Source organism: Halorussus salinisoli, from assembly GCA_005239435.1.
GTDB lineage: Archaea > Halobacteriota > Halobacteria > Halobacteriales > Haladaptataceae > Halorussus > Halorussus salinisoli.
Window position 1 is genome coordinate 110,428 of the sequence record ML241305.1, and the last position, 55,284, is coordinate 165,711.

The 55,284-nt window shown below is 65.2% G+C and carries 55 protein-coding genes and 2 tRNA genes (2 of these 57 cut by a window edge); 22 read left to right on the top strand and 35 right to left on the bottom strand.

The features are described from left to right. The 3 genes from E2484_RS00610 to E2484_RS00620 form a co-directional block, all read left to right on the top strand. On the top strand, nt 1-779 hold the 3' portion of the coding sequence (locus E2484_RS00610) for an OFA family MFS transporter (protein ID WP_137283294.1). It extends 538 nt beyond the left edge of the window; the window shows 779 of its 1,317 coding nt (coding positions 539-1,317); its start codon lies beyond the left edge, outside the window; it ends in the stop codon at nt 777-779. Nucleotides 780-1,116: 337 nt separating this feature from the next. Then, nucleotides 1,117-1,353: a hypothetical protein gene (locus tag E2484_RS00615; protein ID WP_137283295.1), complete on the top strand. Its 237-nt coding sequence runs from the start codon at nt 1,117-1,119 to the stop codon at nt 1,351-1,353. Nucleotides 1,354-1,997: 644 nt separating this feature from the next. Beyond that, nucleotides 1,998-2,996, top strand: coding sequence for an ornithine cyclodeaminase family protein (locus tag E2484_RS00620; protein WP_137283296.1), 999 nt, complete (start codon nt 1,998-2,000; stop codon nt 2,994-2,996). 410 nt (nt 2,997-3,406) lie between these two features. Here the strand turns inward: E2484_RS00620 and E2484_RS00625 are convergent, their stop codons facing one another. Beyond that, on the bottom strand, nt 3,407-4,435 hold the full coding sequence (locus tag E2484_RS00625) for a presenilin family intramembrane aspartyl protease PSH (protein WP_137283297.1): 1,029 nt from the start codon (nt 4,433-4,435) through the stop codon (nt 3,407-3,409). A gap of 172 nt (nt 4,436-4,607) precedes the next feature. Here E2484_RS00625 and E2484_RS00630 point away from each other — a divergent pair, with 172 nt between their 5' ends. Continuing rightward, on the top strand, nt 4,608-4,925 hold the full coding sequence (locus E2484_RS00630) for a hypothetical protein (RefSeq protein ID WP_137283298.1): 318 nt from the start codon (nt 4,608-4,610) through the stop codon (nt 4,923-4,925). Between the two features lie 29 nt (nt 4,926-4,954). Here E2484_RS00630 and E2484_RS00635 read toward each other — a convergent pair whose 3' ends face one another. From E2484_RS00635 to E2484_RS00645, 3 genes are read right to left on the bottom strand one after another with little or no spacing between them, the layout of a single operon-like run. Beyond that, the gene (locus E2484_RS00635; RefSeq protein ID WP_137283299.1) at nt 4,955-5,182 is read right to left on the bottom strand and encodes an H/ACA ribonucleoprotein complex subunit GAR1; all 228 of its coding nucleotides are present in this window, start codon (nt 5,180-5,182) and stop codon (nt 4,955-4,957) included. A 5-nt stretch (nt 5,183-5,187) separates the two neighbouring features. Next, nucleotides 5,188-5,469: a signal recognition particle subunit SRP19 gene (gene srp19 / locus E2484_RS00640; protein WP_137283300.1), complete on the bottom strand. Its 282-nt coding sequence runs from the start codon at nt 5,467-5,469 to the stop codon at nt 5,188-5,190. Between the two features lie 58 nt (nt 5,470-5,527). Next, a complete protein-coding gene (locus E2484_RS00645; RefSeq protein WP_137283301.1) occupies nt 5,528-6,688 on the bottom strand; it encodes a PGF-CTERM-anchored ABC transporter substrate-binding protein in 1,161 nt (386 codons plus the stop codon). Nucleotides 6,689-6,749: 61 nt separating this feature from the next. On the opposite strand from E2484_RS00645, the gene btuC reads away from it, so the two are divergent. Both btuC and E2484_RS00655 read left to right on the top strand, forming a co-directional pair. Further along, a complete protein-coding gene (btuC, locus tag E2484_RS00650; RefSeq protein WP_137283302.1) occupies nt 6,750-7,850 on the top strand; it encodes a vitamin B12 ABC transporter permease BtuC in 1,101 nt (366 codons plus the stop codon). Between the two features lie 355 nt (nt 7,851-8,205). Further along, the gene (locus E2484_RS00655) at nt 8,206-9,492 is read left to right on the top strand and encodes a heme ABC transporter ATP-binding protein (protein ID WP_137283303.1); all 1,287 of its coding nucleotides are present in this window, start codon (nt 8,206-8,208) and stop codon (nt 9,490-9,492) included. Nucleotides 9,493-9,501: 9 nt separating this feature from the next. Here E2484_RS00655 and E2484_RS00660 read toward each other — a convergent pair whose 3' ends face one another. Together E2484_RS00660 and E2484_RS00665 are read right to left on the bottom strand one after the other, a co-directional pair. After that, nucleotides 9,502-11,433 carry a S9 family peptidase gene (locus E2484_RS00660; RefSeq protein WP_137283304.1) on the bottom strand — a complete coding sequence of 644 codons (1,932 nt, stop codon included), beginning with the start codon at nt 11,431-11,433 and terminating at the stop codon, nt 9,502-9,504. Between the two features lie 251 nt (nt 11,434-11,684). Next, nucleotides 11,685-11,993, bottom strand: a complete 309-nt coding sequence (locus E2484_RS00665; RefSeq protein ID WP_137283305.1) for a hypothetical protein — start codon at nt 11,991-11,993, stop codon at nt 11,685-11,687. Between the two features lie 144 nt (nt 11,994-12,137). Between E2484_RS00665 and E2484_RS00670 the strand changes: the two genes are divergently transcribed. Genes E2484_RS00670 through cruF form a run of 3 tightly spaced genes read left to right on the top strand, consistent with a single transcriptional unit; the run spans nt 12,138 to nt 15,345 of the window. Further along, on the top strand, nt 12,138-13,634 hold the full coding sequence (locus E2484_RS00670; protein WP_137283306.1) for a phytoene desaturase family protein: 1,497 nt from the start codon (nt 12,138-12,140) through the stop codon (nt 13,632-13,634). 6 nt (nt 13,635-13,640) lie between these two features. Then, a complete protein-coding gene (locus tag E2484_RS00675) occupies nt 13,641-14,519 on the top strand; it encodes a prenyltransferase (RefSeq protein WP_137283307.1) in 879 nt (292 codons plus the stop codon). Next, nucleotides 14,512-15,345, top strand: a complete 834-nt coding sequence (cruF, locus tag E2484_RS00680) for a bisanhydrobacterioruberin hydratase (RefSeq protein ID WP_137283308.1) — start codon at nt 14,512-14,514, stop codon at nt 15,343-15,345. Before E2484_RS00675 ends, cruF begins: the two co-directional genes overlap by 8 nt. Nucleotides 15,346-15,367: 22 nt before the next feature. On the opposite strand, the gene E2484_RS00685 is transcribed toward cruF, so the two are convergent. Beyond that, complete coding sequence (locus E2484_RS00685) at nt 15,368-16,324, bottom strand: phytoene/squalene synthase family protein (RefSeq protein ID WP_137283309.1); 957 nt, start codon at nt 16,322-16,324, stop codon at nt 15,368-15,370. A gap of 185 nt (nt 16,325-16,509) precedes the next feature. Between E2484_RS00685 and E2484_RS00690 the strand changes: the two genes are divergently transcribed. Beyond that, a complete protein-coding gene (locus E2484_RS00690) occupies nt 16,510-16,845 on the top strand; it encodes a hypothetical protein (RefSeq protein WP_137283310.1) in 336 nt (111 codons plus the stop codon). On the opposite strand, the gene E2484_RS00695 is transcribed toward E2484_RS00690, so the two are convergent. Beyond that, nucleotides 16,838-17,986, bottom strand: a complete 1,149-nt coding sequence (locus E2484_RS00695; RefSeq protein WP_137283311.1) for an outer membrane protein assembly factor BamB family protein — start codon at nt 17,984-17,986, stop codon at nt 16,838-16,840. The two genes, E2484_RS00690 and E2484_RS00695, sit on opposite strands and share 8 nt — an antisense overlap. Nucleotides 17,987-18,110: 124 nt before the next feature. Between E2484_RS00695 and E2484_RS00700 the strand changes: the two genes are divergently transcribed. The 5 genes from E2484_RS00700 to E2484_RS00720 all read left to right on the top strand — a co-directional run bounded on the left by E2484_RS00700 (nt 18,111) and on the right by E2484_RS00720 (nt 22,127). Further along, entirely contained in the window at nt 18,111-18,902 is a 792-nt protein-coding gene (locus E2484_RS00700; protein ID WP_137283312.1) for a sugar phosphate isomerase/epimerase family protein, read from the top strand. 51 nt (nt 18,903-18,953) lie between these two features. Next, complete coding sequence (locus tag E2484_RS00705) at nt 18,954-19,556, top strand: hypothetical protein (protein ID WP_137283313.1); 603 nt, start codon at nt 18,954-18,956, stop codon at nt 19,554-19,556. 169 nt (nt 19,557-19,725) lie between these two features. Next, entirely contained in the window at nt 19,726-20,814 is a 1,089-nt protein-coding gene (locus E2484_RS00710) for a saccharopine dehydrogenase family protein (RefSeq protein ID WP_137283314.1), read from the top strand. 300 nt (nt 20,815-21,114) lie between these two features. Continuing rightward, nucleotides 21,115-21,660, top strand: coding sequence for a hypothetical protein (locus E2484_RS00715; RefSeq protein ID WP_137283315.1), 546 nt, complete (start codon nt 21,115-21,117; stop codon nt 21,658-21,660). A gap of 242 nt (nt 21,661-21,902) precedes the next feature. After that, nucleotides 21,903-22,127: a hypothetical protein gene (locus tag E2484_RS00720; protein ID WP_137283316.1), complete on the top strand. Its 225-nt coding sequence runs from the start codon at nt 21,903-21,905 to the stop codon at nt 22,125-22,127. A 294-nt stretch (nt 22,128-22,421) separates the two neighbouring features. Here E2484_RS00720 and E2484_RS00725 read toward each other — a convergent pair. From E2484_RS00725 to E2484_RS00735, 3 genes are all read right to left on the bottom strand, one after another. Next, nucleotides 22,422-22,496 (bottom strand) — tRNA-Thr (locus E2484_RS00725). A 68-nt stretch (nt 22,497-22,564) separates the two neighbouring features. Further along, nucleotides 22,565-23,545, bottom strand: coding sequence for a class I SAM-dependent methyltransferase (locus tag E2484_RS00730; protein WP_137283317.1), 981 nt, complete (start codon nt 23,543-23,545; stop codon nt 22,565-22,567). 98 nt (nt 23,546-23,643) lie between these two features. Continuing rightward, the gene (locus tag E2484_RS00735; protein WP_137283318.1) at nt 23,644-24,960 is read right to left on the bottom strand and encodes a cation:proton antiporter; all 1,317 of its coding nucleotides are present in this window, start codon (nt 24,958-24,960) and stop codon (nt 23,644-23,646) included. Between the two features lie 139 nt (nt 24,961-25,099). Here E2484_RS00735 and dph5 point away from each other — a divergent pair, with 139 nt between their 5' ends. Continuing rightward, the gene (dph5, locus tag E2484_RS00740; protein WP_137283319.1) at nt 25,100-25,873 is read left to right on the top strand and encodes a diphthine synthase; all 774 of its coding nucleotides are present in this window, start codon (nt 25,100-25,102) and stop codon (nt 25,871-25,873) included. Between the two features lie 454 nt (nt 25,874-26,327). On the opposite strand, the gene artA is transcribed toward dph5, so the two are convergent. The 6 genes from artA to E2484_RS00770 all read right to left on the bottom strand — a co-directional run bounded on the left by artA (nt 26,328) and on the right by E2484_RS00770 (nt 35,051). Next, entirely contained in the window at nt 26,328-27,254 is a 927-nt protein-coding gene (gene artA / locus E2484_RS00745) for an archaeosortase A (RefSeq protein ID WP_137283320.1), read from the bottom strand. A gap of 184 nt (nt 27,255-27,438) precedes the next feature. Beyond that, on the bottom strand, nt 27,439-29,535 hold the full coding sequence (locus E2484_RS00750) for a DUF7827 domain-containing protein (RefSeq protein ID WP_137283321.1): 2,097 nt from the start codon (nt 29,533-29,535) through the stop codon (nt 27,439-27,441). 468 nt (nt 29,536-30,003) lie between these two features. Beyond that, complete coding sequence (locus tag E2484_RS00755; RefSeq protein WP_137284026.1) at nt 30,004-32,073, bottom strand: DUF7827 domain-containing protein; 2,070 nt, start codon at nt 32,071-32,073, stop codon at nt 30,004-30,006. Nucleotides 32,074-32,585: 512 nt separating this feature from the next. Further along, nucleotides 32,586-33,347, bottom strand: a complete 762-nt coding sequence (locus tag E2484_RS00760) for a VOC family protein (RefSeq protein ID WP_137283322.1) — start codon at nt 33,345-33,347, stop codon at nt 32,586-32,588. 166 nt (nt 33,348-33,513) lie between these two features. Then, nucleotides 33,514-33,942 carry a TIGR04206 family protein gene (locus E2484_RS00765; RefSeq protein ID WP_137283323.1) on the bottom strand — a complete coding sequence of 143 codons (429 nt, stop codon included), beginning with the start codon at nt 33,940-33,942 and terminating at the stop codon, nt 33,514-33,516. After that, nucleotides 33,942-35,051 (bottom strand): OBG GTPase family GTP-binding protein, encoded by a 1,110-nt coding sequence (locus E2484_RS00770; protein WP_137283324.1) that lies wholly within the window; start codon nt 35,049-35,051, stop codon nt 33,942-33,944. The genes E2484_RS00765 and E2484_RS00770 overlap by 1 nt, the downstream gene beginning before the upstream one ends. 99 nt (nt 35,052-35,150) lie before the next feature. Between E2484_RS00770 and E2484_RS00775 the strand changes: the two genes are divergently transcribed. After that, nucleotides 35,151-35,450: a VNG_1110C family protein gene (locus E2484_RS00775; protein WP_394347894.1), complete on the top strand. Its 300-nt coding sequence runs from the start codon at nt 35,151-35,153 to the stop codon at nt 35,448-35,450. Between the two features lie 55 nt (nt 35,451-35,505). After that, nucleotides 35,506-35,994 carry a 50S ribosomal protein L11 gene (locus E2484_RS00780; RefSeq protein WP_137283325.1) on the top strand — a complete coding sequence of 163 codons (489 nt, stop codon included), beginning with the start codon at nt 35,506-35,508 and terminating at the stop codon, nt 35,992-35,994. A gap of 153 nt (nt 35,995-36,147) precedes the next feature. Here the strand turns inward: E2484_RS00780 and E2484_RS00785 are convergent, their stop codons facing one another. Then, the gene (locus tag E2484_RS00785) at nt 36,148-36,537 is read right to left on the bottom strand and encodes a DUF7344 domain-containing protein (RefSeq protein ID WP_137283326.1); all 390 of its coding nucleotides are present in this window, start codon (nt 36,535-36,537) and stop codon (nt 36,148-36,150) included. A gap of 203 nt (nt 36,538-36,740) precedes the next feature. Here E2484_RS00785 and coaBC point away from each other — a divergent pair, with 203 nt between their 5' ends. Then, nucleotides 36,741-37,895 carry a bifunctional phosphopantothenoylcysteine decarboxylase/phosphopantothenate--cysteine ligase CoaBC gene (coaBC, locus tag E2484_RS00790; RefSeq protein ID WP_137283327.1) on the top strand — a complete coding sequence of 385 codons (1,155 nt, stop codon included), beginning with the start codon at nt 36,741-36,743 and terminating at the stop codon, nt 37,893-37,895. 47 nt (nt 37,896-37,942) lie between these two features. Here coaBC and mnhG read toward each other — a convergent pair whose 3' ends face one another. Genes mnhG through mbhE form a run of 7 tightly spaced genes read right to left on the bottom strand, consistent with a single transcriptional unit; the run spans nt 37,943 to nt 44,043 of the window. Continuing rightward, a complete protein-coding gene (gene mnhG, locus E2484_RS00795; RefSeq protein WP_137283328.1) occupies nt 37,943-38,290 on the bottom strand; it encodes a monovalent cation/H(+) antiporter subunit G in 348 nt (115 codons plus the stop codon). Further along, nucleotides 38,287-38,574 carry a monovalent cation/H+ antiporter complex subunit F gene (locus E2484_RS00800; protein ID WP_137283329.1) on the bottom strand — a complete coding sequence of 96 codons (288 nt, stop codon included), beginning with the start codon at nt 38,572-38,574 and terminating at the stop codon, nt 38,287-38,289. Before E2484_RS00800 ends, mnhG begins: the two co-directional genes overlap by 4 nt. Further along, nucleotides 38,564-39,256 (bottom strand): Na+/H+ antiporter subunit E, encoded by a 693-nt coding sequence (locus E2484_RS00805; RefSeq protein ID WP_137283330.1) that lies wholly within the window; start codon nt 39,254-39,256, stop codon nt 38,564-38,566. Before E2484_RS00805 ends, E2484_RS00800 begins: the two co-directional genes overlap by 11 nt. Next, on the bottom strand, nt 39,253-40,869 hold the full coding sequence (locus tag E2484_RS00810; RefSeq protein WP_137283331.1) for a complex I subunit 5 family protein: 1,617 nt from the start codon (nt 40,867-40,869) through the stop codon (nt 39,253-39,255). The genes E2484_RS00805 and E2484_RS00810 overlap by 4 nt, the downstream gene beginning before the upstream one ends. Beyond that, the gene (locus E2484_RS00815) at nt 40,866-41,213 is read right to left on the bottom strand and encodes a sodium:proton antiporter (RefSeq protein ID WP_137283332.1); all 348 of its coding nucleotides are present in this window, start codon (nt 41,211-41,213) and stop codon (nt 40,866-40,868) included. The genes E2484_RS00810 and E2484_RS00815 overlap by 4 nt, the downstream gene beginning before the upstream one ends. Continuing rightward, the gene (locus E2484_RS00820) at nt 41,210-41,674 is read right to left on the bottom strand and encodes an MnhB domain-containing protein (RefSeq protein ID WP_137283333.1); all 465 of its coding nucleotides are present in this window, start codon (nt 41,672-41,674) and stop codon (nt 41,210-41,212) included. The genes E2484_RS00815 and E2484_RS00820 overlap by 4 nt, the downstream gene beginning before the upstream one ends. Further along, on the bottom strand, nt 41,671-44,043 hold the full coding sequence (gene mbhE / locus E2484_RS00825; protein ID WP_170977193.1) for a hydrogen gas-evolving membrane-bound hydrogenase subunit E: 2,373 nt from the start codon (nt 44,041-44,043) through the stop codon (nt 41,671-41,673). The genes E2484_RS00820 and mbhE overlap by 4 nt, the downstream gene beginning before the upstream one ends. A 226-nt stretch (nt 44,044-44,269) precedes the next feature. On the opposite strand from mbhE, the gene hpt reads away from it, so the two are divergent. Then, entirely contained in the window at nt 44,270-44,836 is a 567-nt protein-coding gene (gene hpt, locus E2484_RS00830) for a hypoxanthine/guanine phosphoribosyltransferase (RefSeq protein ID WP_137283335.1), read from the top strand. Between the two features lie 349 nt (nt 44,837-45,185). Here hpt and E2484_RS00835 read toward each other — a convergent pair whose 3' ends face one another. The 3 genes from E2484_RS00835 to E2484_RS00845 all read right to left on the bottom strand — a co-directional run bounded on the left by E2484_RS00835 (nt 45,186) and on the right by E2484_RS00845 (nt 46,331). After that, nucleotides 45,186-45,476 (bottom strand): hypothetical protein, encoded by a 291-nt coding sequence (locus E2484_RS00835; protein ID WP_137283336.1) that lies wholly within the window; start codon nt 45,474-45,476, stop codon nt 45,186-45,188. 477 nt (nt 45,477-45,953) lie between these two features. Next, nucleotides 45,954-46,026, bottom strand: a tRNA-Arg gene (locus E2484_RS00840). A 17-nt stretch (nt 46,027-46,043) separates the two neighbouring features. After that, nucleotides 46,044-46,331, bottom strand: coding sequence for a Sec-independent protein translocase subunit TatA/TatB (locus tag E2484_RS00845; RefSeq protein ID WP_170977194.1), 288 nt, complete (start codon nt 46,329-46,331; stop codon nt 46,044-46,046). Nucleotides 46,332-46,559: 228 nt separating this feature from the next. Here E2484_RS00845 and E2484_RS00850 point away from each other — a divergent pair, with 228 nt between their 5' ends. Beyond that, nucleotides 46,560-47,036, top strand: coding sequence for a redoxin domain-containing protein (locus tag E2484_RS00850; protein ID WP_137283337.1), 477 nt, complete (start codon nt 46,560-46,562; stop codon nt 47,034-47,036). 408 nt (nt 47,037-47,444) lie between these two features. Here the strand turns inward: E2484_RS00850 and E2484_RS00855 are convergent, their stop codons facing one another. Together E2484_RS00855 and E2484_RS00860 are read right to left on the bottom strand one after the other, a co-directional pair. Then, a complete protein-coding gene (locus E2484_RS00855) occupies nt 47,445-48,563 on the bottom strand; it encodes a glycosyltransferase family protein (protein WP_137283338.1) in 1,119 nt (372 codons plus the stop codon). Nucleotides 48,564-48,627: 64 nt separating this feature from the next. Next, complete coding sequence (locus E2484_RS00860) at nt 48,628-49,797, bottom strand: MFS transporter (RefSeq protein ID WP_137283339.1); 1,170 nt, start codon at nt 49,795-49,797, stop codon at nt 48,628-48,630. A 119-nt stretch (nt 49,798-49,916) separates the two neighbouring features. Here E2484_RS00860 and E2484_RS00865 point away from each other — a divergent pair, with 119 nt between their 5' ends. After that, entirely contained in the window at nt 49,917-50,108 is a 192-nt protein-coding gene (locus tag E2484_RS00865; RefSeq protein ID WP_137283340.1) for a hypothetical protein, read from the top strand. Nucleotides 50,109-50,211: 103 nt separating this feature from the next. On the opposite strand, the gene E2484_RS00870 is transcribed toward E2484_RS00865, so the two are convergent. The 5 genes from E2484_RS00870 to E2484_RS00890 form a co-directional block, all read right to left on the bottom strand. Continuing rightward, complete coding sequence (locus tag E2484_RS00870) at nt 50,212-51,300, bottom strand: aldo/keto reductase (protein WP_137283341.1); 1,089 nt, start codon at nt 51,298-51,300, stop codon at nt 50,212-50,214. A gap of 70 nt (nt 51,301-51,370) precedes the next feature. After that, entirely contained in the window at nt 51,371-52,558 is a 1,188-nt protein-coding gene (locus E2484_RS00875) for a DHH family phosphoesterase (protein WP_394347895.1), read from the bottom strand. A gap of 60 nt (nt 52,559-52,618) precedes the next feature. Then, complete coding sequence (locus E2484_RS00880) at nt 52,619-53,515, bottom strand: SDR family oxidoreductase (protein WP_137283342.1); 897 nt, start codon at nt 53,513-53,515, stop codon at nt 52,619-52,621. A 459-nt stretch (nt 53,516-53,974) separates the two neighbouring features. Next, entirely contained in the window at nt 53,975-54,412 is a 438-nt protein-coding gene (locus E2484_RS00885; RefSeq protein ID WP_137283343.1) for a DUF5791 family protein, read from the bottom strand. Between the two features lie 471 nt (nt 54,413-54,883). Then, nucleotides 54,884-55,284: the end of a DUF7286 family protein gene (locus E2484_RS00890; RefSeq protein WP_137283344.1), read on the bottom strand. 2,725 nt of this gene lie beyond the right edge of the window; the window shows 401 of its 3,126 coding nt (coding positions 2,726-3,126); the start codon falls outside the window, past its right edge — the gene reads right to left on this strand; its stop codon occupies nt 54,884-54,886.

The window sequence follows — 55,284 nt, forward strand, 5'->3', positions numbered from 1 at the left end:
TGCTGCGGAACATGGGCCTGCTCATCGGCGTCGGCATCCTCGTCGGCGCGCTGGTCCTTCGGGACCCGCCGACCAGTTGGGTCGGCGCGACCGACGGCGGAGAGAGCGACGGTAGGACCGAAGGGGAGAGCGACAGTGGGGCGGAGACCGAGGGCGACCCTGACACGGAAATCCACCCGACTCACGCCTCCAGCAAGCAGTACACCTCCCGCGAGATGCTCCGAACGTGGCAGTTCTGGACGATGTACGTCATGTTCGTCTTCGTCAGCGGTGCCGGACTGATGCTGACCGCGAAGGTGGTATCGTTCGCCCAGAACGTCGGCCTGACCGCCGTGACGGCGACCGCCGGGGCGACGGTCCTCCCCATCGCTGGCGGGGTCGGCCGCCTCGTCGTCGGCGACCTCTCGGACCGAGTGGACCGCGAGCGAGCGATGGCCGTCTCCTTCACCCTCTGCGGTCTCGGCCTGTTCGCTGTCGTCTGGTTCGGCGTGACCAACACCTCGCTCGGGTTCCTCGCTGCGGTGGTTCTCGCCACGTTCTTCTGGAGTCCCCAGTACACCCTCTTCCCGAGCGTGGTCGGCGACTACTACGGCCAGAAGCACTCCTCGGCCAACTACGCGCTCCTCTACTCCGGCAAGATGTGGGGCGGCATCTTCGGCGGCGGAGTCGCCGGTTGGCTCGTGACCCAGACCAGTTGGCCCACCGCGTTCGCCGTCGGTGGTGCGCTCGCAGTACTGGCGGGTCTCGCCGCGCTGTTGCTCCGGGAACCGACCGCGTAACGACCCCACTCCGACGCGAGCGACCGCGACCGAGCGGAGACTTTCTAACCGTTCACGTCTTCGGAAAGCCTCTGGTTCGTAGCGACTGGACGGGGGTTTCTAACCGTTCGCCTCTCGTCGCCGATTCCGCCTCGACCGAATTACTGGTGGGAATTTTCGACCGACTCTGAGAACCGTCGAGAAGCCACTTTCGGAGTTTCTATCGTTGGAAATAGACCAGTATTATAGCTATAAGTTATGGGAATCTCATGGAGTGCATAAGATTCGCCTATCAGAAACTCCTCGCTCAACTACGGGAAAGAGTTATATACCCATACCGCATATTTTGTAATAGATTATGACTGGGTATTACGACTTCATCCTCGGACTGATTCCACTTTCGTTGATCGGTGTAACCGCCGTGCTGAGCGTCGTCGGTTTCTCGATAACGTCTGCCGTGCCGCTCGCAGCCGCCATCCCCGTTGGACTCATCGGCCACGCCCTCTTCGTCAACAGTCCCGTCGACGACACCCAGTCCCCGACGGAGACTGTCGACTCGACTTCGTCTTCGGCTTCCTTCGACCCGGCCGACTGAACGCTGCTCTCTCTGATTCTTCTCGCTCGATTTTGCGTTGGGTTTCTGTTCGTTCGTTTCGTGGTTCTAGATAGTAGCTCTGGAGGTGTTTCTGTATGTGGCTGGAGAACGTTTTCGTTTCTTTAGGAATCGTATCGTTGTCTTTCACTATCGAGAAACGTTTCGTACCGTATGCCGAGATAGGTCGACTCGGTGCCGACCCTGGAGACGTTCGACGTACTGCCTGCTCCGTGAGTCGACGATACCGGCTCTGGGCCGCAACGCGGAGGAGAGCGTCGGGAGGTAGCTACTCCGTGAGCCGATCGTGACCGCAACGCGACAGCCTCGAACCTCCCCACCCGCCTGCGTTGCTCGGTCGTCGCTCCCTTCGGTCGCTTCTCCCTGCGCTACTCGTCCCTCGCGCGACGAAGGCGCGGCGCACGAGTGCGCCGTGCCAGCACGCGCCGGGGTGGAACAGTCACGGTCGGCGCATTAGGATGAGTCACGGTCGGCGCGTTAGAATGAGCGACGAGCGGACGGCCGGGCGCACAGTCGGTCTCTCGGTCGTCACCTACGGCGGTCCTCCCCGATAGCGTCCCCGAATTTCCACCGCGCGTCGCGGCAATGCCTCAACGGTTTTGAGGCTGGACTGTGTTGTCACGGCCATGACCGACGCGATGTTTCTGACGAGCGACGACGTCGCCGGACTCGCTTCGCCCGCCGAATACGTCGACGCGGTCCGCGAGGGCTACCGTCAGCGCGGCGAGGGCGCGCCCGCACGACCTCGGGCCAAACTCACCAACGAGGAACCACCCGGAATGCTGACCGACTACTCGGCCGTCCTGCCCGAGACCGGCGCGATGGGCGGCTACATGTACGCCGCCGGGTTCGGCGCGGAGGACGCGTGGTTCGTGGCACCCCTCTTCGACGCCGAGTCCGGCGAACCGCTCGCGCTCCTCGACGGCGCGAGCATGAACCCGTTCAAGACCGGCGCGGCGGGCGCGGTCGGCGTCGACGCGTTGGCCCGCGAGGACGCCCAGACCCTCGCGCTCATCGGGACCGGATCCCAGGCCCGCGGTCAACTCCGAGCGACCGCGACCGTCCGCGACCTGGAGAGCGTCTGGGTCTACTCGCCGACCAAGGAGTCCCGCGAGGCGTTCGCGGCCGAGATGAACGAGCAGTTGGACCCCTCGGTCGCCGCAGTCGCCTCCAGCGCCGCCGCGGTCGAGGAGGCCGACGTCGTGATTACGGCGACCACTGCGAGCGAACCCGTCTTCGACGGTGACCTGCTCGCCGACGGTACCCACGTCACTGCGATGGGGCAGTACCACCCCAACAAGCGCGAACTCGACACCACGACCGTCGAGCGCGCCAAGTACGTCCCCGACCTCCGCGAGCGCGTCACGCAGGACGCCGGGTCGTTCATCGCGGCGCTCGACGAGGGCGCGATTTCCGAGGGCCACGTCCACGCCGAACTCGGCGAGGTCGTCGCGGGGAACGCGCCGGGCCGCGAGTCCGACGACGAAATCACGGTCTTCGACAGCGGCGGCACCGGCATCGAGACGGTGGCCGCGGCCCACATGCTATACGAGAAAGCGAAAGCGGAGGGACTCGGGTCGGACATCTCGCTCGCGCCAGCGAGCGAGGCGCTCACCGGGAAGTAGGTCGGAGACGAGAGTGAAGGTAGTAGGTCGGAGAAGGGGAGAAGGGGAGAAGGAGAGTTAGAGAAGAAAACGGAGGGAAAGTGGGTGAAGAACGTAGGAGGGGAAAGCGTGTGACTCAGGCCGCGAGCATCATCGCCGCGACGAACCACGAGTCAGTACCGGCTTTGGTTTCGTTCTTCTTGCGCTCTACGTCGGTCAGGTTTCGGGGATGTTGCCATCGCATAGCCGTACAAAATATTTACTCATACTTGAGTATGTTGTTCTGGTAACGTCTCTGTCAGCGGCTCACAAATCACTTGTGATGGCATGTCACGACTCGCAGCGAGCGAAAATCCGGGTCGAACCTGAAGCGTTCGAGTGTCGTCGGTTACGAGTTTCGGAGTATACCGATTTTGGGTAGAATCGCGTCGTCACAACCCGAGCGCCTGCATCAGCGTCATCCCACTCGCAAGCGCACCGACCAGATAGCCGCCGATAGCGCCGCCGTTCAGAAGCGGAAGTCCCGCGTGCGCTCGGCCCTTCATCACCATCCAGAGCAGGACCAGCAGGCCTGCGATGGTGCCTATCATCGAGGTCAGCGCGGGCAGGTTCAGCGCGATGCCCGAGACGAGGGGTTCCGGCGGCGCGAAGAAGGCCGCGCTGGCGACCATCACGGTCGGCATCACGGCGTCGCCCAGACCGATGAAGAAGACGTCGCGGTCGGATATCTCCGGGCGCTCGGCCTCGGCGTGCGTCTCGTCGGCGTCCGCCTCCGGGGTCTTCCCGCCGTCCGCCGCGCTGGCGTCCGGTTCGCCGCCGTCCGCGTCGCCCGCCATCCCCTCGTCGTCCAAGAACGAGTACGAGAGGGTCATCGGAATCACGAGGATGACCGGAATCTTGAGGTCCATCACGCCAGAGGCCAGCGTCAGCATGTGTTCGGTGCCGTAGACGCTGATGGCGTCGTAGACGGCCAGCACCGCGAGCAGGAGAATGGCCGGGAACAGGCCGAAACTGATACCGAAGAGTCCGGCCGCGCCAGCGCCCATCAGGACGCCCGCGGCGTCGATGACGTACCACTCGGGGTAGACCGCGAGCGCCAACGCGACGACGCCCGCAGCGGCCAGTGCGACCACGTTGACCGGCGCACCGCCCGCCTGCACGACGACCCACGCCGGAACGACGACCGAGAAGACGTACCACGAGAGCAGGCCGCTTGTGAAGATGAGGGCACCGCGGAGCAACCACTCCACGTCGAGTTTGATGACGGCGAGCATCACCGCGGTCAGGACCAGTATCGCCCCGACGTAGACAAGACTGTTCGTCGGGTCGGAGGGGTTCTCTACCTGCTGGTAGCCCGCCTGCTGAAACGGTTCGACCAGCGCCAACGCGCCGAGTTGGACCAGTAGAAACATCCCGACGGTCAACCCGGTGGCCGCGAACACGCGCGTTCGATTCTCCATGTCGGAGGGGTGGCCCGCCTCCGCCTTTGGGGTTGTGGTCTCCCCTCGCTCCGCGGCCGACCCGGCGTCGGGCGTCTCACCGCCCGAATTCGGCTAAATTGCCGCTCCGTCGTCCGTTTTAATTCCGGGATTAACCGATACGTTTTTGCTACTGGCCCACCCGTGAGATGGTATGTCAAGTCACGGGACGCGAGGGCAATCGCCGCAGTCTACCCGGCTTCCCGGTGCTGTTCCGTTCACCGTGTCCGCACTGAACCGACTCAGTTGGGAACTCGGGTCGCAGGTCGTCTCGGACGCGACGCTACTGGCCGAGTGGGAACACGTCACCTCGGGACGGACGCTCGCAGTCTACGACGTGACCGACCACACGGTCGTCCTCGGCGTCCGGACGCCGGTCGGGCGCGAACGCTTCTTCGGTGCGGCAAAAGACGACGTCGACGCGAAGCGCTCGCGTCTCGCCGACGCCGACGACTGGCGTCGGTGCGAGTAGCGCCCGACCTCATCCGGGTCGAAGCCGACCTATCGCGCGTAGAGTTTCGCTCCGAGTAGCGGTGCGAGTGCGACCCCCTCGTCGGGCGAGACGGCGACGTAGGGCCGGGAGACCGGGCCGAACACGTCCACGACGCGGCCGACGCTGTTCAACTGCTCGTCCACCGCCTCGGTGCCCACATCTGGAGGTTCGTCGTCGGGGCACCTGACGACGGCGAGACCCTGCGCGGTCCGGACGACGTCGCCGAGTTTCTGCATCGCCATCAGTCGCGGAGTGCCGCGACGTACGCCGCGACCGCCTGAATCAAGTCGTTCTTCGAGGAGTCGTCGGCATTCTGGACCAGCACGCGACCGCGCTCGTTCCAGTTCTCGCGGGAGTACGCCTTGTCGCGCTCGATTATCGCGTCGTAGCCCACCTGTTGGACCGCTTGAGCTATCTCGTCCACCGTCGGCTCCTCGACGGCCATCTCGGCGGCAACCCGGCGTCCCTCGTTGCGGGACTTCTCCGCGTCGAAGTAGGCGGGCCACAGCACTTTCTCGACCATACGTCAACGTCTTGCCCCGGCCATTAAACACCTTAGGAAAAGGGACGCTCGAAGTGGTTCAGCGACGGCGCGCGAGCAGGACTGCGCCCGCGAGCGCCGCGACTGCGGCGGGGACGCCGAATCCGGGGATGGCTCCGGAGGAGTCGTCCTCCGTCGCCGTAGTCGTTCCTTCCTGCTCCTGCATCGCGTCCTCGGTCGGCGTCTCGGTCGCGTCAGTCGTGGTCGTCCGCTGGTCCTCCTCGGTCGTCATCGTCGTCTCGGTCGTCGTCGCGTTCGCCTCGGCGTAGGCGTCCGGGTGGAACGCTTGGGCCATCTGCACGATGGCGTAAACGACTCGCGGCGCGGGTTGGCTGATGTTCTGGTCGCTGACCGTGATGACCTGGTCGTTCTTCACCGCGTCAGTCCCGTTGTAGGCGTCGGTCTTCGGGTACGCGCCGAACGCGCCGAGTTGGACGATCCACTCGGGGTTCTGCTCAACGATGACCTCCTCGCTGATCTGGCCGTAGCCCGAGACGTTGGCCTCCGCGGCGATGTTGTTGCCGCCAGCGAGTTCCACCATGTTGCTGACGAAGGTACCCTGTCCGGCGGTCCAACCGCCGCCGACAGAGACGAACACGCGCGGAGAGTCGGAGTTCTCGACCGCTTCGCGGACCGTGCCGATTCGGTCCTCCATCCACGAGACCGTCTCGGCCGCGCCCTCGCAGTTACCCGTGAGTTCACCCGTCAGCGTCGTCTTCGCGTAGATGTCGTCGACGGAGGTGGCGAACTCGAACTTGTAGACGGTCAGTCCGGAATCGCGGAGCTGCTGGACCGTCTCGTTCGGAATGACGTTGGGGGCGAGCACGAGGTCCGGCTCGGTCGAGACGATTTTCTCGACGTTGACGTACTGCTGGCCCGCGCCCGAGACGTTGGTTCGGGAGTCAGCGCCGTCGAGGTACGTCGCGTACTGGGAGACGCCGACGACCTGCGACTCGCCGCCGATTTCCCACATGGTCTGGGCCGCGCTCGGCGAGAGCGTGGTGACCCGCTCTGGCTTCTGCTCGACGGTTACCTCTGTTCCCGTCGCGTCCGTGCTCGTGACGGGGAACGAACAGTCCGTCTGCATCGCTTCGGTCGCGTTCGCGTCGCTCTGCGCGACTCCGAAAGCGGCCCCGACCGGCGCGACGCCGGCCGTTAGCAACAGCAGTACTGCGAATACGCTCGCAATCTTCTTACTCATACGTCCTCAATTCCAAGCGTTTGCAATAAGTACTTACCTAAAGCAACCTGGCTTTCACACGATGGCTGACTCCGCCCGGGTCGTCGGCTGGTCGGTCGGACTACTCGCCGCGCTGGCGGTCGTGGTGGTCGCCAGCGCCGCGACCGGTCCGGTACCGCTCGATTACCTCGTGGTCGGGAAGGCGCTGCTGAACGCGCTCGCGGTCCCTGTGGGCCTCGGAGTCGCCGACCGGACGCTCCGAATCGCGGGGCTGGCGGTGACGGTACCCGGACCGACCGTGGAGTTCGCGCCGGTATTCGACTTCGCGGTTCCGGACACGGCCCGTACCATCGTCGTGACGCTCCGCTTGCCCCGCATCGCGCTCGGGGCGGTCGTGGGGTTCTCGCTCTCGACTGCCGGCGTCGTGATGCAGGGGTTCTTCCGGAATCCGATGGCCGACCCCTCCATCATCGGGGTCTCGTCGGGCGCGGCGGTCGGCGCGGTGGCGACCATCGCGATTCCCTTCGCGGTGCCCTTCGCGCTCCCGACTGCGGCCTTCGTCGGCGCTGTTTTGGCCGCCTTCGGCGTCTACCTGCTCGCCACCGAGGACGGCCGGACCCCGGTCGCCACGCTCCTGCTCGCGGGCGTGGCGGTCCAGACGTTCCTCGGCGCGGTGGTCTCGTTCCTGCTCCTCCAGACCGGCGAGAGCCTGCGTCGGGCGGTCTACTGGCTGATGGGCCACCTCCACCTCGCGTCGTGGGAGGACGTGACGATGGTCCTCCCGGTCGCGGTCGTCGGTTTCGTGGTTCTGCTCTCGTACGCGCGGGACCTGAACGTCCTCCTGCTCGGCGAGGAGGACGCCCACGCGCTCGGCGTGGAGGTGGAGCGAACCAAGCGCCTCCTGCTCGCGGTCGCCAGCGTGATGACCGGCGCGGCGGTCGCGGTCTCGGGGGTCATCGGCTTCGTCGGACTGGTCGTCCCGCACGTCATGCGACTGCTGGTCGGCCCGGACCACCGAATCCTCCTGCCGACCTCGGCGCTCGCCGGTGCGACCTTCCTCGTCGCTACCGACACGGTGGCGCGTTCGGGCACGGCGGAACTCCCCGTAGGCATCGTGACCGCCTTCCTCGGCGCGCCCTTCTTCCTCTACTTGCTCCGCACGCGGGAGGTACACGCGCTATGAACTGGATTTGGAATCGCCGCGCCCGGCGACACTTGCCACGCGGTCGCGCTCGGTCCGTCAACCGATACGACTGCACCCGACTAATCAACCGCCATGGGTGCGCTCGGCCGACCAACCGCTTCGAATGCGCCCGGCACGACAAATCACAGTTCGGGAGGACTGAAAGGGGCCGGTCGCTCGCGGGCCGCAGGCCCGTGGTCGCCTCAGCGACCTCTATCGCGGGCCGGGCGTTGCGGAGAGGCCCGCGGTACGTCGCTGAGCGACCGCGAGCGGGCGGGGGCTTTCGAAACCGATTCACCACCAGTTCTGACTCCGACTCCAACAAGAACAGAACCAACCGGGAGGACCGATACCGATGATAGAGATAGACGACGTTTCCGTCACGCTCGGCGAAACCGAAATTCTCGACGGCGTAACCACCACCATCGAGGACGGCCAGTTCGTCGGACTCGTCGGACCCAACGGCGCGGGCAAGACGACGTTGCTTAGAGCAATCCACGGCGTTCTCAAACCTAACTCTGGAAGTGTCGAAGTGGACGGCGACGCCGTGGCCGACCTCTCCTCGAAGGAGACCAGTCGCCGGGTCGCGGTCGTTCCCCAAGACACGACGCTCTCGTTCGACTTCCCGGTCGAAGAGGTGGTGGCGATGGGTCGCCACCCGTATCGGTCGCGGTTCGGTGGCGTGGGGGTCGCCGGTTCCGACTCCCCGTCCGCGGGCGAGTCCGACCGCGAACGCGTGGCGGCCGCGATGGAGCGCACCGAGGTCGAACACCTCGCCGACCGCTCGATTACGGCGGTCTCGGGCGGCGAGCGCCAGCGCGTCCTGCTGGCGCGCGCACTGGCCCAGGACGCGCCCGCACTCTTGCTGGACGAACCCACCGCCAGCCTCGACATCAACCACCAAGTTCGGACGCTCGAACTCGTCCGCGAACTGGCCGACGAGGACGGAAAGACAGTCGTGGCGGCCATCCACGACCTCAACCTCGCGGCCCACTACTGCGACGAACTCCGTCTGCTCGCCGGTGGCGGGATTCGGGCCAGCGGCGACCCCGAGGCGGTCCTCCGAGAGGACCACCTCGAAGCCGCCTTCGACACGCGGGCCGTGGTGTCCAGCCACCCCGTAACTGGCTCGACGTACGTCACCGCTCTGCCCGAGCGCCCCGCCGAGAGCGAGGGCCGGGTCCACGTTGTCGGCGGCGGCGGGACGGTATCTCGGTTGCTCTACCTGCTCTCGGCCGCGGGCTACGAGGTGTCGGTCGGCGTCCTCAACGAGGGCGACTCCGACCTCGATACCGCCCGGTCGCTCGGACTCGACGCCGTGACCGAGGAACCGTTCGCGCCTGTCGGCGACGACGCCCGCCGCGAGGTCGAGTCCCGAATCCGGGACGCCGACGTGACGGTGCTGGCGGACGTCGAGGTCGGCGCGGGCAACCTCGCCAACCTCCGGGCGGCCCGCGAGGCGGATTCGGTGGTCGTGGTCGAGGAGCGACCCTTCGAGGAACGCAACTACGCCGGGAGCGAGGCCGCCGCGCTCTACCGTGACCTCTGCGAGCGCGGGCGGGTCGTCGGCCCGGACGACCTCCTCTCGGCCGTCGGCGACGCGGTGGCGGCCGACGAACCGACGACCGCGGAAGCCGAGTGAGGTGTCGCCTCAGTCGCTCTCGCCGTCTCCCGTAGCGGTCCCGAGTCGGCGTTCGAGGAACTCGTCGAGCAGTCCGAGCGACCGGACCTTCTGGTCGACGTCCGACGAACTGTGGCCCTCGTCGCCGAGTTCGTGGTACTCGAAGCGCCCGCGCTCTCCCTCCTCGAACCCCGCGTCGAGCAAGGCGTCGCGGAGGACGCGGGCCTGCGAGACGGGGACCCGCCGGTCGTTGACGCCGTGAACCGCTAGCAGCGGTGCCGAGAGGTTCTCGACGTGCTCGACCGGGCTTCGCTCCCGATAGAGGTCGGGGTTTTCCGCGGGCGTCCCGAGGTTCTTCTCCAGGAGTTCGGTCCTGAAGTGGGGCATCGTGTTCTCGTACATGTCCCCGAGGTCGGTAATGCCGACGGAGGCGGCCCCGGCGTCGTAGAGGTCGGGGTACTGAACCAACTGCCAGTAGGCCGAGTAGCCGCCGTAGGAACCGCCGAAGACGACCACGCGGTCCTCGTCGAGCCAATCGCGGGTTTCGAGGACGTGTTCGACCGCGGTGGCGACGTCGCCCTGCTCGGCACCGCCCCAGTCGCCGTAGAGCGCCTCCGCGAACGTCCGACCCCGCCCGGCCGAGCCTCGATAGTTGACCTGCAGGACCGAGAATCCCCGCTGGACGAGGAACTGCGTCCGGTAGTGAAACGCCTTCCAATCGGCCGCCCGCGGACCGCCGTGGGGGTTGACCGCGAGTGGCGAGGGTCGCCGGCCCGAGTCGTACAGGAGCGCGCCGATTTCGAGCGTCTCGTAGGAGTCGTGTTCGACGGCCCGAGCGGGGGTCTCGGGGACGCCGTCGGAGTCGACTGTGAAGTACTCGGCGTCGGCGAAGTCGCCGGGAGCGAACGGACCGTACTCGCGCTCAAAGAGCGTCTCGTACTCGTCTGTTTCGAGGTCGTAGGCCAGCGGTTCGGTCCGACGGGTCGGCGTCGCGTGGGTCACGAGCACCCGGTCGTCGCCGAGGACGCGCTCGGCGTTCCAGCCGAACTCGGCGAACCCCTCGGGGAGGTCGAGTTCTCGGCTCTCGCCGGTGGTAACGTCGTAGACGACCGGCATGGTGGTAGCGTCGCGGACGCGCGTCGCCAAGAACCGGTCGCCGTCCGGGAGGAAGAGGGCGGGCGACTCCTCGCGTTCGAGGTCACCGTACCACGTTACGTCGTCGGTTTCGAGGTCGTAGACGCCGCATCGAGACCGGTCCTCGCTGTTGTCTAACACGAGCAGACGGTCGCCGTCCGGACCCCAGTCGACGGGCATCGCTTCCGCGCCGGTGGCACTCACGTCGAGGGTCCGAGCGCCCGACCCGTCTCCGGTCCCCGACCGGCCGTCGGGACCACGCTCCGCCAGGTCCGCGACGTACACGTCCCTGTTGCTCGGGTGGTCGGTCTCGTTCGTGGCGTAGGCGATGCGGTCGCACTCGGGCGAGAGGAACGCTCCCCAGACCGCCCGGTCGTAGTCGGTCAGTCGCGTGGTCTCGCCGGTCGGGAGGTCGTGGCGGTAGAGGTTCATCTGGCCGTCACGGTTCGAAGCGAGTAGCAGGGTCTCACCGTCGGTACCCACGTCGCAGAGCCTGATCTGTCCGCCGTCCGCGACCACCCGTTCCGTGGTCCCGTCACGGGCGATGGCGTGGACGTCGTTCTGCTCGTCGCCGTTCTCGTCGAGGTGGAAGAAGACTCGGCCGCCGTCCGCCGCCCACGCTATCGGCCACCGGTTGTTCCGGGGTACCTCGCCGTCGCTCCACCGTTCGCACTCGCCGGTCGCCACGTCGAGGACGTAGAGTTCGTTGCGGCCGGTGTCGTCGTGGTAGAACGCGACTTCGCCGCCGTCCGGGGATGCGGTCGGATGGGCCATCTCCGGCAGACCCGCCAACTCTTCGAGAACGTCGACGTCGCTGTCACCTGTCATAGAACGAACAGAGGTACACGGTCGACAAAACGTTTCCTTTACGAGAGATTCTCGACGGAAGGACGGGCCACTTTCGACGGCGCAGTTGGGGTTGGCGGGGGATGGACGGTCTCCGTCGGTTCCTCGGCGACCTCGAGCCCGTCACGACGCCCGACGCGATTGCGGTATCCGACTCGATCGCGGTATCCGACGCGACCGCAGGACGTGTCCGACGAGGGCGCGCCGAACTACCGGGTCACGCTAAAGAAACGCTAAGCCACCGCGTAATCGCGCTGTTGGGCCAACTCGAACAGCATCAACGCCGCGAAGGTGCTGGCCGCGAGCAGGACCATCCCGGCGATACCCACCTCGACGCTGGGCGCGGCCAGACTCGCGGTGCCGAGGACGACGCCGGAGACCAGCGCGATGACCATCCGGGCGGGCCGAGAGAGGTCCGCACACCGCTGGGCGAGCGTCGGGTCGAGACCCACGATGCGAGTCCAGACTACGTAGAGAGATACCACGAACAGAAACGCGAGCAAGCCGACGCCCAGAAGGAGGGCGAACTTCGCAGGGTTCATCTCCTATTTGCAATAGGATAACGGTTTAGATATAAGTGTACCGATGATACGTTTCCAAATGTACACGACCGTGGACCGACAGAAACCGTCCGCGAGAGGCCGACCGGCCGTCGATTTATGTGACTCGCGCCCTCAGACCCCGACATGAAACTCGCCGACCGGTCCGCCGTGGTCGTCGGGAGTGGCTTCGGCGGTCTCTCGACCGCCTGCTATCTCGCCGACGCCGGCGCTGACGTGACTGTCGTGGAGAAGAACGAACAGTTGGGTGGCCGGGCGAGCGTGCTCGAACGCGACGGTTTCAGATTCGACATGGGACCGTCGTGGTATCTGATGCCCGACGTGTTCGAGCGCTTCTTCGGCCACTTCGGCCGGAGTCCGGACGAGTACTACGAATTGGAGCGGTTAGACCCCCACTACAAGATCTTCTTCAAGGACGGGGACAGCGTCACGGTCACGGCCGACCGCGAGGCGACCAAGGCCGCCTTCGAGGAGTACGAAGCGGGCGCGGGCGACGCCCTCGACGCCTACCTCGAAGAGGCCGAGGAGACCTACGAAATCGGGATGGAACACTTCGTCTACACCGACCGGCCCCGACTCCGGAATTACGTGGACTGGGACGTGTTCAAGCACGCCCGCGGCCTGACGTTCCTCGGGTCGATGCAGGGCCACGTCGAGGAGTACTTCGACCACCCCAAACTCCAGCAGATAATGCAGTACACCCTCGTCTTCCTCGGCGGTTCTCCTAAGAACACGCCCGCGCTCTACAACCTGATGAGCCACGTGGACTTCAACCTCGGCGTCCACTACCCGGAGGGCGGGATGGGCGGCGTGGTGGACGGCATCGCGGAGCTGGGCGCGGAGATGGGCGTCGAGTACCTGACCGACGGCGAAGTCGAGGCCATCCGGGGGTCGGCGGGCGACTTCCGCGTCGAGGTGGACGCCGAAGACGGCGAGGGCGAGTATCTGCGAAGCGACTTCGTGGTCAGCGACGCCGACTACGCCCACACCGAACAGGAACTCCTTCCGCCGCAGAGTCGCCAGTACGACGCCGACTACTGGGACTCCCGTACCTACGCGCCCTCGGCGTTTCTGCTCTATCTCGGCGTCGAGGGCGACGTGGACCCCCTCGAACACCACACCCTCGTCCTCCCGACAGAGTGGAACGACCACTTCGATACCATCTTCGAGGACTCCGCGTGGCCCGACGACCCGGCCTACTACCTTTGCGTGCCCAGCGAGACGGACGAGACGGTCGCTCCCGAGGGTCACAGCAACCTGTTCGCGCTGGTCCCCATCGCGCCCGGACTCGACGACGACCCCGAGACCCGCGAGCGATACCGCGAGTTCGTACTGGACGACATCGCCGAGAACACGGGCGTAGACCTCCGAGACCGCATCGTCGTGGAGGAGACCTTCTGCGTCTCGGACTTCACCGACCGGTACAACTCCAGCGAGGGTACCGCGCTCGGACTCGCCCACACCCTCCGCCAGACCGGCCCGCTCCGGCCCGGCCACCGCTCCTCCGAGGTTCCGGGCCTCTACTTCACGGGGTCGTTCACCACGCCCGGCATCGGCGTCCCGATGTGTCTCATCAGCGGCCAGCACACCGCGAACGCCGTGCTGGAAGATTACGGCGAGTAGCGTCCTATGCTGAAGTACCTCCTGAAACTCTCTCGCCCTCGATTCTGGTTCTACGTCGCGGGGCCGGTCCTCGTCGGGGTCGCCTACGGCGCGTCCACCGTCTCCGAGTTGTTCGCCCCGGCCGGGGTCGCGCTGTTCGCGTACTTCCTCGTGCCCGCGAACGTCTACCTCTACGGCGTCAACGACGTGTTCGACGCCGACGTAGACGCGGAGAACCCGAAGAAGACGAGCCGAGAGGCCCCCGAAGTCCGGTTCCGAGGCGGCGCGGCAGTCGCAGCAATCGTCGCGGTCTGCGGTCTCGCGGGCGTCGCGCTCGCAGTCGCGCTCGCCACGGGTGCGCTCGCAGGCGCAGACGTACCTACAAGCGCCAGCACGGGCGCGGCCCTCTGGGTCGTCGCCTTCCTCGTCCTCGGTTACGCCTACAGCGCGCCGCCGTTCCGACTCAAGACCGTGCCGCCGCTCGATTCGGTCTCGAACGGTCTCTACGTCCTGCCGGGCGCGGCCGCTTACGTCGCGCTGGCGGGCCGCCAACCTCCGGCACTCGCGCTGGCGGGCGGGTGGCTCTGGGCGATGGCGATGCACACCTTCTCGGCGGTGCCCGACATCGAACCCGACCGCCGGGCCGGGATTCGGACCACCGCGACGGTCCTCGGGGAGCGCGCGACCCTGGCGTACTGTGCGGTCTGCTGGCTCGCCGCCGCCGGGGCATTCGGCCTTCTCGACGCCCGTGCGGGGGCGCTCCTCTTGCTCTACCCTCTCCTCGCCGCGGGAGTCGCCGAGACCGACGTGGACCCGGCGCGGGCCTACTGGTGGTTCCCGGCTATCAACACGCTGGTCGGGATGGTGCTGACGCTCGGCGGTCTCTGGGGGGTCGTGCGTGGATAGCTCGAACAGAGAGCGAGTCGAGGCGGCCCTCGCTGCGCTGGTCCGCGAGAACCGGTTCACCATCGCTGTGGTCTTTCCGCTCGTGGGGGCCGCGCTGTTCGTGTCGAGCCACGAGGGGTGGCTTCCGGGATGGCTGGCGATGAACCCCGCGCTCGTCCTCTTCGGGACGCTCGTGATGCGCCTGCCACTGGTGGTTGGTCTCGCACCGCTGGTGGACCGGCGGGTCGGACTCGGCCTCCTGGCCGTCACGGCCTACAGCTACGCCATCGAGTACGTCGGGATTCACTACGGCGTCCCCTACGGCGAGTTCAGCTACCAACTGGAGTTGGGGCCGATGGTCGGCGGCGTTCCCGTCGGCCTGCCGGTGTTCTTCCTTCCGCTGGTGGTCAACAGCTACCTGCTCGTCTCGCTCCTCCTGCCGCGCGCCGGTCGGATTCGGCGGACGCTCGCGGCGCTGGCAGTCGTGCTGGCCGTGGATCTGGTGTTGGACCCCGCGGCGGTCGGTCTCGGCTTCTGGGCCTACGTCGGCGGCGGGTTCTACTACGGGGTTCCCCTCTCGAACTTCGCGGGGTGGGTGCTGAGCGGCCTGATAGCGGTGTCGTTGGTCGAGTGGGGGTTCGACCGCGAGGCGCTTTCGGCGCGGCTGCGGGAGTGCGAGTTCGCCCTCGACGACTTCGTGAGCTTCGTCGTCCTCTGGGGTGCGATGAACGTCTACTTCGGTAACTGGGTCGCAGTGGCGCTGGCCGTCGGCCTGACGGCGGGACTGGTCCGGACCGACCGCTTCGACTTCGTGGGAGTCGGTCGGGAGCCCGCCGAGCAGAGTTGACCGGGCGACGGTCGGAAGGGAGTCAGTCGGCCTGCGGCGTCCCCTCCGCGTGGTAGGGACTCGAGTAAACTCCTTCCTCGTCGGGGATGGCGCTCACCGCCCGGAACACCGTCACCGGGTCTCGTGACTTCTGCCAGTGCCACCGCGACTTCGCCCAGAGCCACGCCGCACGGACCGGACCCACCTCGGGCGGCGACGAGAACACGTCGTAGTCGAGCGCCCGGATGAGTCGGTGGTGTTCGGCGTAGAGTACGGCGGCGTACAACACCGCGAACTGGCAGTCGTCGGGCAGATACTCGATGCCCGCGACTCCCTCGCGGTACTTTCGCTCGGCCCGGCGGAGTTCGTCGGCCATCGCGGCCCGGAAGCCGTCGGTCGGGTTGCAACGCCGAACGTCGGCTTCCGTGACGCCGTGGCGGTCGCGGGTGTCGCCGGGGAGGTAGATGCGGTCGTGGTCTACGATGTCCTCGCGGACGTCGCGCAGGAAGTTCGTCAACTGGAACGCTTCGCCGAGCGCGACGGCGTGCGGTTTCGCGCGTTCGGGGTCCTCGACGCCCATCACCGACTGCATCATCACGCCGACCGCGGCGGCCGACCCGCGCATGTAGTCGGCCAACTCGTCGTAGGATTCCCACCGACTCTTCTCGACGTCGGACAGCATCGCGTCGATGAAAATCTCGATCTCCTCGTCGGGAATCCCGCGTTCCTCGCTCACCTCCCGAAAGGCCGCGAGAATTTCGTCGTCGGTCTCTTCCCGGCCCAGCGCTTCCGCCCGGAGCTGTTCGAGTCGCTCGCGTTGCTCCTCGGGCGGGAGGTCGGTCTCGCCGTCCACCACCTCGTCGGCGACGCGAAAGAACGCGTAGAGGACGTAAGTCGGGTGGCGAATCCGCCGTGGGAGCAACCGCGTAGCGAAATGAAAGGTTCTGCCGGTTCGCTGCTGAATCGTCTTGCTTCGTTGGAGTTGTCGGTCGGTGACCATGCTATCTCCCGTGTTTGTGCAGAGTCCGGCCGAACAGCAGCGCCTCGCAGCACTCCGAATAGGGGTTCCTCCGGGTTAATTGTTGGCGTCGATGAAGTCCCTGTGAGCGGACAGTCTCCGGACGTACCTTTTTCCCGCTGGACAGTGACGGATGTCAACGAGACTCGTAGCCGATTCCCCCAACCATGACGAACTCCGACTCTCCCTCGACCGACGACAGCTCGAACCTCGACGATTCACCGCCTGCTCGGAAGACTCCATCCGACGAGACCGCCCGACTCGACGACGCCGGGGCGACCGGCGACGACGGACTCGAGCCGTCCGAAGAGTCCGTCGAAGCACTGGCCGAGCGCGTCGAGCGATTGGAGTATCTCGTCGCGTGGATGGCCCGCCAGCAGGCCGCCGAGACGGGCAAAAGCGTCTGTCCGGAGTGCGACACCGGCGGGGCACTAACCGTCTCGCGGACGCCGACCGGCAAGAAGCAGGTCGAGTGTACCAACTGCGGCGGGACGCTCAACTGAAGGCGTACACCTTCTGGTCGCTTCCCCCGACGTAGACCGCGTCCGGGACGACGGCAGGTGCCGAGAAGACGACGCCCTGCGTTCGGACCCGCCACGCCTCGGCCCCGTCCGCTCGGTCGAGCGCCTGCACGGTCCCGAGCAGGCCCGCGAGGTAGACTCGGTCGGTCGTGACCGCCGGAGAGGCCAACACGTAGCGGTTCGAATCGAATCGCCAGCGCTCGGTGCCGTCGTCCGCCGAGAGGGCGTACACTGCGTCGCTGGCGACGTACACCTCACCGTCGGCCACCGCGAGCGACTCGGCGCTCCTGCCGGTGTCGAATCGCCAGCGCTCGGTGCCGTCGTCCGCATCGAAACGGAAGACTGCGCCGCGATTTCCCGCTTGCCGGGACCCGACGTAGACGTCCCCGTCGGCGACCGCGGGCGTTCCGAAGCTACCGCCGGGGTCGGCGGTCCACCGTTCGGTGCCGTCGGTCGCGTCCAGCGCGTACAGTTTCTCCTTGCCGAGGTAGACGGTACCGTCGCCGACCGTCGGAACGAACGGCGGCAGGTTCATCTCGCCGACCGGCGCGCGCCAGCGCTCGGTGCCGTCGTCCGCCGAGAGCGCGTGAACCGTCGCGTCGACCGGCAGACGCGTCGACGTGCTGACGACGTAAACCGTCCCGTCGGCGACCGTCGGGGCGTCGAGCGAGCGCTCGCCGAAGGTGACCGACCAGCGCTCGGTGCCGTCCGCGGCGTCGAGCGCCCAGAGCGCGAACCTGCTCGCGGCGAAGACGGTTCCGTCGGCGACTGCGGGGGCGGAACCGCTCCGGTAGAAGACGCTCTTGGTCCACTTGCTCGCGCCCTCGCGAGCGTCCAGTGCGGCGAACGAGTCCGAGTTGACGAAGACGCTGTCCTCCGCGACCGTCGGCGGAGAGACCAGTCGGTCGGCGGTCGGGAACGTCCACTGCTCGTCCACGTCGCCCGCCGGTCCCGCGGTGTCGGAGTTGTAACCCGTGTGCCCGGCGTCGAATCGGTACTGTGGCCAGTCGTCTCCCGGCGGTTCGGACGCGGTCGGGGCCGCACATCCCGCGAGCGCGGTGGCGCTGGCGGTGGTCCCCGCGAGTCCCGCTCGGAGGAACGACCGGCGCGTGAGCGACGCCATACGTGGTCGGTCGTCGTCGGGAGGCTAAAGTCCGTCAGGGGTGTGCGTCTGGACTGCACGACCGAGGTCGGAAACCGTTCGTCGGACGGACAGTTTGATACGGCAGTCTCCTGAACGCCAGACCATGACGATTCGACAGGGGTTCCTCGTCGAGTGGCCCGCAGACCTCGAAACGGCCCTCGGCGTGGCGGTCGAACACGGCTTCGACTACGTGGAACTCAACATGGACTACGCTTTCGAGCGTGAGCGCGTGAATCCCGAGTCGGTCCGACGGGCCGCCCAAGAGCGCACCGTCGACCTGCTCGTTCACCTGCCGTACCGACTCGCCTCAGCGTCGCCGCACGCGCACGTTCGGGAAGGTGCCAACCGGGAACTGGAGGTGGCAATCGACGCCGCGGTCGAGATGGGTGCGCGGAAGGGCGTCTTCCACGCCGTCTCGCTCGCACATCCCGAGAAGTGGGACGCCCGAGAGATGCGCGAGCGAATCTGCGAGTCGGTCCGGCGGGTAGACGACTACGCCAACGACCGGGGGTTCACCGCGTGCGTCGAGAACCTCAAGACGCCGTTTTTCGACGCGGGCGACTTCCCGGATCTGTTCGAGCGAACCGACGCAGTCGGCTGTCTGGACACCGGCCATGCGCACGTGACCGGACAGACGATGGACGAGCAGGCGGACCTGCTCCGCGATTGGGGCGACCGAATCTCACATATCCACGTCAACGACACCCGCAGGGACGACGAGGACGAACACCTCCCGGTCGGTCTCGGCAAGCTCGACTTCGGAGTGCTCGCCGACGCCATCCGCGAAACCGACTGGACCGGAACCTGTACCCACGAGGTAGAGACGTTCGACTACGAGTACGCGGCGTACGGACGGGACCGCTTCGACCGCCTGCTCGGTGCGAGCGAACGCTGATGGCGCACCTGCCACCACGCCTTTTTGCGTCGCTACCCTCGGTTCGTACGCATGAGTTCTTCCGACGCCATTACCGAGACGCTAGCCGAGGGTGGTAACGGATTCGCGGACCGGGTCGGGTCGCTGGAGACGGTCGGGGCGAAACTGGCGCGCCATGCCGGTTCCGGCAACCTCGCGGCCGTGTCGGGCGTGGTCTCGCTGGTCCGCGCCGGGCGAACCTTCCTGAAGGGGAACCGAAAGCGCGGGGTCTTGCAGGCGCTCGGCGGTCTGTTCTGGATCGGAGTCGCGGTCGCCCAGCGACGGTCCGGCGAGTCCGGCGGGTCGAGCGAGCGCCGTTCGAACTCCGACCTCTCGGAAGTCGCCGACACCTCGCCGGACGTGGAGGAGGCCGTCGAACCCGGCGGCCGCGAGTCCGACCACGCAACGGGCGAGGAAGTCGTAGACACCACCGACGCCGACGTCGAGGAGTCCGACACCGCGCCGGAGGTCGGGACGTCCGCAGACCTCGACACTGACCCGGACGACGGGGACGTGGACCAGCGCGACGTGACGGGTTCGACCGACGTCGGAGACGACGCCGAGACCGACGGGCGAACGGCGGACGACGAACCGACAGAGACCGACGGACCGACAGCGACCGAATCCGCGGAGTGACCGGCGTCGGCCACCGAGCGCAACCGAACCCGTCGGGGACCGATCACCGACTCGGAAACCAAAAACGTTTCTGAAGAACACATTTTTATTCCTATAGGATACCGAAAAGTTGCTTCGCGTTCGGACGTCGGCCCCGCGAGTTTTACGCTTCACTGCCCAATTCGGAATCATGACCGACGAACTGCTCGTCTACGGCTCGTACGGGTACACGGGTGCGCTTGTCGCCCAGACCGCGGTGGACGAGGGCCTCTCGCCCGTTCTGGCCGGGCGCACCGCCGAGAAGGTCGAGCGACAGGCGACCGACCTCGGACTCGACCACCGAGTGTTCAGCCTCCAGCATCCCGAAGTCGTCGAGCGACAGGTCGGGGAGTTCTCGGCGGTGTTGAACTGCGCCGGCCCGTTCTCGAAGACAGCGAGACCGCTCTACTCGGCGTGTCTGAACGCCGGGACCGACTACCTCGACATCACGGGCGAGATCGACGTGCTGGAGGCCATCGCCGGGCGGGACCGGGAGGCCGAGGCGTCCGACGTGACCCTGCTCCCGGCGGTGGGCTTCGACGTGGTGCCGACCGACTGTCTGGCCGCGTACCTCCACACCGAACTGGAGTCGGCGACCCACCTCGCGCTGGCTATCGACGGTCTCGGTACCTTCTCGCCCGGCACGGCCAAGTCCATCGTGGAAGGCCTCTCGACTCCCGGCGCGGTCCGACAGGACGGCCAGATTCGGTCGGTCCCGGCGGCGTGGAAGACCCGCCGCCTCGACTTCGGGCAGGGTCCCAAGCCCGCGGTGACGATTCCGTGGGGCGACGTGTCGTCGGCCTTCTACACGACCGGGATTCCCGACATCGAGACCTACGCCACGGTCCCGGAGTACGCCGCGACGGTGATGCGCAAGACCCGCCCGATTGCACCCCTCGTCGGTTCGACGCCGGTCCAGAGCGCGCTGAAGGCCGCCATCGACGCCCTCGTCTCGGGACCCACCGCCGAGGAGCGCGCCCAGAGCGTGAGTCGCGTCTGGGGAGAGGTCGAGGACGACGAGGGCAATCGGTTCGCCGCCCGTCTCCGGACGCCCGACACCTACGACCTGACGGCCCAGACCGCGGTGGAGTCAGCCCGGCGCGTCGTCGCGGGCGAGGTCGGTTCTGGGTTCCAGACTCCGGCCTCGGCGTTCGGGCCGGACTACGTGCTGGAGTTCGACGGGGTGGAACGTGAGGACGCGAGCGAGTTCTCGGAGGTCGGGATGAGCGTGGAGGAGTGACCGGTTACGGCTGACGGGATTCGTGGAAAAGGAAGCCGGTGGAGAAATTCCTGCCGTTTCTGTTTCTTATACAGTAACGTCCTGTTATCGAATTCCCCAGATTCATGAAGTAGTGGATGACTACCTGAGAAGTAACGGTGTTAGTGATAGCACCGACTTTACTGCAGATGAGCATTCCTTGGCTTTAATTTACGAACAACTATATGTTTCATCGATGAACGTTAGAACGACGATAGGACCAATTTTCTTTTGGGTCGTTCGTCGAAAAAGAGGAAAATAGAAATGACTGGGGAAGCACAGATGCCAGAAAACCAGCAGAACAGACGCTCGGATGATAGGACAACCGATACAGGACACACCCGACGAACAATACTGAAAAACGCCGCGTTGGGAGCGGCCGTGTTCGGACTTGGACTACCCGCGATGACGGCCGGTGTTACTGCCAAGAACGGAGTCCAGCGGTTCAGTTTTGACCTGACGGGATTCCAACTATTCGTTCCCTGCGTCGGCGAGACGCTGGAAGCGACACAGGGGACGCTCGAAGTCCAGGTCCATCAACAGACGGACGCAGCCGGTGGGATACACTTCGTCCTCCGGCAGAAGATTCGTGACGCGGAACTCGTCGGCCTCGACAGCGGTACGACCTACCGGGCTGTCGGTGGAGCGACACAAAGTACCCAGGCTCGGCCGCCATACCCGCAGGTCTTGACGAGCAATGTGCGCGAGCGGTGGGTGTCCCCAGGACCAGCACCCAACATCGCGTTCGATACCACCTTCAAGCTCCGCGTGAACGCGAACGGTGAAGTAGTCCTGCTCAGCGTTGAGGACACGACCGAGTGCCGGTAGCACTCGGGGCTATTCATCAATAGCGGCGGTTGCTGGAGGAATGCCCCTGCGGGATTGCCCCGTCCGAGTAACGCCCGCTGCTCAATTCGCACCACAAATTACTCACGCCACCTACTGTCAGAGCTGAAGGGTTTCCACAGAGCCGGATTTTCAGAGAGGCCAGCTCGTTCCCGCTGGATAGGGGCAACCCGAAGAAACCCTCAGGCTAATCCCCGGCAAAGGAAAGGTAGACGGGTTGGGTAATGTGGCTGTATGACGACGCTGGTACCGAGTTAGGTAAAGTTGAGGTAGAACCCTTCGACTTCGATATAGCCGAATCAGCAAGAAACCCGGCGGAGTTAGACCGAGTTATCCGCCAACACGACGTGACGACAGAACGAACTGGCGGCTACAAGGAATACACCGACCCTGATACCGGCGAGACCGTCATCGAACATTGGGACGGAGAGAGACCGATTACCGACTAGCAAGTCCACTTGGATGGCCTAGGAAGGACCGTCGTTTCGGAATTCAGCGTTGCCTCGTACTCCGTTGAGAAACATGAAAGATAGCCACCTTCCCGCTGTGAAAGGCGCGGGCCGCAAACGACAGCAGAACGACCCTTTTCTGAAACAGCCAGATGCGGAAGTCCCGTGTCGGTCACGGAATCAAATGTTACGGTAAAACCGACGGGGAAACCTAATCAAATGTTAGGTCATCTCGGAGAGAAGTTTATAGAGACACCACCCCGTAGGTGCATTTACGACGTTTCGCCTTGCGAAAGCCGGTGGAGGGATTTGAACCCTCGGCCTATTCCTTACGAAGGAATCGCTCTAGCCAGTCTGAGCTACACCGGCACTGTGTGGCTCTTCGCATCCAAACATAGACGTCAGAATCGGCTTAAGCGTTCCGAAATCGCCCGCCGTTAGCGAGACAGTCGCACGTCGAGACAGACGTTCAACTCGTGAGGCGCGTACGACCGGACGACGTGGCGGGTCTCGACTTCGACCTCGTACTCCAGCTCTGCCGCCGCCCGAATCGCGGCCTCGCCCGGCCCGAAGGGGTCGTCCTCGTGCTGGATGTCGTAGTAGTGGACGACGCACTGGTCGCCCGCGAGCGTCACGGCCGAGTCGAGGAACTCGTCGGCGCTGTGGGGCAGGTTCATGACCACGCGGTCGGCCCAGTCGGCGTAGTCGGGCGCAACCTCGCGCACGTCCCCCCGAATCGCCGTCACCCGATCTTCTACGTCGTTCCGACGAGCGTTCTCCCGGAGATACTCGACCGCGCGCTCGTTCAGGTCCACGCCGACGACCTCGGCACCGCGCTTGGCGAAGGGGATGGCGAAGGGACCGACTCCGGCGAACATGTCGAAGGCGCGCTCGCCAGCCTCGACCTGTTCGGCGACCCGGTGGCGCTCGGTGGCGAGGCGCGGCGAGAAGTACACCTCGGCCACGTCGAGCAGGAACTCACTGCCGTACTCCCGGTGGACCGTCTCGGTACTCTCCCCGACCAGCACCTCCCAGTCGCGGACCCGGAGTTCGCCTTTGACCTTCGAGGCGCGATTGACCACCGTCTCCGCGGGGATGTCGGAGGCCGTCACGGCGTCGGCGATTTCGCGTGCGCGCTCGGGGTCGTCCTCGTCCAAAATCACGATGTCACCGAGTCGCTCGTAGGAGGGTTCGAAACCCAGCAGGTCCGTAGGTGTGTCCGGCGTGTCGCGTTCACCGACCGACCGGGAGACCACTTGCAGGTCCGCCGGGACCGCTTCGGGGTCGGTCACCGGGAGGTAGAGGTAGCCCTCCGCGACCTCGATTTTCCATTCGTCCGCGAGGAGGCCCGCCTCGGCCAACCGCTTGCGGGTCTCCTCGCCCTGCTCGCGCTCGACGCGCACGCACGGCGCTTCCATACCCTCGCTTTTCGGGGTAGGTCGGTAAGCGTGACGCTTCCGGTTCGTCACGAGCGGGAGGTCGCGGCCATCGAAATCGCCACGAGGTCGGGGACCGACTACGAAGCTTCGGCATCAGTCGCCTCGCTGGCGGTGCGTTCGTCGTCGCGTGCCCGGTCGAGCGCACCCATCACCCAGTTGGCCGAGACACCGTGGATGACGATGGACGCGAGCGCGACGAACCCGACTAACGCCCAGAGCTTGTCGGCGGCGACGAGTAGCTCTACCTCGCCGAACGACGCCTCGTTGAGCGCGAACGCCAGATAGTAGAACGAACCGATGCCCCGGATACCGAACGACGAGACGACGAGCCGCTCGCTCCACGGCATCGACGTGCCCAACAGTCCGAGTACCCCGGCGACCGGACGAACCACGAAGATGAGCGCAAGACCGACCGCGGCATCGAGCAGCGTTAGCGGGGCCAGCAAGCCACCCGCGATGGCTCCGCCGAACAGTACGAGTACCGTCGCCATCACGATTCGCTCGATCATCACGGCGTAGTCGTGGAGAGCGGTGTAATACTCGTGTTCCCACTCGTAGTGGCGGAGTTCGACCGCGGCGACGAACACCGCGATGAAGCCGTAGCCGTGGACGAGTTCGGTCGCACCGTACGTGATGAGCGTAACTGCCAGTGCCTCCGCGCCTTCCATGACCTTGCCCAACTGGGTCGTGACGCCCTCGCTGAAGATGACGCGCGCGAGCACCTGTCCGGCGAGGTACCCCATCACGACGCCGACCAGGATTTCGTAGAGGAAGTGGACGAGGAACCAATCGCCGACCCATCCCAACGACGAGGCGCCGGTGGCCGCCGCCATGGCGATGGCGAAGTGGGTGAACGGGAACGCCAGTCCGTCGTTGAGGCCTGCCTCAGAAGTGAGCGCGAACCTGACTTCGCCTTCCTGTTGCTCGGGGTCTACCTCCTCGTCCACCTCCTCGGTCGGAGGCGTCGCCTGCACGTCTGAGGCCAACACCGGGTCGGTGGGCGCGACGACGGCCCCGAGGAGGACGGCGGTCGGCAAGAGCGTCCCCAGCACGCCCCACCCGAGGAGCGCGGTGGCGACGATGGTCAGGGGCATCGTGATACCGAGTAGACGCCACGTACTCGACCACAGGTCGAAGTCGAACGGGCGGTCGAGCTTCAGCCCCGCGCCCGTCAGCGCGATTATGACGACGAACTCGGTGAGTCGCTCGGCGAGTTCGCCGTGTTCGACCGGGTCGGGTATCTCGACTCCCAGCGGGAGCGAAAACAGGACTATCCCGGCACCGACGTACAACATGGGGAACGACATCGGCTTGTCCGAGAGGACGCGTGGCAAGACGACGGCCCCGAATATTGCAATACCGATGAGTAGCAGTGCAGCTTCGTAAGCAGCCATTCGTCACGATATACAGGATTTTTACGTAAATGTCCGTGGGCCGAGTGGCAGATCGACGGGACGTTTCGGCCTGCGCGCCCGACCCGAAACGCGCCCCCGACTCGAAAGGCTATAGCACCCCTCGACTCCTACCACGGGTATGCTCACTTTCGTCGGTCTCGGTCTCTACGACGAGCGCTCGATAACCGTCGAGGGCCGGGACGCACTCCGAGACGCCGACAGCGTCTTCGCCGAGTTCTACACCAGCAAACTCCTCGGCGCGACCGTCTCGGACTTGGAAGCGTACCACGACACCGACATCGAGGTCCGGGACCGCGCGGGCGTCGAGCAGGACCCCGAGGCTATCCTCCGCGCTGGCGAGGACGGCGACGCCGTCTTCCTCACCGCGGGGGACACGATGATTTCGACTACGCACGTAGACCTCCGCCTCCGAGCGGAGGAGCGCGGCGTCGACACCCGCGTCGTCCACGCGCCGACCGCCGAATCCGCGGCCAGCGGTCTCACCGGACTTCAGAACTATCGGTTCGGCAAGGCGACCACGCTCCCCTTCGAGTACGCTCACGGTGCCGACGGCGTCCCCGCCAGCGTCACCGACGCCATCGACCAGAACCGCGAGCGCGGTCTCCACACCCTCGTCTACCTCGACATCAAGGTCAGAAACGACGAGTACATGACCGCCGACCACGCCGCCGACCTCCTCGCCGACGAGTACGGCGACGTGCTGGCGGTCGTCGTCGCGCGCGCCGGAAGTCCCGACCCGCTCGTGGCCGCAGACCGCATCTCGGCGCTCGCCGACCGTGACTTCGGCGACCCGCTCCACCTGCTGGTAGTGCCGGGGGACCTGCATCACATCGAGGCCGACGCGCTCGCCGAACTCGCTGGCGCCCCCGGCGAACTGCTCGAAGTGGAGTAACCCCGGAGGCGGCGCTTATTCGTTCCATCATCTCAGCGCGCGCTGGCGCGCCCTTTCGAGGGCCCATGCGCGAGGTCTGCGCGAGCGAAGCGAGTGCAGGCTCGTCGGAGCGTGCCTCCGACGGTGGACGGCGGCCGCATCCGCGGCCGCCGAGGTTGGGGGTGTGAGGTCCGAGGTTGGCGGTGTGGAGTGGTGCTGTGCGGTTGCGGTCCTCCTTCGCGTCGGCAATAGCGGGCTTCCCCTCGATTTTCCCCGTTCTCTTTCCCCTCGACTTTCCATCGTTCGGCGAAATGACGCGAGTCGTTAGTTCGAGCGGTGACTATTTATCCCTAAGAACAACATTTTCATTCATTTAGGAAACAAATACGATTCCGAAAGTCAGCGATACTCTCGACGCGTACTCGCCCGATTCCCCTCCAAGAACCCGAGAGAGCCCCGACCGACTATCGTCGAGTCACTCGCCTTTGCCGTCCGCGGCGACCGGCCGCTCGGTCCCGACCGCGTCGTGGAGGTCGTATTCGTCGCCGGTCACGATGTAGAGCACGTCCTCGCCGACGGTCAGCAGTTCGGGCACCTCGCGGGCGACCGCCCACGCGATACCCACCAGCGCGACGACCGAGAGGCTCTGAGCCAGCACCCGGTCGGAGATGAAGTACGACACCATGTTCGGATTCTCGTAGCCGACGAGCGCCATCGTCGGGTCCACGAACACCTGCAACCACTGCTGGCTGAACGCGAGCGTGATGAACACGACCCGGACGAGGTTGAGGAACCAGATGACCGGGATGGCGATCGCGAGGGCCCGAAGCTTTCGGCGAATCGGCGCGCGAACTGCGGCGACGAGGCCGCCGAAGATCGCCATGCTCCCGAGACCGGTGCAGGCGAGCAGGACGTTGATCGTGAACTCGCCGTGGTTCTCGGTGGCGAAGAAGTACGCGCCACGGATGGTCTCCTCGCGCTGGATGACCTGAAACTCGTAGCCAAGCGTCCGCATGACGAACTCGCCCTGCCACGTGACGGTCTCGATGAGCCACTCCTTCGCGGGCGGAATCATGGTGAACGGCATGTAGATGAGTCCCATGAACGCGACGGCCCGCGAGAGCAGGAAGAGGGTTTCACGGCCCTGCAGGAGCAGGTAGCCGACGTACAGGCAGGCCGGGAGCGCGGCGAGGCTCAGCGCACCCTCGATGAAACTCTTCTGCTCGAAGGCGAAGTGGGGGAACAGCGCGAGCCAGAAGACGCCGAAGACGACCCACGCACCGGCCGCGAGGTAGCGCGCCCGTCCGCGTCCGTGGTCGCCGTCGTACCAGTCGAGTGCGGTGGCGGCGGCGAACAGTCCGACCGCGAGCCACGCCAGTCCATCTGTCAACGCCGTAGTCACTGTTAGGAGAGTGAAAGCGCCCCCGGGATAAAGAGTTGACGGCTCCGGTGGGATACGGGTAACGTCGGCTTAGCGGTACGGAAACGTCTGGTTTCTCCCGCGCGGTAGCAGTCGCTACGCGGTCGAGTGCACGAAAAATGGGAACTGCGAAAGACCGGAACGTCCGGTGATTAGTTAGCTATGCTCAGTTGCTGCGGCGGAGAGCCAGCAGCGCGGCAGCGACGAACGCGACGAGTGCGACACCGATGCCGAAGCCGGGGATGCCACCGTCACTTTCGGTCGTGGTGGTTTCCTCGGTCGTGGTCTCCTCGGTGGTTTCCTCGGTCGTCGTCTCTTCGGTCGTCGTCTCTTCGGTCGTCGTCGTCTCGTCCGTGGTCGTCGTCTCGTCCGTAGTCGTCGTCTCGTTGTCCTCGCCGTCGTCGGCGGATTCAACGATCACGCCGCTGACCTCGTCGCTAGCGTCGCCGGACGAGGCAGAGACAGTGAGTTCCGTACCTGTGTCAACGTCGCTGAAGTCGAACGGAGCGACGAAGGTACCGTCGTCCTGGACGGTCGCCGTCGCGGTCCGGACGAAGGAGTCGGACTTCACCTGCACGGTGAACTCGGAGCCAGCAGCGATGCTGGTGTCACCGGTGATGTTACCGTCGACGGGGAGCACGTCGCTCTCGTTCACGCCAGTGAATTCGAGGGTGCGCTCCTCGACGGAGAACGTGGTGTTAGTCGACTGCGCCTCGTCCACGAGCGCACTGTTAGCGTGCTGGGTGAAGGTCGCGCGGTACTCGTCGCCAACTTCGATGCCGTTGTCACCGCTGGTGTCGACGACGGCGTAGAACGTGTTGTTCTCCGCGTCGAAGTACGTCTGGGTCACGTCAGCACCGTGGAAATCGTTGGTCTGAGCGTTCGCACCGGGGTTCGTCTGCGTGAAGTTCAGCGAGTAGGAGTCGTCTTCTGCAACCGAACTGTCGAGTTTGCTCTGGTCAGCATCGAGGCTACCGTAGATGCCGGATGCGCTGACCTGCACGACCGCGAGGTCCTGCATGGCCGTCGAGTCGTCCTCGGTGACGCCCTCGAGCACGGTGCTCAGTTCTTCAGGCGCGTCGGCGTCGGGATGCGTCCAGACCTGCGCACTGTCGACCGAGCCCTCGTTGAGGATGAGTTGGGTGACGTCCTGCTCGTTGCCGTCAACGCCAACGGTCATCTCGTACTGACCCGCAGCGATGGGGTTATCGAGGGAAGCGTCGTCCTCACTCGGCTGGTTGTCCCAGTTGGTGTGGACGCCCTGTCGCGAATCTTCGCTCTCGTCAACCGAGAAGGAGTCGCCGTCGCTGACACTGATGAAGCCACCGTTGTCGGCGTCGACGTTACCCACGTTGGTGTTGAAGGTGTTGAACTGGACGGTAACCTCGCCGTCGTCGTCGTCGTCGCTGACGGTGAAGTTAGCCTTCCAGTTGACGTCCTCGCTACCGATGGAGACTTCGGACGTCTTGGAGTTCGAGAGGTCGACGGTGAACTCGGCGGTGTCACCGCGCTCTTCGGAGACGACGCTGTCAGAGGCGAAGGAGGCAGACGCGTCGCCACCCTCGGTCACGTTGATGTCCGCGTCGGCGGTCGCACCGGTGTCGACCACTTCTACGGTGAACGTGTAGTTACCAGCGTCGACGTCACTGAAGTCAGTGCCCAGCGTATCCGACTGGATTTCCGTGACTTCGACACCGTTGTCGGTCACGTCGTTCTCACTCGCGTCGTCGAGAATCGACGCCACTTGGTCGTCGCTGAGACTGTCAGCGGTGATGTAAGCGTCGTAGCCCGCGCGAGCGGAGTCAAGTGTGAGGTCCGACGTCGTGTCGAACTCGTTGTCGACATCTGCCGGGTCGAACGACGCAGTCAGATCCTGCGACGCGACCTCGAAGTTGTTGATCTCGTGATTGGACGAAGCAATCTGGAGGCGGTAGTCGCCGTCCAGGTTGCTCGTACCGAACTGGACGTCACCAGTCTCGTTGGTGAAGACCTCTTTCACGAGGTCGCCGTCATCGCTATCGTCACTGTCGATGACGATTTCGAGCTTCGTATTGTCGGCACGGTCACCATTTGCGTCCTGAACGTTGTTCACGAACAGGGTCTGTCCCTGCCAGTATCGATCGCCGTTTGCGACTTCGGTGCCCTGAGCATCTCCGTAGTTCGCGACGGCCGTGCCAGCGAAGGCAGCGGTACCGGCGAATACGGACATGACGAGCATCGCAGTCAGCAAAACACTGCGGAGTTTGTTATTTGTCGTTGTCATGGTTTGGATTGGTTATTCAGTCGGCGACAGCACCTTTCCTGTGCCCGTCGGGGGAACCCGAAACCGCATCGGGTATGGGCCGCGGTACTCGCTACTGCCACCATGGGTAGGGGTACGGATGAAAGGTTAAGCCGTGGTTATAAGTGCTTTGTGGTCTGAGACGTGGGTCGTTACTCCATACCACGCGAATTTATCGACGCGTTGAACGGGGTCTCTGGCGGTCGAAACCGCCGATACGTGCCAATGACTCCCAACACGCCGTACGATAGAAGAAGAACGCCGTTCTCGAAGTTCTATGGGCCGATACCAGCGGATAACGGGGTATTTCGCCCGTCCGTCGGGGTGATTTTCGGGAGTAGTCGGACACCGCGACGCGCTTATAAAAGAATCGAGACATCCGGCCGTGTCTATCTACAGCGAGTCGTCCGAACGATGGGAAAAGAACACCGAGCAGGAGACCGCTGTTCGTCAGCGACTCCGACGAATTAGCAACAGCGCGGCCGCCACCAGGGCGACGAGCGCGACGCCGATGCCGAAGCCGGGGATGCCACCGTCGCCACCATCGCCGGGGGTGGTCGTGGTGGTCTCCGTAGTGGTCGTCGTTTCGGTCGTCGTCGTTTCAGTCGTCGTCGTTTCGGTCGTGGTGGTCGTCGTGGTCGTGGTCGTCGTTTCAGTCGTCGTGGTCGTCGTCGGCTCTGCAGCACCGGCCTCAGCGATTACACCGCCGACCTCGTCGGATGCGCCGTTGGCCGAAGCCGAGACAGTGACGTCAGTTCCGGGTTCCACGTCACTGAAGTCGAACGGAGCCACGAAGGTACCGTCGTCTTGGACGGTCGCCGTCGCGGTCCGGACGAACTGGTCCGACTGGACCTGAACGTTGAACGTGGTGCCGGCGGTGATGCTGGTCTCGCCCGAGATGTTCGTCTCGCTGGACGGGAGCGTGAGCCGGTCGCTCTCGTTCAGTCCCGTGAACTCGAGGGAACGCTCCTCGACGCTGAAGCTCGTGCTGGCAGTCTGGGTCTCGTCAAAGAGCGGACTGCTCTCGTGAATCTTGAACTCCACGTCGTAGACGTCACCGGCCTCGATGTCGTTGGCCTGAGTGTCGACGACGGCGAAGAACGTGTTGTTCTCCTCGTCGAAGTACACTCGCTCGGCGGACGAGCCGTCGAACGTGTTGCCGTCGGCGTTCGCGCCGGGGTTCGTCTGCGTGAAGTTCAACGCGTAGTTGTCGTCGGTACTGTTGTCGAGTTGGGCCCGGCTGGTGAAGTTGCCGTAGAGGCCCGACGCGCGGACCTGCACGACCGCGAGGTCCTGCACGGCGACGGAGTCATCGTCGGCGACGTTCTCGAGGAGACCGCTGACCTCGTCGGGGAGGTTGCCGGTCCCCGTTCGCGGGTGTGCCCAGACCTTCGCACCGTCGACGGAGCCCTGCTCAAGCACGAGTTGGGTGACGTCCTGGACCGAGTCACCGACGCCGACGGTCATCTCGTAGGTACCCGACGCGATGGGGTCCCGAACAGGTTGGCCCTGCGTCATGTCTCTGCCCGAGTAGACGCCTTGGTTGCCGTGCACCCGTACGGCGTCTTCGCCCGCGGCGTCGACGAACTCGGTCGGGTCGGCACTGCCAGCGGTCGCGTAGGTGTTGAAGTCGAGAGCGACCTCTCCGTCACTGTTGTTGTCGTAGACGGTGAAGTTAGCCATCCAGTTGACCGCGTCGCCACCGATTGTGACGGTAGTGCTCGGGGTGTTCGAGAGGTCGACGGTAAACGTGGCGTTGTCACCGCGTTGCTCCGAGACGATACCGTCACCAGTGAAAGACGACGTCGCATCGCCGCCCTCGGTGACGTTGATGCTGGCGTCGGCCGTCGCGCCAGTGTCGTTCACCTCGACGGTGAACGTGTAGTTGTCGGCGTCGATACCGCTGAAGTTCGCCTCGAGGGTGTCCGTCCGGATGTTCTCGATGGCGACTGCGCTATCCGTCGGAACTGGAGACTGATCTCCCTCGTCCAGAATATTCTGTAACTGGCCTCGCGTCAGTCCTTCGGCGGAGACGGTCGCGTTGTATCCGGCGCGCCTGGATTCGAGGGTAAGCGTTGTCGAAGTGTCGAACCTATTGTCGACGGAATCGTCCTCGAAGGACGCGTTCAGGTCCTGAGACGCGACGGAGAAGTTCGCGATCGGCTGGTCGGTCTGAGCAATCTGGAGTCGGTAGTCACCCTCCAGGTCGCTCGTATCGAACCTGACGTCGCCCGTCTCGTTGGTGAAAATCTCCTTGGCGAGGTCACCGTCGTTGTCGCCCCCAGCGACGACGATCTCCAACTTCGTATCGTCGGCGCGTTCGTCCGTTTCGCTCTGTACGTTGTTATAGTACAGCCTCTGTCCTTGCCAGTACCGCTCGCCTTCCTGCAACTCTTCGCCATCGTCGGGGCCGTAGTTCGCGGCGGTCGTACCGGCGAAGACAGCGGTTCCCGCGAACACGGACGCGACGAGCATCGCTGTCAGGAAGACGCTCCGGAGTTTGCCAGTTGTCGTTGTCATGGTTAGTTTAGTACTCATCGGCGTCAGCACCTTTCCCGTGCCCGTTGGGAAACCCGGAACCGCACTGGGCGGAGAACACCTGTACTCGCTGCTGTCGCCATGGGTAGGGGTTGCAGTTCAAGAGTTAAGCGCAATTTATAAGTGCCTTGTGGCGACGTTGGCCGGGAATCATCCGTTAGAACGCCAGTAACCGCTGATTACCGGGTTTCGATGGTACCGGTTTCCACACTACCCGTGACGACACGACGGAAAACTGTAGCGCTCCTCCGATGTTCACGCAGAACGACTGTTCGGTAGCGCGCCGCAGCGAGAACCTCGAAGCAGAGGAGCACCGGCGACGGACGAATCCGGTTCGAGACTCGGACTGCAAGAGGTAAGCCAGCAGGTGAGGAACTCGTCGAGAACGTCCGTCTGTTCGTCGCGCTCGATAACCTCGATTTCGTGCAACCTTTTACTGCGCTCGCTCCCTCCGGTCGCTCGCTTGCAAAACGTCGATGAAAAATACAGCCGTCCTACTCGTCGCGCTCGATAACCTCGATTTCGTGACTGTCCACGTCCTTGGTGAAGGCGTAGCGGTTGTCGCAGGACTCGGGGTCGCGGTAGTCTTCGGCGTCCCGTTCCATCAGCGTCGCCCAGTCGTCCTGGAGGTCGTCGGCGCGGACGGCGAGGTGACCCCACGCGTCGCCCAACTCGTACGTGCGCCCGTCGTAGTTGTACGTGAGTTCGACCGCCATCGCCTCGTCGGCCGCCCCTTCGGGTTTCACGAAGTAGTTGGCGAAGGTGTCGGACTCCCAGCGGCCGGTGTGTTCGTACTCCAGTTTTCGGGTGTACCACCCGAGCGCGGCGTCGGCGTCTTCGACGCGAATCATGGTGTGGTCAAGGCTCCAGCGCGCGCCGTAATCGCGCTCGACTATCTCGACCTCGTGGCCGTCCGGGTCCGTGACGAAGGCGTAGGAACCGCCGCAGGAGTCGGGGTCGCGGTAGTCCTCGACGCCCTCGTCCATCAGTTGCTCGTAGGCGTCGTACACGTCGTCGACGCGCACGGCGATGTGACCCCAGCCGTCGCCCATCTCGTAGGACCGGCCGTCGTGGTTGTAGGTGATTTCGAGGACCGCGCCCTCGTCGTGAACGTCCTCGGGACCGAGGTAGACGTTCGTGAACGTGTCGGCCTCCCAGCGACCCTTCTCTTCGTAGTCGAGGTGATCCTGATACCAGTCGAGGGTCTCGTCCAGGTCCTCTACGCGCATCATCACGTGGTCGAGCGTGGCGTTCATGACGCTTCGAAGTAGATGGTTCCGAAGCGAAAAGGATACCGTTCGCGGAAACGCGGCGTCCCTAACCAGTTCAGTACGCGGAGACGTGGTCACGGGGGTACGTGGGGACGTAGGAACGCGGACACGCACGTCGGAACGTGGGCACGTGACCGCGCGGGCGACTCTGTTACAGTATGGACCGGACGTCCGGCCAGTGGAACCACCACGCTGCAGTCCAGAGCAGGACCGTCCCGACTGGAATCACCGGAGAGTCCGGCCGGAACAGGCCGACCGAGAACCAGAGGTCGCTCAGACCCGCGAGGACGAGGAGGCCGCCGGTCACTCGCCGGTCCTCCCGGTCCGGCGCGATCCACCCGACGAAAGCGTTGGCGACCGCGAGCGAGTACAGAAACGTTGCGACGGGCCACGCCAGCAGTCGCCGGGGAAGCCCCGCGGTGTGGACCAGCAGGTAGTCCGTCAGCGTCGTGACGTGGACCGGTGTCGTAGTCATCAGTCCCCACGCGAACACGAGGTCGCCCGAGGCGAGGACCGACCACGGAACGACAGCGATGGCGAGAAGCGCGAGCAGTCGCCGAGGGTCGGTCCGGTCGGCCATCACTTCCGGACGACGAGTCGGAGTACGTCCTCGTCGGCGAGTTCGTGGTCCTTGCCGACCTGTTGCTCGTCGTGCTTGGCGCTCGGCCCGCTCACGCGCGCGAACCGGAACCGGTCTTCGAGTTCGCCGCCGAGTCGTCGGGCCGCGTCGCCGACCGTCGAACCCTTCGGGAGGACCAGCGGTTCCTCGCGGTCGACCCCGCGACCGGGCTTGTCCATGTAGATGCGCATCAGGCCCAGTTCCTTCCAGATGGTCTCTTTGAGCGAGTCGAGACCCTTCTCCTCCTCGGCGGAGATGAAAATGGCTTCCTCCGGGTCGATGTCGTGTTCGCGGAGGTCCTCCTTGACGGTCTCCACGTAGTCCGGTTCGATGAGGTCCACTTTGTTGACCGAGACGATGGAGGGGATGTACTCGCGGTTGTCCATCACGCCGTCCACGAGTCGGTCGATGTCGACCTGCTCGCGGATGGTCACGTCTGCGTTGACGTAGCCGTGTTCCCGGAGTACCTCCTTGATTACGTCCTTCGGGAGGTCGAGGTCCACGCTGGCGGTCACGCGAATACCGCCCTTGCCCTTCTTCGAGATTTTGACGCTCGGCGGTTCCTGGTCGAGTCGAATCTTGTTCGCGTAGAGTTCCTTCTTGAGTCGCTCGTACTGGTCGATTTCGAACACCGAGAGGACGAACACCACGAGGTCCGCGGCGCGGACGACAGACAGGACCTCCTGGCCGCCACCGCGGCCCTGGGCCGCGCCTTCGATGAGGCCCGGCACGTCGAGCAGTTGGATGTTCGCACCGTTGTACTGGAGCATCCCGGGGTTGACGTTGAGCGTCGTGAACTCGTAATCCCCGACTTCGCTCTCGGCAGCGGTCAGCGAGTTCAGCAGCGTGGACTTCCCGACGCTCGGGAAGCCGACGAACGCGACGGTGGCGTCGCCGTGTTTCTCGACGTGGTAGCCTTCGCCTCCGCCAGCGGAGGACTGGTTTTCGAGTTTCTCCTTCTTTTCCGCGAGCTTGGCCTTCAGCCGTCCGATGTGCGCCTCCGTGGATTTGTTGTACGGAGTCTCGGCTATCTCCTCGCGGAGGTCCTCGATTTCTTCCTCCAGTCCCATTACCAGTGAGTCGGCCGTGCGGGCCGAAAAAGCCTTTCTTTCTGTGGGGCGTCGCGCCAACGCCGTACTCTTCCGTGACTTCGACACGTTAATACGGTGGTGGCGAACATCTCGCAGACGACGATGCCGGACCCCTCGACGCTTCGGGACAGCACGCAAATCGTTCTAGCAGCCGACGTGTTGGACGGGTTCCGGGAGGACCTCGACGAGCAGTTCACGCTGACGTTCTTCGAGATGGACGTCGGTGGCGGCGGAGAGCCCGAAACGGGGGGTGCCGACGAGAACGGTGGGGCCGACGAAAACGGCGAAACCGGCGGCTACGTCCGCCTCATCGGGAGCCCGGTCGAAATCAAAGCTGCCAGTGAGTTTCTGAGTCGGCAGGGCGTGAGTATCCGGTGAGTTCGCCGGCGACCGAAAGATAAGCCTTAAAACTGCTCCGGGGGTTCGTTTAGGTATGGCTGAGACGATAGAAGTACTCGTCCCCGGTGGGCAGGCGGACCCCGGTCCGCCGCTCGGTCCGGAACTCGGACCCACCCCGGTTAACGTACAGGAGGTCGTCAACCAGATTAACGACCAGACCGAAGCTTTCGACGGTACCGAGGTCCCCGTGACCATCACTGTCGAAGACGACGGTAGCTTCGAGATCGAAGTGGGCGTCCCGCCGACGGCGGCGCTCATCAAGGACGAGGCCGGTTTCGACACCGGAAGCGGCGAACCCCAGAAGGACTTCGTCGCGGACCTCTCCATCGACCAAGTGAAGAAGATCGCCGAGCAGAAACACCCCGACCTGCTCGCGTACGACACGAAGAACGCCGCGAAGGAGATCGTCGGCACCTGCGCCTCGCTCGGCGTCACCATCGAGGGCGACGACGCCCGCGAATTCAAGGAGAAGGTGGACGCCGGCGAGTACGACGACGTCCTTCTCGCAGAAGCGGAAGCATAGATAGCGACTCTCTCGTTCCTGCTTTCACTTCGCTCGGTAGTCGAGAGTATCGCTCTCGGCGGACGAGTCGACACGACCGCAGTCGCTGGCGAGATAGCGAGCGAAGAAGACGAATTCTACGGCACTCGCCACGACGATTCCGGACCGAGTGACTTACTGGCTGACGCCGAGCGTGCGAAAGTTCGAGGTTCGAGCGGTGTGGGACGGGCCGGGTTCGCGCTCGCGGGTACACCGGAGGAGCGGGCCGAGTTCGGCCCCTCGGTCCGCGAGCTCCACTGTGCCGTCCTCTCGGTCGTACTCGACTGCGTCGGCCGCGGCGAGTTTCGGCAGGTGGGAGTGAATCAGCGAGATTTCGACCGACTGGGAGTCGGTCTCGTCGCGGTCGTCCGACTGCCACGCGGCGATGCGGCGAGCGAGTTCCTCGACGGAGGTTCGGCCGTTGCGCTCGAGCGCGTAGAGGACGCCGCGACGTCGGGCGTCTCGGAGGAGGTCGAAAGCCGCACTTACGTCGTCGATGGTCTCGTTTCGGGGTTGGTCCGACATACGATAATTTCGTGGGGTGCAGGGTACATTAACCGGGCCGTCGCTCCCGTCGATTGCAACGAATTCGTTTCGACCGTTGCAACTGTTTCAATGTCGTATTAATATTTTTTAAACCCTGTTAGAGACCATCGTCGTCGGCGTTCTCGAAGATGGACGACCGCAACCCGTACCTCTTTAACCTATCAGGAACCGAAGAGAGAGTAATGCTCGCGGGAGTCAACGTCGCGCTCGGGGTCACAGGTAGCATCGCGGCGGTGAAGGTGGTCGAGTTGGCTCACGAACTCCGCCGCCGCGGCGCGTCGGTCCGCGCGGTCACGACCAGTAGCTCTCGAAGTATCGTTCACCCGTGGGCGGTCGAGTTCGCCACCGAAAACCCGGTCGTCACGGAGATTACCGGACAGGTCGAACACGTCGAGTTGTGCGGCCGGGACGGGTGGGCCGACGTGTTCCTCGTCGCGCCCGCCACCGCGAACACGGTCGGCAAGATAGCGGCGGCCATCGACGACACGCCGGTCACGACGTGCGCGACGACCGCACTCGGTGCGGGCGTACCGGTCGTAATCGCGCCCGCCATGCACGAACCCATGTACGACCACCCCGGCGTCCTCGACGCCATCGACAGGGTGGAGTCGTGGGGCGTCGAGTTCGTGGATCCCCGGGTCGAGGAGGGGAAGGCCAAAATCGCCACCGAGGACGCCATCGCGCTGGACGTCGCGCGCGCCGCCTCGCCCGACCTGTTCGAGGGCGCGAACGTCGTCGTGACTAGCGGCGCGACTAGCGAACCCATCGACCCGGTGCGCGTGTTGACCAACCGAGCCTCGGGGAAGACCGGGCGGGCGGTCGCCCGCGCGTGCTACGCGCTCGGCGCGGACGTAACGCTGGTTCACGACGGCGAGGACGCACCCTACGCCGACGTCGTGCAGGTCGAGACGGCCGCGGAGATGACCGAGGAGACCCTCGACCGCGTAGAGGGCGGGGCCGCAGACGCCCTCGTCTCGGCCGCGGCCATCTCGGACTACACCGTCGAGTCGGCCGACGAGAAGATTCGGTCGGGCCAGGACCTCACGCTCGACCTGACGCCGACGCCGAAACTCATCGACGCCGTGAGAGAAGCGAGCGACCTCCCCGTCGTCGGGTTCAAGGCCGAAACGACGACCGACGACGAGGCGATGGTTCGAGAGGCCCGCGAGACGCTCCGGCGGGCGGACCTCTCCTTCGTCGTCGCCAACGACGCCAGCGTGATGGGCGACGACGAGACTCGGACGCTGTTCGTCCGAGAGAACAGCATTCGGGAGTACCGGGGGACGAAATCGGAGTTGGGGTGGCAGGTGGCCGAGGAGTTGGCCGACGAACTGTAAATTTCTGTAACATTCCTATACGTTGTTTTAACGACGCTGTGAGTTTCTCAGTCCGACCGTGTCTCCTCGGACCCTTCCTCGGGCCACTCGGCCTCCTGCCCGAAGAACGGCACGCCCATCTTCTGGGCCGACCGGGAGATGAGGTGCGCGCCGGTCGGCGCGGTGATGAACAGGAAGACGATGCCGACCAGGGAGGTCAGACCCGCCCCTTGCGGGCCGTAGTAGGCGAACCCCGCTAGGAGGATCGACGAGGCCCCCAGCGTGGCCGCCTTACTGCTGGCGTGCATCCGGTTGTACACGTCGGGGAACCGAATCAGGCCGACCGTACCGACCAGGAGGAAGAAGGCCCCGACGACGACGAGCGCCGCGACGACGAACTGCTGAATCACGTTCATTCGATGATGTCACCCTCGGTTACGTACTGACTGACTGCGATGGTGCTGATGAACCCGATGATGGCGAGGACGAGGCTCACCGTGACGAACAGGCCTTCGCCGGTCGCCAGCGCGAACAGCGCCGCGATGGCGACGACGTTCGTGGCGATGGTATCGAGCGCGACCACCCGGTCGGGGACCGTCGGCCCTTCGATGACGCGGTAGCCCGCGAGCAGGGTGAGCGCGGCGGTGAGGACGAGCGCGCCGTTCACGACCGTCCCGAGGAGCGCCGGGTCACTCGCCATCGGTCTCACCCCCCGCGGGTCCGTCCGAATCGTCGTCCTCGACGTTCGGACTTCCGGAGGACTCGTTGTGCTCGTCCTCCGACGGTCGAAGCGCGTCGGGTCTCTCTCCGCCGTCCGCGCGCCCGCTTCGCGACGGGGTGGGCACCTCCGGCACGGGGTCGCCGGGCTTGCGCTCCTCGTCGAAGATGACCAGCGCGTAGTCCTCCCACGTCCTGATGGGTTCGAGGACGGCCTGGTGGTTCCGACCGGTGATACCGTGAACGTACAGTATGTTGTTCTCGTCGTCGTAATCCATGGTGAGCGTTCCGGGGGTCAGCGTGATGGAGTTGGCAATCGTGGTGATGGCCGCGTCGGTCTCGACCCGGAGCGGGACGACCACCACGTCGGGTTCGATGGGCATGCTGGGCGCGAGGACGCGGTAGGCCACGTCCACGTTCGCGGTCGCCAGTTCCTTGAGGAACACCCCGACGTAGAGTCCCGCGTAGGGGAGCGCCCGGACGTTTCGCCCGAGTGCGGTTCGCTCGGTGTAGAACCGCCGGAAGGCGAACGCGATGGGCAGACCCAGAGCGAGTCCGATGAGGAACTCGCCGAGGATGGCGGCCGGGTCGAGCGCGACCCCGCGGACGAACAGCCAGAGAAGCGCCAGCAGGACGCCGACGACCGGCCACTTTCGAGGTCTCACGCGTGACCACCTCCGCCGGAACTCCCGGCTCCACCGAGGACGGTATCGACGTACTCCTGCCGGTTCAGTGCGGCCTCGGCACCCGCCTCCGCAGCGCGGAACACCACGTCGAAGCCGACGCCGAGGACCGCGATACCGACCGCGAGCGAGACCACGACCGCGACCAGCGTGAACCGGGTCTCACCGTGCTGGACGAGCAGGGTTGGTTCGCCCCAGAAGCCCCGGTTCCAGGCGCGAGAGAAGTACGCGATGGTCAGTATCGCGCCGAACAGCGCGACCGCCAGCGCGACGGTCGACCCCGCCCGGCCCGCCGCGTCGAAGACGAGCATCTTGCCGAAGAAGCCCGACAGCGGCGGGATGCCGATGAGCGCCAGCGCGCCGACGAAGAACCCGCCCGAGAGCCACGGCGCGGTCTCCGAGAGACCGCCGAGGTCCGGGAACTGCTCGCTGCCCACGGCGTCGTACACCGCGCCGCTGGCCATGAACAGCAGGCTCTTGGCGAAGCCGTGGTTCAGGGCGTAGACCAGCGCGGCCGCGATTCCGAGGACGCGAAGTTCCTCCGTCGTCGCAGTCGCCGCAATCGCCAGCGGCAGGACGATGAAGCCGACCTGTCCGATGGACGAGTACGCGAGCAGGCCGTCGATGTCGTCGCGGCCGACCGCACCCAGTCCGCCGACGACGATGCTCGCCCCGGCCATCACGAACAGAATCGGCCCGTAGAACGCCAACAGCGGGCTTCCGTCGGCCGGGACCGAGAAGCCCGGAAGCGAGAGACCCGGGAGCGCGGCCGCGCCGAACACGGTGAAGTACACCCGGATGATGGCGTAGATACCGACCTTCTTGACGACGCCCGCGAGCATCGCCGAGACCGGTGCCGGGGCCGCGCGGTAGGCCGCGGGCACCCAGAACTGGAACGGGACGAGTCCGGCCTTCAGCGCGAACACCGCGAACAGCAGGGCCGACAGACCGAGCACCGGCGCGATGGCGAAGTCGCCGTACGCGGCGGGGTCGGCCACGCGCCGCGAGAGGTCGGCCATGTTGAGCGTCCCGGTGGTCGAATAGAGGCCGCCGATGGCCAGCAGCATCACCGCGCTCCCGACCAGGTTCAGGACCACGTACTGGAGCGCGGCGCGGGTGTGTTCCGGACCGCTGTAGAACACTACGAGGACGTAACTCGACATCAACATCACCTCGAACCAGACGAAGAGGTTGAAGACGTCGCCCGTGAGGAACGACCCCGTGACTCCGACCAGCATGAAGTGGTAGAGGGGATGGTACGAGACGCGCTGGCCGAAGTTATCGACGTAGGCCGACGAGAACACCAGCGCGGCGAGCGCGATGACCGCCGAGAACGCGAGCATGAACGCCGACAGCGAGTCGGCGACCAGCGTGATGCCGAACGGGGCCTGCCAGCCCGAGAGCTGATAGCTGAACACCTCGCTCGCGCCGAGGGGGTCCACCTTCGAGACCAACCACGCGACGGCCACGAGGTAGCCGACGCCGCCGAGCAGGCTGAGCGTCACCTGCACCCGGTCGAACCGCCGAGTCAGCAAGGTGGCGATCGCCGTGACGAGCGCGACCAACAGCGGCGCGACGACGAACTGCTGACTCATGCGCGATCACCCAGTTCGAGCAGGTCGATGGTTCCGTGTTCCTCGTACACCCGGTACGTGAGGACGAGCGCGAACGCGGTCGTCCCGAAGCCGATGACGATGGCGGTCAGCACGAGCGCCTGCACGAGGGGGTCGGTGACTGCTCCGTGACCGCCGCCGTGACCGCCGTGGCCGAGGATGGGAACGCCGCCGGAGAGACCGCCCATCGTCACGAGGTAGACGTTCGCAGACTGGCTGATGATGGTGACGCCCCAGACGACTCGGACCACGTCCCGGCGCAGGAGCAGGAAGGTGCCGAGAGCGAAGAGCGTGCCGAGGACGGCGGCGAGGACGAACTGCGTCATTCGGTTCCCACCACCGCGAGAATCGTGAGGAGCGCCCCGACCACGACGAAGTAGACGCCGAGGTCGAAGGCGAGCGCGCTTGCGACGTGGAGTTCCCCGTAAATCGGCAGGTGGTGGAGAATCCAGAAGTCCTGATAGAGGAAGTTCAAACCGAACAGGATGGGCACCAGTCCCGCAACGACTGCTACCGCCAGACCCACCGCGAAGGCGAGTTGGTAGTTCTCCACGATGCCGTGCTGGAACGACTCCAGCAGGGGTTCGCGGTTCTGGTGGAGCAACTCCTCTTCGAGGTAGTCCAGCCCGTAGACGACGTAAATCAGGGCGAAGGCGGTCACGGTCAACACCCCGCCGATGAAGCCGCCGCCGGGGAGATTGTGACCCTGCAAGAGCAGGGCGAGGGCGGTCACGAGGATTATCGGTACCACTGTTCGAGTGACGGTTCGTGCGATGACTGTACTCATTGGGTCTCACCTCGTTCGCGCATTGCGACGAGCGTCAACACCGACAGGGCGGCCATGGCGACGACGGAAATCTCGCCCAGCGTGTCGAACGCCCGGAAGTCCACGAGGATGACGTTGACGACGTTGCCACCGCCACCCTGCGGAACCGCCTCCTCCAGGAAGTAATCGGCGATGCCCTGCTCGGGCGTGGCCGCGGTCGAGACCAGAACGGTCACGAACACGGTCGCGCCGACGACCAGCGACAGCGCACCGTCCCGCACCATCTTCGCCCGGCCCGCGTTCCCGTAGAACGCCGGGAGTTTGTCGAGGACCAACAGGAAGATGACCAGCAGGAGCGTCTCGACGACCAACTGCGTCAGCGCCAAGTCGGGCGCGTCCGCGAGGACGTAGAACACCGCGACCATGAAGCCCAGAATCGAGAGGGTCAGCACGCCCGAGATGTGCGAGGGCGCGATGGACACCGCGACCGCGCCGACGATTGCGACTAGCAGGACGAGTACGATGGGGAGCGTGACGGCGAAACTCGTGAACTCGGGAAGCGCGACGTTCGTGGCGGCGTAGCCCGCGAGCGCGAGCGCCGCGACCGAGGCCATCGCCCACGTCGCGTAGGTCCGGAGGAGTCCGTTCTGGACCCGGGCCGCGGCGGTGTCGCTCCAGTCGTTCAGGCCGAAGACCGTCGAGTCGTAGTACCAGTTCGCGCGGAGTAGGTTCACGTCGGTCAGTCGATTCACGCCGCGGTGAAGCCGACCGTAGAACGGGTAGACCGCCGCGCCGACGACGAGCGTCACCGCACTCATCGCCACGGCCGGAGTGAGGTGGTCGGGGAAGTAGTAGCTGAAACCACCGTGGAGGTCGGCGTCCGGCAGGAGCGTGCTGGCCCAGACCTCGGTGACGAAGTGGTCGAAGGGTGCGAAGTGAATCCCGAAGGTACCGAGGACGCCGCCGATGCTGATGAGGCCCGCGACGACGCCGAGCAGGAGCGGCGGTACGAGCATCGTCTTCGGCGGGGAGTGGACCTTGTGGAGGCCCGTGGGCTTCTCGCCGAAGAACAGCATCAGGAATCGGATGGAGTAGAGGAAGGTGAAGATACTCCCGAACACCGCGACTGCGGGGTAGAGCCACGCGAGGCCGCCCGCGTGCGCGGCGGCCTCCCACGCGGCCTCGAACAGGAGTTCCTTGGAGTAGAAACCGTTGAACGGCGGAACGCCCGCCATCCCGAGCGAGGCGACGGCCGCGATGGCCGCGGTGATGGGGAGGTCGTCTTTCAGGCCGCCCAGATTCGCTATCTTCCTTGTTCCAGCCTCGTGGGCGACGATTCCGGCCACGAGGAACAGCGCGGCCTTGAACGCCGCGTGGTTGATGATGTGGAAGGCCCCGGTCTCGCCGCCGAGTTCGGAGACGAAGCCGAACCCGGCCACGATGAGACCGAGGTGGCTGGCGGTCGAGTACGCGAGCAGTTCCTTGATGTCGGTCGCGCCGACCGCCAGAATCGCGGCGACGGTCATCGTCGTCAGGCCGAGGACGGCGAAGGCGAGTTGCCACTCGTCGCTGACCAGAATCGGTCGGAAGCGCCCGAGCAGGTAGACGCCCGCCTTCACCATCGTCGCGGAGTGGAGGAACGCCGAGACCGGCGTCGGGGCCTCCATCGCGTTGGGAAGCCAGATGTGGAGCGGGACCTGCGCGGACTTGGCGGCCGCGCCGACTCCGACGAGACCGAGGACCGGAAGGAACAGCCCTTCCGCGCGGAGTTGTTCCTGCACCAGTTCGGGGTTCTCCAGCATGTAGACGATGCTGAACTCGCCCGTGACCGCGTGGAGCAGGAGGAAGCCGATTAGCATGAACAGGCCGCCCGAGACGGTGATGAGCATCGACTTCCGTGCGGCGTACTGCGAGCTCTTCTGTCGCTGGTAGTGACCGATGAGGACGAACGACGAGAGGCTGGTCAGTTCCCAGAAGACGAACAATGCGACGAGGTCGGCGGCGAAGGCGACGCCGAGCATCGACCCCATAAACGCGAGCAACGCGGCGTAGTACTTCGGTTGGCCTGGTTCGCCGTGCATGTATCCGCCGGAGTACGTGAGGATGAGGACGCCGACGCCACTGGCGAGAAAGCCGACGAGTAGCGAGAGGCCATCGACGTAGAAACTCAGTGATACCCCGAGCGAGCGAATCCACGGGAACGAGACCGCGCCGTGCGCGCCGTGTTGGCTGGCCACGAGTCCGAAGCAGGCCAGCGCCACCGCGGCCGCGTAATAAGCGGTGCGCTCGCCCAGTGCGCGGTAGACGAGTGGCACCAGTCCTGCGGCCACGAACGGCAGAAACACGACGGCGAGTACCGCCGACGCTGCCGGGTCCGGTGTCGGTTGCACGTCCGAGAGTGACTTCGGACCGGACTTAACAGTTCTCAAATCGGGGTCGCGCTCGGACGGGAAGCGCACGGCGACCCGGGGTCTACGCGAATCGGGGCCGTCGGGTGCGCCCGCGTGCGAGACATACAAGCGTATTCGAGCGAGATGCGGTCGTGCGGCGTAGAGAATCCCACGCAGTAGCCGCGCAATTCCGTCAGTTTTTATTGTCGTGTCGAGTACCCCCAACATGGAGAAACTGAAGCAGTCCCTGCTCGACGCGCCAATTATCGAGAAAGACGGGTATCACTACTTCGTTCACCCCATCAGCGACGGGATTCCGATGCTGGAGCCGAGTCTGCTTCGGGAGATCGTCATCCAGATCATTCGGAAGGCCGAACTCGAGGACGTGGACAAAATCGTCACGCCCGCGGCGATGGGCATCCACATCTCGACCGCGGTGTCGCTGATGACCGACATTCCGCTGGTGGTCATCCGCAAGCGCGAGTACGGACTGGACGGGGAGGTCGCGCTCTCTCAGCAGACCGGCTACTCCGAGAACGAGATGTACGTAAACAACGTCCGCGACGGCGACCGCGTGCTCCTGCTCGACGACGTACTCAGCACGGGCGGGACGATGAAGGCCATCACGGAGGCGCTCGAACACATCGGCGCGGACGTGGCGGACGTACTCGCGGTCATCAAGAAGGAAGGGCCGAACGAACTCGACGACACCGACTACGACGTGAAGACGCTCATCAACGTGGACGTGGTGGACGGCGAAGTCGTCATCACCGACGAACACGGCGACGGGTAGGCCTCTTTCTAATCGGTGGCGATCTACGTTTTTCGTCGGCGTTTCGCGAGCGTGCGCCGGGGGCGCTCGCGCAGACTCGTCAACGACCGATTTGCGGCCCAGGGATGTGAATGCGTACCGTGTGCGTATGTGTATGATTCTCCGAGAACGCTCATATCATTCGACTGCGAAGGTGTAAATACAATGTACGTGGTTTCCCAATCACGGACGGGTCGAACCGCAGCGGACGTAAAGAACGGTCGCGTCGAGCGGCGAACGACGCAGTTCGCGTTCCTCTAATCGCCACCGAGACGACTCTTTTCGAGTACAGTTCGAGCGCGAACCGCAACAGTGGGGAGCGCCATGCGAATCAGTCGGACGATCGCGCCCGGACCTCCGACACTTCGTCGGAGAGCGTCGACGACATGGACGGCGAGCGCAACGCGGCGATACCCGCCCAGAGGACGCCGGTCAGGAACGACCCGGACGCCGAGAACGCCATCCCCATGCTGTAGAAACTCGCGCCGTAGACGACGCCGAGCGCGGCCGACGGGAGACTCGTCCCGAGCGGTACCCGTGCCGTGTGGTCTTTCAACGTCGGTGCGAGGAAGAGTATCGAGAAGACGCTTCCCGCGAGGAAGACCAAATCTTGCCACATCACGATACCACCATCGGTAGAGAGTACGCGTTCATCACTCCTTCGTAGGTGCGACACGGGCGTAACGCTGGCCCGTATACTTATTCGACCAGTCGGTGACGGGGGGTTCGATAACTAGCGATGAGATGCGGTGCCGTGAATCGTGGTCGCTCGTTTCTGGTCGTCGACCGGGCGATGTTCGTCCTGAATCGTGAGTTCGAGCAATATTTCAATTCCTCTAAGATATGAGATTGTGCTTTAAATATCAATTTTAGTTACTTATATATGGTTATAGTGAGGGCATAGTGCGGAAGCGCACCAGCAATTCTACCGCGAGCGAAGGAGCAGAGCGACTGAGCGAGCGGACCAAGGAACCCTCGACGGAGGACCGAAGCGGCTTCTCCGCTTCGGCTCCGACGGAGGGGGTGACGCCGTGTTTTTGATCAACCTTTTACCAGCGGAGGGCCGCCGTAGGCGGCCCGGAGCGCAGTAAAAGGTTGACGGGCGTGACGGGATTCGAACCCGCGGTCAGAAGGTTAGGAACCTCCTGCCCTATCCACTAGGCCACACGCCCCGAGCGAAAAAAGCGGATTATTCGGTGTTCGTTTCTGTCTCGGTGTCCGTCGCCGTGTCGGTGTTGACGTCGGTCGAGGCGTCGTTGACGCTTCGACTCTCGGTGTTCGTGTCGGGATTCTGCATCTCCTGAAGTTCCTCTTCGACTTCCTGACGCCCTTTCTTGAATTCGCCCATCGCCTCACCGGTCGAGCGGGCGAGCTTTGGAATCTTGTTCGCGCCGAACAGCAGGACGGCGATCAGGAGAATCACCATCATCTCCATCCCGCCCGGCACGGGTCCGAACAGTGGAATCATCTGTGCCATCTCTAACCGAAGATAGCCGATTCTGGACTATAGGCTTTTTGCTAGTTCTCCGAGCGCGAGACGAGACCGAACACGTCCGGTCGAGCGTACGATACTGTCGGCGACAGTGCCGTTTTCGGGCAATACGGGCGTCGTCCGCGACCGATTCGGGTCGCGACGGTCGGTTTCGCTGTCGGCGAGCGGGATTCGGAAATGTCTTTCCACCGGCTCCTGTAGTTGTACGCGTACATGGTAGAAGTCGGCGACGACGCACCTGATTTCACTGCACCGCTCGCAAACGGCGACGTAGAGGAGTTCACCCTCTCGGAGAACCTCGACGACGCGCCCGTCGTCCTCGCGTTCTTCCCCGGCGCGTTCACCGGAGTCTGCACGACGGAGATGGCGACGTTCGAGGAGGAACTCGACCAGTTCGAGGACGCCGACGCGACCGTCTACGGCGTCAGCGTTGACGCGCCGTTCTCGCTCAACGAGTTCCGCGACCAGGAGGACCTGAGCTTCGGCCTTATCAGCGACTCCAACAAGGAGATTATCGACGCCTACGACGCGGAGATGGACTTCGCGGACATGGGCTACTACGGAGTCGCCAAGCGCTCCGTCTTCGTCGTGGACAGCGACGGCGAAGTCACCTACGAGTGGGTCAGCGACGACCCCGGCGTCGAACCCGACTACGAGGAAGTCCGCGAAGCGGCCGAAGCAGCCGAGTAACGCTACTACGAACAACGACTGCGTGACGTTGCTGGCGGTCCTCGGACTGGTCAGCACCGTTTTTTGGTTCCGTCGTTCCGGGTCCGCTCTCGGTTGCTGTTACCGAAGACGGGCTTTCGGTTACTGACGGTTCGGTCTCGGTCGCTCTCACGGAAGGTTCGTTCCAGTCGCTACGTTTGGAGACGGGAAGCTAGCTACTGCTTGAACCGAGGAGGACAGCACCGCGACCGCCCGGCACTGCACCACCGCAACTGCTTGGTACTGCAACTGGACCGCAACCGCGCCCCGTGCCTCCCCGCCTGCTCGCGCCTGTCGGCGCTCGCAGGCGCGTCCCGTGGTCGGTGACGATTCGCGAAATCTCGTGGTCGGCGACGGTCCGCTCCGCGCCGAACCCGGCGACTGCGCCGACTATCGCTCGCGGACATCCGAAACGTCCTCGCGCGAGGCCGCCAGGACCTCGTCGGGGTTCAGGTCCACCTCCCGCCACGCCGGAAGTCGCCGGTCCTCTCCCGGCGGAGCGATAGCCTCGGCGTAGATGCCCACCTGCTCGCGCTCCTCGCTCCGGTCGTAGCCGAGACCGTTGAACCCGGCGTCGGCGGCGTACTGCTCCACGAACTCCTCGGCGACTCCGCGGTAGCGGTCGGGCAGGGTGTCGTAGTCGGGAACCACGCCGTGGGCTTCGACCGCCCGGAGGAGCGCCCGCCCGACGTGGCGACTCATGTCCGAGAGGCCCGTCGGCCCCGAGACCGCCCGGTGGTCGTGTTCGTGGCGACCGAGGTCCACCTGCGCGGTGCCCTCGAACCCGGCGTAGCCGAACGCCTCGCCGAGGGTGCCGACCTCCAGTCCCCAGTGGCGCTCGACCCGGAGCGTGCGGACGAACTCGGCGCTGGCCGCGAACTCCCCGGCCAGCGCGTACCGGAACGAGGCGAGGTAGTCGAGAACCGCCGCGCCGGGGGTCGCGTCCGCCAGCGCCCGAACCAGCGGCGCGTAGAAGAGTCGACAGAGCCGCCCGTAGAGCCTTCCGTTCTCGACCCGGGCGTAGTAGCCCTTCGAGAACTCGTAGCCCAGACTCAGCGGGTAGAGCAGGCGCGCCACGTCGCCCGCCTCGTACGTTTCGGCGTCGGCGTCGTGGACCACCACGCACTCGCTCCGCGCGGCGGCGACTCCGAGCGCCAGCCACACGTCCCGGCCCTTCCCGGCCTCCCTCGACCCGGTCCCGCCGTCGAGTCCGTAGCGGTCGAGCAGGTCGGTGACGGCCGGCCCGTTGCACCACACCACCGACAGCGGCAGGTCGAACCCCGCGAGCCAATCCAGAAACGGCGCGACCTTCTCGGCGGGCGCGCGCAGGGCGACGACCACCTCGCCGGGCACGACCGACTCCAACTCCGAGAGGACGCGCTCGGCGGCCAGTCCGGCGTACTCGCGCTCGGTCATCGGGACGACCACCGCCGCGCGGTCGGTGGGAGCGTCGGGGACGGTGCCCGTCAGGTCGTGTAGCGTGGCGATTCGCTCCTGTCCGTACTCCATCGCGTGGGGATTGGGATGGAGGGGTTGAAAAGCCGTGTGACACGGGGCCCGCAGTCGACGGGGGTCAGTCCCCCCGAATCACGGTCGGGTCCTGCCCACCGGTCGGAAGCCTGTCGGCCGACCAGAGGACGACCAGCACCAGCAAGATCGCCACCAGTCCACCGCCGAACGTCCGAAACACCGTGTCGTAGCCGAACCCCGCGTCGACCAGCGAACCCACGGCCACGCTCCCGGTGGCTTGGACTATCATCATCGACCCGCTGTACAGCGAGTAGGCGCTCGCGCGGTTCTGGTCCGGAAGCGAGTCGAGCAGGTAGGTGTCGAGCGCGGGGAAGAGGCTGTGGACGACGTAGCCGAGGACGGCGGTGACGACCGCGATGGCGACCAGACCCTGCGCCGCGGTCAGTGCGAACAGACAGGCGACGAACCCGCCGAGAATCGTCAGCATCAGCGGAACGTGGGGCACGCGGTCGGCGAGACGGCCCGTAATCCAGAAGGCTGGAACTCCCGCCGCGAACACTACAGTCAGGAGCGTGTTGGCAGTTCCGGGGTCTACGGCCTTCGTCGCGGTGACGTACTTCACGTAGAAGTTGAATAGGCCGTTCCAGACGAACCCGGTCGCGCCGAGGATGGCGATGCCGCTGAGGATGATAGGCCACTGCTTGCGTGCGGCCGAGAGCAGGTCGCGGTCCTCGGTCCCGGCGTTGGGCATCTCCGTCTTGCGGGCGGTCCAGTAGAAGACCGCGGTCGCTCCGGCCGCCACGACCGCGATGATGGTGAAGACCTCGCGCCACGTGGCAGCGACCAGGACCGCGCCGACGAACAAGGGGGCGACGACCGCGGCGACCTGACTCGCGGTGCCGTGAATCCCGAGCGTGCGGCCGACTCGCTCGGGATAGAGTTCCGTGATGAGGGGGTTCGCGGCGATGAAGTACGCGCCGCTGGCGACGCCCATGAGGAACGCGCCCAGTCCGAGCATCACCGGCGAGTCGGCGACCGTCATGAACCCGGACGCACCGGTCAAGACTGCGCCGGTACCGAGGACGACCCGGTGGCGGTCCACGCGAGTCAGCAGGTAGCCCGTCGGAATGCGAGGCGTCGCGCTACCCAACCACGCCAGCGTGGCTATCAACCCCGCCGTCGATTCGGTCAGCGCGAACGCGGCCGACAGCGGTTCGAGCAGTGGTGCGAACACCACGCGGGCGAGGTTGACCAGAAAGACGACCGAACACATCGAAGCGAAGACCCGACCACGAGACACGAACGTAACTACTTGGAGGGTGTAGTCAAACCTTCCGAATCCGGAACAGTGGCCCCCAAGTTTTTCGGTCGTTCCGTCGTATTCATGAGGGTATGAAATCAATTCGACGAGGACTCTGGGACGGGGAGGTCGGGAAGGACGCCCACGGCAGGTTCTCGTGTCGTATCTGCCGCCAGTCGCTGACGGCCAGCGGCTCGGACGACGGGACGGTTCAGGCGTGTCCGGACTGCGGTCGGGCGTGGACGACGAGGGAGTCCGCGCGGTGGCGAACGGCCGGTCGGTAGTGATACCACGGAACGTCCCAGCGTACCGACCAGTCCGCGTAGACGGACGTCCCGGCGACGAGAATCCGGTGAAGAAACCGACCTCTCAGTCGAGTTAGCAGTACTATTCGAACACCTGATCGAAGGCGTCCGCGCCGAGCGGATCGAATCGGCCCGCTTCGATGTTTTCCTCGACGTGTTCGGAGTCGCTCATCCCGACCAGCGAACTGGTCACGCCGGGCGCGCTCCGGGCGAAGTTGATGGCGCGCTGGACCGTGGTGTCGCCCTCCAGACGGTCGCTGACCTCGTCGGGGATCTCGGCGGCCAAGTCACCCTGCGCGATGCTGGCGCTGGTGAAGACGTTCAGGCCCGCCTCGTGAGCGAACCAGAGCGCGCTCTGCGGTCCCTCCGGCCCCTCCTGGGATTCGACCGTGAAGGCGTCGGCCATGAGGACGTTGAAGGGCAACTGAATCGCCCGGAGGTGGGTCGCGGTGTTCTCGGCGGCCTTGGCGGCCTTCCGGGCGCGAGAGATGATTTCCGACAGCGAGAGGTACTGGTCGTCGCTCTGGGGCACGCGGAAGGCGTTCCACGTCGCCACGCCGTACTTCGAGACGTCGCCCTCGGCGGCGCGCTCTTCGAGGCGGGTGAACGTCGCTTCCAACTGGTCGTACACTTCCTCGCGTGACCGAGCGTGGAGTTGCGTCTCGGGGTTGTGGACGTAGTAGAGGTCGATTTCCTCGACACCGAGGTTGTCGAGCGACCAGTCGAGTTGGGCGTCGATGAACTCGGGCGCGATGCAGTGGCTTCCCCGCGCGAGGTCCTCGCGGTCCACGAGACCCGAGTCCACGAACTCCCGTTTGACGTACTCGCCGGGGTTCTCCGGACGTTCGCCGTCGAAGGGGAGAAAACCGCCTTTGGTGGAGACGAACACCGCGTCCCGGGACACGTCGGCGTCCTCGATGGCCTGCCCGACCGCGCGCTCGCTCCGCTGGCACCGATAGTTGATGGCGGTGTCCACGACGTTGACCCCGCCCTCCAGGGCCGTGGCGATGGCGTCACGGTACCTCGAATCCACCTCGTCGGTCGGGTCCCCGAGGTACGTCCCGACGCCGAGCGACGAGATGGCCCGGCCGTCGAACAGTCTGAAGTAGGTCCGGCCGAAGTCGTCGCCGTGTTCGAGTTTGTACTCGTAGGTTCCGTCGTCGGTTGCCATGTCCGGACGTAGCGGTTCTATCGGGATAAGACCGAAGATTCCGACCCGAACGAGGAGGTCCGGTCGACGGTCACACGTCGCCGTTCAGGGCGTCGAAGACGTCCTCGCCGAGTTCGGCCTGCGACCACATCGCGGCCTCAGCGCCGCTGGCGTAGGCCGCGCCTTCGACAGGAACCTGCCCGCCGCCCATGCGAGCGTGGCCGCCCGCGCTCGCGCCGGGTATCTCGTCGGCGACGGTTTCGAGCGCCTTGCCCATGTGGACCCGGTCGTCGCGCGACCGACCCGAGAGGTGGACCGTATCGTCGCGGCGGCCGTAGACGACCACCGCAGTTACGCCCTCCAGTCGGAGGAGTTCGTCGGCGGCCTGCGGGACGGCGTCGACGTTGTTGATGCGACCCACGTCGCTGACCGCGAACGACCCGCGCACGTCCCGGCCCGAAATGGCGCGGGACTTGACTTCCAGCACCTCGGCGCTGACCTGCGGGTTGGCGATGCGGTCGAGCAGGTCCTCGTCGACGCCCTCGTAGAGGTAGGCCGCCGCGGAGAACTCGGCTTCGGTACACCCGCTGGTGAGGTGTTTGGTGTCGCACTGGATACCGTAGAGCAGGCCGGTCGAGACGTCCGCCGGAACCACGAACCCGTCGGCGTCCCTCTCGTCGTCCGGACCGACCGGCGTACCGCCCACGTCTTCCAGATACTCGGCGACGATTGTGGCGCAGGCCCCGTAGTCGGTTCGCTGGTCGGTGAATCGCTCACCGGTGCCGTTGCCGGGGTGGTGGTCCACGACCGCGTAGGGTTCGAGTCGCTCGGCCCCCTCGAAACCCCGCGGCGTGTTGTGGTCGACCAGAATCACGTCCTCGGACGCGAGTTCGCTCACGTGGTCGATCTGGTCGAGTTCGAGGTCGAGGACCGTCCGGAACGCGCGGTTCTCCTGGTGTCGAATCTGGCCCGCGAACTGGATCGACGCCTCGGTGTCGACCTCGCTGGCGAGGTGGGCGATACCGATGGCGCACGCCATCGCGTCTGGGTCGGGGTTCGGGTGCATCAGGACCGCGACTTCGTCGCTCTTGGACAGCGCGCGCTTGAGTCGCGCACCCATCGGCCGCCGAATCCACCGGACGATTAGCCACAGCGACGCCAACAGCGCAATCGCCCCGAGGACGGCGGCCCCTGCGAGTTCGGGAGAACTCAGGCCGTAGGTTTCGGCGGCCCGAACCACCTCCCGAAGTCGCATCTCCGGAATGCCCGGCAGTTGCATGTCAATCCCTGACTACCCGGACCGACAAGAAATTTTCCCGATACGTAGAAATTTGAGATTTCACTTGGACTGGTTTCGATATGCCTCGATTTCGCTCCGGTATCCGTCTCGATAGGTCGGGTAGCTGAACTCGTAGCCGAGTTCGCGTAACGTCTCGTTCGAGCATCGCTTGGTTGTCAGGAGTCGGCGTCGCGCGCGCTCGGAGAGGTCGTCGTCTTCGAGTCGTTCCTCCGTGGTCTGCTTGGACGGGCGCTGCTCGCCGCACTCGTCGGCGAGCCAGTCGGCGAACGTCCACTTCGAGACGGGTTCGTCGTCCACCACCAGCACGACGTCGCCTCGTGCGAGGTCTTCGTCCAGTAGGAACCGCACCGCGCCCGCGGCGTCGTCGCGGTGAATCATGTTCAGGTAGCCCTCGGTGACTGGCCCCTCCAGATACCGCTCCAGTCGGGTCCTGCCGGGACCGTAGATTCCCGCGAGTCGCGCGACGGTCCCGTCGATACCGCGGTCGGCCGACGTTTCGAGCGCCACGCGCTCGGCCTCGACCAGCACCTCGGTCTTCTCGGTCGTGGGTTCGAGCGGCGTCTCCTCGTCCACCCAGTCGCCGCCGTGGTCGCCGTAGACGCCCGTACTGGAGGTGTAGACCAGTCGCTCCGGCGGGTTCTCGCGCCCACCGAACTGCTCGATGGCGGTCTCCAGTCCCTCGACGTACACCTCGCGGGCGGCCGCGGCGTCCCTACCGCCGGAACTCGCCGCGAAGACGAGGGCGTCCACGTCCGGCACCGCGTCGAGCGAGTCGGCGTCGGTCACGTCGGCCCGTACCGCCTCGAATCCCGCGTCCTCGATGGCGGCGACGCCCTCCTCTGAGCGCCTGACGCCGATTGGTCGGTGGCCGCGCTCGACCAACTGGCGGCCGAGTTCGAGTCCGACGTAGCCGCAACCGAGTATCGCCACGTTCATGCGCTCGGGTTGGTGCGAGAGCGGGATAACTCCCGCGACGATGGGACCTAGAGACAGGTATTTATTTCCTAAGCATACTATCTTCTGTCTTTACCATAGGAAAAAATACTACGTCAGTTGGCGCGCGCTGGCGCGACCTGCGGTTTGGGTCGCGCCGACCGTTCGAGGTCTTCAGAAGCGAAGTGACTGAAGGCTCGTCGGAGTGTACCTCTGACGGTGGACGAGTGAGCGGAGCGAACGAGGAGGGTGGGGAGGCGCGAGGCCCGCAGTCGCCGTGCGAGGTTGTTGCGGTACGATTGGCGTCGGCAGTAGCTAGCTCCGACAGTTCCACCCGGCCATTCGTCGCGGTAGTTCCTCGTCATCAGCACCTGCTAGCTTCCGACTTACGATGACAGACCGAGAGCTTCAAGTCGAAAAATTGCTGTCCAAACCAAAACGCGGGTACAAACGACTCCGATTTCACCGCTGACGACTGGAGATGAAGTGATGCAGTAACGCGTATTCGGTGAGCGTCATCGGCGCGCGGCCCTCGACCTTCTGGTGGACCTGCTTCCCATCCATGTCGGCGTCGATTTCGGCCCCGATGGTGTCCACATCGAGGACCGCAGTCGTCATCCCCATCAGGAGGTTGTCCCGGACCTCCGCGACGATGGCGTCCTGCGCCGGAGCCTCGTCGGCCAGCGCCGCGATGGCGGCCGCATCCTCCAGCGTGAGTTCGTCGGCCACGCCGGCGTCCTCCTCGGCCAGCACCGCAATCGTCTCGCGGTCCACGCCGGTCTCGTCGGCGACCGAATCGACCCCGTGGGTTTCGACTACCGCGGCGAGTTCGGCCACGTAGTCGGCCCGAAGTTCCGCTGGTGAGGTCGAATCGGGGTCCTCGATGTCGTCGTAGAGCATACCCGAACCGACGCCCCGGCGATTGAAAGGGGTTTCACTTCGATACGGGGGTTCGACTCCGGGGTCGAAGGGACCACCAGCGAGTTCGCTACTCACCGAGGTACAAACAGTCGAGTGGGAGCTAGCTATTCCGCGCACAGAACGAGGGAGACTAGAGAGTCGAGCAGACGCTAGCTACTGCCTGCGCCAGACGAGGTTCGATTTTCGGGCTCTGAACCCCGAACGCGGCGGGAAGCTAGCTACTGCTTGAGCCAATCGTACCGCACAGCCCGCACAGCACCGCGACAGCCACACGCCTCCCCACCCGATTGCGCTTCTCGGCCACTGGCCTGCGATGCTCATCCCTCGCGCGGTTGGGCGCGACCTCGAACCGCGAGGTCGCGCCAGCACGCGCCGAGATGGATGGCTCGCCGATTGCGTCGGTCAATTTTCCAGCAGGTTCGCTGGCGTCCGTCGCCGGAAGTACTTCCGTCACCCCCACGACCATCCCGGCGATGTCTCGTCGCGGTTCCCGTCCTTATCCCCGACGCCGGGCGGACCGGGCGGGACGACAACGACGACGGTCGTCTCCGTCTCGAACGAGACCGGCGTGGTGTGGCCCACCACCTCCTGCTCGCCGTCGCCGTCCCAGTCCAGTCGGACCGTCGCCTCCTCGCGGGCGTAGACGACCGACTCGCCGGGCGGCCCCTGCGGCGCACTGACCGCGAAGCGGGCGTACTCCCCTCGAACCGAGACCGTCCAGACGTTGACCGTCGCGTACCAGTAGCCCGGCACGGGCGCGACCGGCAGTCCGGCCGGAACCGCGCCCAGTACCCCGCCGAACCACCGCTCGCTGGCGACCTCGGTCGCGTTGCCGAGACCCGCCGCGACCG

Excerpts from the sequence above, each read along its gene's own strand:
- E2484_RS00615 (WP_137283295.1), top strand. The coding sequence starts at position 1,117 with ATGACTGGGTATTACGACTTCATCCTCGGACTGATTCCACTTTCGTTG.
- E2484_RS00620 (WP_137283296.1), top strand. The coding sequence starts at position 1,998 with ATGACCGACGCGATGTTTCTGACGAGCGACGACGTCGCCGGACTCGCT.
- E2484_RS00625 (WP_137283297.1), bottom strand. The coding sequence starts at position 4,435 with ATGGAGAATCGAACGCGCGTGTTCGCGGCCACCGGGTTGACCGTCGGG.
- E2484_RS00630 (WP_137283298.1), top strand. The coding sequence starts at position 4,608 with ATGTCAAGTCACGGGACGCGAGGGCAATCGCCGCAGTCTACCCGGCTT.
- E2484_RS00635 (WP_137283299.1), bottom strand. The coding sequence starts at position 5,182 with ATGCAGAAACTCGGCGACGTCGTCCGGACCGCGCAGGGTCTCGCCGTC.
- srp19 (WP_137283300.1), bottom strand. The coding sequence starts at position 5,469 with ATGGTCGAGAAAGTGCTGTGGCCCGCCTACTTCGACGCGGAGAAGTCC.
- E2484_RS00645 (WP_137283301.1), bottom strand. The coding sequence starts at position 6,688 with ATGAGTAAGAAGATTGCGAGCGTATTCGCAGTACTGCTGTTGCTAACG.
- btuC (WP_137283302.1), top strand. The coding sequence starts at position 6,750 with ATGGCTGACTCCGCCCGGGTCGTCGGCTGGTCGGTCGGACTACTCGCC.
- E2484_RS00655 (WP_137283303.1), top strand. The coding sequence starts at position 8,206 with ATGATAGAGATAGACGACGTTTCCGTCACGCTCGGCGAAACCGAAATT.
- E2484_RS00660 (WP_137283304.1), bottom strand. The coding sequence starts at position 11,433 with ATGACAGGTGACAGCGACGTCGACGTTCTCGAAGAGTTGGCGGGTCTG.
- E2484_RS00665 (WP_137283305.1), bottom strand. The coding sequence starts at position 11,993 with ATGAACCCTGCGAAGTTCGCCCTCCTTCTGGGCGTCGGCTTGCTCGCG.
- E2484_RS00670 (WP_137283306.1), top strand. The coding sequence starts at position 12,138 with ATGAAACTCGCCGACCGGTCCGCCGTGGTCGTCGGGAGTGGCTTCGGC.
- E2484_RS00675 (WP_137283307.1), top strand. The coding sequence starts at position 13,641 with ATGCTGAAGTACCTCCTGAAACTCTCTCGCCCTCGATTCTGGTTCTAC.
- E2484_RS00685 (WP_137283309.1), bottom strand. The coding sequence starts at position 16,324 with ATGGTCACCGACCGACAACTCCAACGAAGCAAGACGATTCAGCAGCGA.
- E2484_RS00690 (WP_137283310.1), top strand. The coding sequence starts at position 16,510 with ATGACGAACTCCGACTCTCCCTCGACCGACGACAGCTCGAACCTCGAC.
- E2484_RS00695 (WP_137283311.1), bottom strand. The coding sequence starts at position 17,986 with ATGGCGTCGCTCACGCGCCGGTCGTTCCTCCGAGCGGGACTCGCGGGG.
- E2484_RS00700 (WP_137283312.1), top strand. The coding sequence starts at position 18,111 with ATGACGATTCGACAGGGGTTCCTCGTCGAGTGGCCCGCAGACCTCGAA.
- E2484_RS00705 (WP_137283313.1), top strand. The coding sequence starts at position 18,954 with ATGAGTTCTTCCGACGCCATTACCGAGACGCTAGCCGAGGGTGGTAAC.
- E2484_RS00710 (WP_137283314.1), top strand. The coding sequence starts at position 19,726 with ATGACCGACGAACTGCTCGTCTACGGCTCGTACGGGTACACGGGTGCG.
- E2484_RS00715 (WP_137283315.1), top strand. The coding sequence starts at position 21,115 with ATGCCAGAAAACCAGCAGAACAGACGCTCGGATGATAGGACAACCGAT.
- E2484_RS00720 (WP_137283316.1), top strand. The coding sequence starts at position 21,903 with ATGTGGCTGTATGACGACGCTGGTACCGAGTTAGGTAAAGTTGAGGTA.
- E2484_RS00730 (WP_137283317.1), bottom strand. The coding sequence starts at position 23,545 with ATGGAAGCGCCGTGCGTGCGCGTCGAGCGCGAGCAGGGCGAGGAGACC.
- E2484_RS00735 (WP_137283318.1), bottom strand. The coding sequence starts at position 24,960 with ATGGCTGCTTACGAAGCTGCACTGCTACTCATCGGTATTGCAATATTC.
- dph5 (WP_137283319.1), top strand. The coding sequence starts at position 25,100 with ATGCTCACTTTCGTCGGTCTCGGTCTCTACGACGAGCGCTCGATAACC.
- E2484_RS00750 (WP_137283321.1), bottom strand. The coding sequence starts at position 29,535 with ATGACAACGACAAATAACAAACTCCGCAGTGTTTTGCTGACTGCGATG.
- E2484_RS00755 (WP_137284026.1), bottom strand. The coding sequence starts at position 32,073 with ATGACAACGACAACTGGCAAACTCCGGAGCGTCTTCCTGACAGCGATG.
- E2484_RS00760 (WP_137283322.1), bottom strand. The coding sequence starts at position 33,347 with ATGAACGCCACGCTCGACCACGTGATGATGCGCGTAGAGGACCTGGAC.
- E2484_RS00765 (WP_137283323.1), bottom strand. The coding sequence starts at position 33,942 with ATGGCCGACCGGACCGACCCTCGGCGACTGCTCGCGCTTCTCGCCATC.
- E2484_RS00770 (WP_137283324.1), bottom strand. The coding sequence starts at position 35,051 with ATGGGACTGGAGGAAGAAATCGAGGACCTCCGCGAGGAGATAGCCGAG.
- E2484_RS00780 (WP_137283325.1), top strand. The coding sequence starts at position 35,506 with ATGGCTGAGACGATAGAAGTACTCGTCCCCGGTGGGCAGGCGGACCCC.
- E2484_RS00785 (WP_137283326.1), bottom strand. The coding sequence starts at position 36,537 with ATGTCGGACCAACCCCGAAACGAGACCATCGACGACGTAAGTGCGGCT.
- coaBC (WP_137283327.1), top strand. The coding sequence starts at position 36,741 with ATGCTCGCGGGAGTCAACGTCGCGCTCGGGGTCACAGGTAGCATCGCG.
- mnhG (WP_137283328.1), bottom strand. The coding sequence starts at position 38,290 with ATGAACGTGATTCAGCAGTTCGTCGTCGCGGCGCTCGTCGTCGTCGGG.
- E2484_RS00800 (WP_137283329.1), bottom strand. The coding sequence starts at position 38,574 with ATGGCGAGTGACCCGGCGCTCCTCGGGACGGTCGTGAACGGCGCGCTC.
- E2484_RS00810 (WP_137283331.1), bottom strand. The coding sequence starts at position 40,869 with ATGAGTCAGCAGTTCGTCGTCGCGCCGCTGTTGGTCGCGCTCGTCACG.
- E2484_RS00815 (WP_137283332.1), bottom strand. The coding sequence starts at position 41,213 with ATGACGCAGTTCGTCCTCGCCGCCGTCCTCGGCACGCTCTTCGCTCTC.
- E2484_RS00820 (WP_137283333.1), bottom strand. The coding sequence starts at position 41,674 with ATGAGTACAGTCATCGCACGAACCGTCACTCGAACAGTGGTACCGATA.
- hpt (WP_137283335.1), top strand. The coding sequence starts at position 44,270 with ATGGAGAAACTGAAGCAGTCCCTGCTCGACGCGCCAATTATCGAGAAA.
- E2484_RS00845 (WP_170977194.1), bottom strand. The coding sequence starts at position 46,331 with ATGGCACAGATGATTCCACTGTTCGGACCCGTGCCGGGCGGGATGGAG.
- E2484_RS00850 (WP_137283337.1), top strand. The coding sequence starts at position 46,560 with ATGGTAGAAGTCGGCGACGACGCACCTGATTTCACTGCACCGCTCGCA.
- E2484_RS00855 (WP_137283338.1), bottom strand. The coding sequence starts at position 48,563 with ATGGAGTACGGACAGGAGCGAATCGCCACGCTACACGACCTGACGGGC.
- E2484_RS00860 (WP_137283339.1), bottom strand. The coding sequence starts at position 49,797 with ATGTGTTCGGTCGTCTTTCTGGTCAACCTCGCCCGCGTGGTGTTCGCA.
- E2484_RS00865 (WP_137283340.1), top strand. The coding sequence starts at position 49,917 with ATGAAATCAATTCGACGAGGACTCTGGGACGGGGAGGTCGGGAAGGAC.
- E2484_RS00870 (WP_137283341.1), bottom strand. The coding sequence starts at position 51,300 with ATGGCAACCGACGACGGAACCTACGAGTACAAACTCGAACACGGCGAC.
- E2484_RS00875 (WP_394347895.1), bottom strand. The coding sequence starts at position 52,558 with ATGCAACTGCCGGGCATTCCGGAGATGCGACTTCGGGAGGTGGTTCGG.
- E2484_RS00880 (WP_137283342.1), bottom strand. The coding sequence starts at position 53,515 with ATGAACGTGGCGATACTCGGTTGCGGCTACGTCGGACTCGAACTCGGC.
- E2484_RS00885 (WP_137283343.1), bottom strand. The coding sequence starts at position 54,412 with ATGCTCTACGACGACATCGAGGACCCCGATTCGACCTCACCAGCGGAA.